Annotated in this window: 48 protein-coding genes and 1 pseudogene (2 of these 49 only partly in view); 23 read left to right on the forward strand and 26 right to left on the reverse strand. The window is 33.0% G+C overall.

Annotated features, from left to right (window positions below; genetic code table 11):
- On the forward strand, positions 1–1,115 hold the 3' portion of the coding sequence (locus ABEG63_RS03900; RefSeq protein ID WP_346583123.1) for a S9 family peptidase. The gene continues 937 nt to the left of window position 1, outside the view; the window shows 1,115 of its 2,052 coding nt (coding positions 938–2,052); the start codon falls outside the window, past its left edge; it ends in the stop codon at positions 1,113–1,115.
- Positions 1,108–1,458, forward strand: coding sequence for a hypothetical protein (locus ABEG63_RS03905; RefSeq protein ID WP_267405726.1), 351 nt, complete (start codon positions 1,108–1,110; stop codon positions 1,456–1,458). Before ABEG63_RS03900 ends, ABEG63_RS03905 begins: the two co-directional genes overlap by 8 nt.
- Positions 1,459–1,568: 110 nt before the next feature.
- On the opposite strand, the gene ABEG63_RS03910 is transcribed toward ABEG63_RS03905, so the two are convergent.
- Entirely contained in the window at positions 1,569–2,054 is a 486-nt protein-coding gene (locus ABEG63_RS03910) for an SRPBCC domain-containing protein (protein ID WP_346583125.1), read from the reverse strand.
- 206 nt (positions 2,055–2,260) lie between these two features.
- Between ABEG63_RS03910 and ABEG63_RS03915 the strand changes: the two genes are divergently transcribed.
- The 13 genes from ABEG63_RS03915 to ABEG63_RS03975 all read left to right on the forward strand — a co-directional run bounded on the left by ABEG63_RS03915 (position 2,261) and on the right by ABEG63_RS03975 (position 15,877).
- Positions 2,261–3,808, forward strand: a complete 1,548-nt coding sequence (locus ABEG63_RS03915) for a HAMP domain-containing sensor histidine kinase (protein ID WP_267406739.1) — start codon at positions 2,261–2,263, stop codon at positions 3,806–3,808.
- 95 nt (positions 3,809–3,903) lie between these two features.
- On the forward strand, positions 3,904–4,590 hold the full coding sequence (locus tag ABEG63_RS03920; protein WP_027380477.1) for a response regulator transcription factor: 687 nt from the start codon (positions 3,904–3,906) through the stop codon (positions 4,588–4,590).
- Between the two features lie 79 nt (positions 4,591–4,669).
- The gene (locus ABEG63_RS03925) at positions 4,670–5,302 is read left to right on the forward strand and encodes a hypothetical protein (RefSeq protein ID WP_346583128.1); all 633 of its coding nucleotides are present in this window, start codon (positions 4,670–4,672) and stop codon (positions 5,300–5,302) included.
- Positions 5,303–5,435: 133 nt separating this feature from the next.
- On the forward strand, positions 5,436–5,690 hold the full coding sequence (locus ABEG63_RS03930) for a hypothetical protein (RefSeq protein WP_267406729.1): 255 nt from the start codon (positions 5,436–5,438) through the stop codon (positions 5,688–5,690).
- Between the two features lie 108 nt (positions 5,691–5,798).
- Positions 5,799–8,474, forward strand: a complete 2,676-nt coding sequence (locus tag ABEG63_RS03935) for a TonB-dependent receptor (RefSeq protein WP_346583129.1) — start codon at positions 5,799–5,801, stop codon at positions 8,472–8,474.
- 290 nt (positions 8,475–8,764) lie between these two features.
- Complete coding sequence (locus tag ABEG63_RS03940) at positions 8,765–9,631, forward strand: AraC family transcriptional regulator (RefSeq protein WP_346583130.1); 867 nt, start codon at positions 8,765–8,767, stop codon at positions 9,629–9,631.
- A gap of 91 nt (positions 9,632–9,722) precedes the next feature.
- A complete protein-coding gene (locus tag ABEG63_RS03945; protein WP_346583131.1) occupies positions 9,723–10,142 on the forward strand; it encodes an OsmC family protein in 420 nt (139 codons plus the stop codon).
- Positions 10,143–10,486: 344 nt separating this feature from the next.
- Positions 10,487–11,092, forward strand: coding sequence for a TetR/AcrR family transcriptional regulator (locus tag ABEG63_RS03950; protein WP_346583132.1), 606 nt, complete (start codon positions 10,487–10,489; stop codon positions 11,090–11,092).
- Between the two features lie 2 nt (positions 11,093–11,094).
- Positions 11,095–11,520 carry a PaaI family thioesterase gene (locus ABEG63_RS03955; RefSeq protein WP_267406724.1) on the forward strand — a complete coding sequence of 142 codons (426 nt, stop codon included), beginning with the start codon at positions 11,095–11,097 and terminating at the stop codon, positions 11,518–11,520.
- A gap of 1 nt (position 11,521) precedes the next feature.
- Complete coding sequence (gene fabF / locus ABEG63_RS03960) at positions 11,522–12,763, forward strand: beta-ketoacyl-ACP synthase II (RefSeq protein ID WP_346583133.1); 1,242 nt, start codon at positions 11,522–11,524, stop codon at positions 12,761–12,763.
- Between the two features lie 24 nt (positions 12,764–12,787).
- Positions 12,788–13,372: a helix-turn-helix domain-containing protein gene (locus tag ABEG63_RS03965; RefSeq protein WP_346583134.1), complete on the forward strand. Its 585-nt coding sequence runs from the start codon at positions 12,788–12,790 to the stop codon at positions 13,370–13,372.
- A gap of 87 nt (positions 13,373–13,459) precedes the next feature.
- On the forward strand, positions 13,460–14,503 hold the full coding sequence (locus tag ABEG63_RS03970) for a serine hydrolase domain-containing protein (protein WP_346583135.1): 1,044 nt from the start codon (positions 13,460–13,462) through the stop codon (positions 14,501–14,503).
- A gap of 261 nt (positions 14,504–14,764) precedes the next feature.
- Positions 14,765–15,877, forward strand: coding sequence for a TlpA disulfide reductase family protein (locus ABEG63_RS03975; protein ID WP_346583136.1), 1,113 nt, complete (start codon positions 14,765–14,767; stop codon positions 15,875–15,877).
- An 89-nt stretch (positions 15,878–15,966) separates the two neighbouring features.
- Here the strand turns inward: ABEG63_RS03975 and ABEG63_RS03980 are convergent, their stop codons facing one another.
- The 3 genes from ABEG63_RS03980 to ABEG63_RS03990 all read right to left on the reverse strand — a co-directional run bounded on the left by ABEG63_RS03980 (position 15,967) and on the right by ABEG63_RS03990 (position 18,387).
- On the reverse strand, positions 15,967–16,446 hold the full coding sequence (locus ABEG63_RS03980; RefSeq protein ID WP_267406719.1) for a hypothetical protein: 480 nt from the start codon (positions 16,444–16,446) through the stop codon (positions 15,967–15,969).
- Positions 16,447–16,467: 21 nt separating this feature from the next.
- Positions 16,468–16,887, reverse strand: a complete 420-nt coding sequence (locus tag ABEG63_RS03985; RefSeq protein WP_267406718.1) for a Dabb family protein — start codon at positions 16,885–16,887, stop codon at positions 16,468–16,470.
- Positions 16,888–17,058: 171 nt separating this feature from the next.
- Positions 17,059–18,387: a hypothetical protein gene (locus tag ABEG63_RS03990; protein ID WP_346583137.1), complete on the reverse strand. Its 1,329-nt coding sequence runs from the start codon at positions 18,385–18,387 to the stop codon at positions 17,059–17,061.
- Between the two features lie 250 nt (positions 18,388–18,637).
- On the opposite strand from ABEG63_RS03990, the gene ABEG63_RS03995 reads away from it, so the two are divergent.
- The gene (locus ABEG63_RS03995) at positions 18,638–19,327 is read left to right on the forward strand and encodes a response regulator transcription factor (RefSeq protein ID WP_346583138.1); all 690 of its coding nucleotides are present in this window, start codon (positions 18,638–18,640) and stop codon (positions 19,325–19,327) included.
- Positions 19,324–20,709: a HAMP domain-containing sensor histidine kinase gene (locus ABEG63_RS04000; protein ID WP_346583140.1), complete on the forward strand. Its 1,386-nt coding sequence runs from the start codon at positions 19,324–19,326 to the stop codon at positions 20,707–20,709. The genes ABEG63_RS03995 and ABEG63_RS04000 overlap by 4 nt, the downstream gene beginning before the upstream one ends.
- Before the next feature lie 24 nt (positions 20,710–20,733).
- On the opposite strand, the gene ABEG63_RS04005 is transcribed toward ABEG63_RS04000, so the two are convergent.
- The gene (locus ABEG63_RS04005; RefSeq protein ID WP_267406712.1) at positions 20,734–21,489 is read right to left on the reverse strand and encodes a murein L,D-transpeptidase catalytic domain family protein; all 756 of its coding nucleotides are present in this window, start codon (positions 21,487–21,489) and stop codon (positions 20,734–20,736) included.
- Positions 21,490–21,619: 130 nt separating this feature from the next.
- Positions 21,620–22,063 (reverse strand): peptide-methionine (R)-S-oxide reductase MsrB, encoded by a 444-nt coding sequence (gene msrB, locus ABEG63_RS04010; RefSeq protein ID WP_267406711.1) that lies wholly within the window; start codon positions 22,061–22,063, stop codon positions 21,620–21,622.
- An 80-nt stretch (positions 22,064–22,143) separates the two neighbouring features.
- Between msrB and ABEG63_RS04015 the strand changes: the two genes are divergently transcribed.
- Positions 22,144–23,388: a DUF445 domain-containing protein gene (locus ABEG63_RS04015; protein WP_346583142.1), complete on the forward strand. Its 1,245-nt coding sequence runs from the start codon at positions 22,144–22,146 to the stop codon at positions 23,386–23,388.
- Between the two features lie 40 nt (positions 23,389–23,428).
- Here ABEG63_RS04015 and ABEG63_RS04020 read toward each other — a convergent pair whose 3' ends face one another.
- The 3 genes from ABEG63_RS04020 to ABEG63_RS04030 form a co-directional block, all read right to left on the reverse strand.
- On the reverse strand, positions 23,429–23,569 hold the full coding sequence (locus ABEG63_RS04020; RefSeq protein WP_346583145.1) for a hypothetical protein: 141 nt from the start codon (positions 23,567–23,569) through the stop codon (positions 23,429–23,431).
- A 10-nt stretch (positions 23,570–23,579) separates the two neighbouring features.
- Positions 23,580–24,617: a quinone-dependent dihydroorotate dehydrogenase gene (locus tag ABEG63_RS04025; protein WP_346583147.1), complete on the reverse strand. Its 1,038-nt coding sequence runs from the start codon at positions 24,615–24,617 to the stop codon at positions 23,580–23,582.
- 332 nt (positions 24,618–24,949) lie between these two features.
- Entirely contained in the window at positions 24,950–25,645 is a 696-nt protein-coding gene (locus tag ABEG63_RS04030) for a pseudouridine synthase (protein WP_346583149.1), read from the reverse strand.
- Positions 25,646–26,109: 464 nt separating this feature from the next.
- Here ABEG63_RS04030 and ABEG63_RS04035 point away from each other — a divergent pair, with 464 nt between their 5' ends.
- The gene (locus tag ABEG63_RS04035; RefSeq protein ID WP_346583150.1) at positions 26,110–27,651 is read left to right on the forward strand and encodes a glycine--tRNA ligase; all 1,542 of its coding nucleotides are present in this window, start codon (positions 26,110–26,112) and stop codon (positions 27,649–27,651) included.
- Between the two features lie 78 nt (positions 27,652–27,729).
- Positions 27,730–28,866 carry a serine hydrolase gene (locus tag ABEG63_RS04040; RefSeq protein ID WP_346583152.1) on the forward strand — a complete coding sequence of 379 codons (1,137 nt, stop codon included), beginning with the start codon at positions 27,730–27,732 and terminating at the stop codon, positions 28,864–28,866.
- A gap of 21 nt (positions 28,867–28,887) precedes the next feature.
- On the opposite strand, the gene ABEG63_RS04045 is transcribed toward ABEG63_RS04040, so the two are convergent.
- From ABEG63_RS04045 to dinB, 10 genes and pseudogenes are all read right to left on the reverse strand, one after another.
- A complete protein-coding gene (locus ABEG63_RS04045; RefSeq protein WP_346583658.1) occupies positions 28,888–29,580 on the reverse strand; it encodes a DUF4113 domain-containing protein in 693 nt (230 codons plus the stop codon).
- Positions 29,581–29,724: 144 nt separating this feature from the next.
- A pseudogene (locus tag ABEG63_RS04050) lies at positions 29,725–30,132 on the reverse strand (SOS mutagenesis and repair protein UmuC); the annotation flags it as partial.
- Positions 30,133–30,312: 180 nt separating this feature from the next.
- On the reverse strand, positions 30,313–31,656 hold the full coding sequence (locus ABEG63_RS04055) for a putative phage abortive infection protein (RefSeq protein WP_346583153.1): 1,344 nt from the start codon (positions 31,654–31,656) through the stop codon (positions 30,313–30,315).
- A gap of 14 nt (positions 31,657–31,670) precedes the next feature.
- Positions 31,671–33,650 (reverse strand): ATP-binding protein, encoded by a 1,980-nt coding sequence (locus ABEG63_RS04060; protein ID WP_346583155.1) that lies wholly within the window; start codon positions 33,648–33,650, stop codon positions 31,671–31,673.
- Entirely contained in the window at positions 33,647–34,987 is a 1,341-nt protein-coding gene (locus tag ABEG63_RS04065; protein WP_346583156.1) for an SIR2 family protein, read from the reverse strand. The genes ABEG63_RS04060 and ABEG63_RS04065 overlap by 4 nt, the downstream gene beginning before the upstream one ends.
- Positions 34,988–35,801: 814 nt before the next feature.
- Positions 35,802–36,821, reverse strand: coding sequence for a site-specific integrase (locus tag ABEG63_RS04070; protein WP_346583158.1), 1,020 nt, complete (start codon positions 36,819–36,821; stop codon positions 35,802–35,804).
- Positions 36,822–36,827: 6 nt separating this feature from the next.
- Positions 36,828–37,817: a tyrosine-type recombinase/integrase gene (locus ABEG63_RS04075; RefSeq protein WP_346583159.1), complete on the reverse strand. Its 990-nt coding sequence runs from the start codon at positions 37,815–37,817 to the stop codon at positions 36,828–36,830.
- Positions 37,818–37,824: 7 nt separating this feature from the next.
- Complete coding sequence (locus tag ABEG63_RS04080) at positions 37,825–39,048, reverse strand: tyrosine-type recombinase/integrase (protein ID WP_346583161.1); 1,224 nt, start codon at positions 39,046–39,048, stop codon at positions 37,825–37,827.
- 356 nt (positions 39,049–39,404) lie between these two features.
- A complete protein-coding gene (gene dnaE / locus ABEG63_RS04085) occupies positions 39,405–42,464 on the reverse strand; it encodes a DNA polymerase III subunit alpha (RefSeq protein ID WP_346583162.1) in 3,060 nt (1,019 codons plus the stop codon).
- 18 nt (positions 42,465–42,482) lie between these two features.
- Entirely contained in the window at positions 42,483–43,631 is a 1,149-nt protein-coding gene (dinB, locus tag ABEG63_RS04090; protein WP_346583164.1) for a DNA polymerase IV, read from the reverse strand.
- A 61-nt stretch (positions 43,632–43,692) separates the two neighbouring features.
- Here dinB and ABEG63_RS04095 point away from each other — a divergent pair, with 61 nt between their 5' ends.
- The 3 genes from ABEG63_RS04095 (at position 43,693) to ABEG63_RS04105 (ending at position 45,455) form a co-directional block, all read left to right on the forward strand.
- Complete coding sequence (locus tag ABEG63_RS04095) at positions 43,693–44,466, forward strand: LexA family transcriptional regulator (protein ID WP_346583166.1); 774 nt, start codon at positions 43,693–43,695, stop codon at positions 44,464–44,466.
- A gap of 37 nt (positions 44,467–44,503) precedes the next feature.
- The gene (locus ABEG63_RS04100; RefSeq protein WP_346583168.1) at positions 44,504–44,725 is read left to right on the forward strand and encodes a hypothetical protein; all 222 of its coding nucleotides are present in this window, start codon (positions 44,504–44,506) and stop codon (positions 44,723–44,725) included.
- Positions 44,726–44,846: 121 nt separating this feature from the next.
- On the forward strand, positions 44,847–45,455 hold the full coding sequence (locus tag ABEG63_RS04105; protein ID WP_346583170.1) for an alpha-ketoglutarate-dependent dioxygenase AlkB: 609 nt from the start codon (positions 44,847–44,849) through the stop codon (positions 45,453–45,455).
- A gap of 12 nt (positions 45,456–45,467) precedes the next feature.
- On the opposite strand, the gene ABEG63_RS04110 is transcribed toward ABEG63_RS04105, so the two are convergent.
- From ABEG63_RS04110 to ABEG63_RS04140, 7 genes are all read right to left on the reverse strand, one after another.
- On the reverse strand, positions 45,468–47,099 hold the full coding sequence (locus tag ABEG63_RS04110) for a hypothetical protein (RefSeq protein WP_346583172.1): 1,632 nt from the start codon (positions 47,097–47,099) through the stop codon (positions 45,468–45,470).
- Positions 47,100–47,111: 12 nt separating this feature from the next.
- Complete coding sequence (locus ABEG63_RS04115; RefSeq protein ID WP_346583174.1) at positions 47,112–48,377, reverse strand: hypothetical protein; 1,266 nt, start codon at positions 48,375–48,377, stop codon at positions 47,112–47,114.
- Between the two features lie 1,243 nt (positions 48,378–49,620).
- Positions 49,621–51,231, reverse strand: coding sequence for a hypothetical protein (locus ABEG63_RS04120; RefSeq protein ID WP_346583177.1), 1,611 nt, complete (start codon positions 51,229–51,231; stop codon positions 49,621–49,623).
- Positions 51,232–51,272: 41 nt separating this feature from the next.
- On the reverse strand, positions 51,273–52,229 hold the full coding sequence (locus tag ABEG63_RS04125) for a hypothetical protein (RefSeq protein ID WP_346583179.1): 957 nt from the start codon (positions 52,227–52,229) through the stop codon (positions 51,273–51,275).
- Positions 52,222–54,342 carry an AAA family ATPase gene (locus ABEG63_RS04130; RefSeq protein ID WP_346583181.1) on the reverse strand — a complete coding sequence of 707 codons (2,121 nt, stop codon included), beginning with the start codon at positions 54,340–54,342 and terminating at the stop codon, positions 52,222–52,224. The genes ABEG63_RS04125 and ABEG63_RS04130 overlap by 8 nt, the downstream gene beginning before the upstream one ends.
- Positions 54,339–55,691: a hypothetical protein gene (locus ABEG63_RS04135; RefSeq protein WP_346583183.1), complete on the reverse strand. Its 1,353-nt coding sequence runs from the start codon at positions 55,689–55,691 to the stop codon at positions 54,339–54,341. Before ABEG63_RS04135 ends, ABEG63_RS04130 begins: the two co-directional genes overlap by 4 nt.
- Positions 55,692–55,698: 7 nt before the next feature.
- A protein-coding gene (locus tag ABEG63_RS04140; protein WP_346583185.1) for a DUF87 domain-containing protein crosses the window boundary here: on the reverse strand, positions 55,699–57,671 show its 3' portion. It continues 25 nt past the right edge of the window; the window shows 1,973 of its 1,998 coding nt (coding positions 26–1,998); its start codon lies off the right edge, out of view — the gene reads right to left on this strand; it ends in the stop codon at positions 55,699–55,701.

A 57,671-nucleotide genomic window follows, 5' to 3' on the forward strand; every position in this document is an offset into this window, starting at 1 on the left:
CTGAAGTTTTGTTGGAAGGCTTCGAGATTTTTAAAAATTATTTGGTTCTTGAAGAAAGAGAGGAAGGCTTGCTTCAGATTAAAATTATTGACGAAAAAACTCAGGAATCTCACTATTTACCTTTTTCAGATCCAACGTATACTGCTTATATTGGGTTAAACCTTGAGTTTGATACGGAAGTTTTACGCTATGGCTATACTTCTTTAACACAGCCTAGTTCTACCTACGAATATAATATGAAAGAAAAAACCACAAAACTTCTGAAACAACAGGAAGTTTTGGGCGGAAAGTTTTTTGCAGAAAATTATATTTCGGAAAGAATTTGGGCAGATTCAAGAGATGGTGAAGCGAAAGTTCCAATTTCTTTGGTATATCATAAAGACACAAAAAAATCTGCAGATACTCCTCTACTTTTATATGGTTATGGAAGCTATGGTCACACTGTTGATGCTAGCTTTTCTAATGTGAGACTGTCAATTTTAGACAGAGGATTTATTTATGCAATTGCTCACATTAGAGGTGGTGAATATTTGGGAAGAGAATGGTATGAAGACGGAAAAATGTTGTTTAAGAAAAATACATTCTTCGATTTTATTGATGCTGGAAAATATTTAATTAAAGAAAATTATACTTCTTCAAAACATTTATACGCAATGGGCGGAAGCGCCGGAGGATTATTGGTTGGAGCCGTAATGAACTACGAACCTGCTTTATTCAACGGAATTGTAGCACAAGTTCCTTTCGTAGACGTTGTTTCAACAATGTTGGATGAAACTATTCCTTTAACCACCGGAGAATACGACGAATGGGGAAATCCGAATGACGAAGAATATTATCATTATATGAAAGAATATTCGCCTTACGATAATGTAGAAGCGAAAGAGTATCCGAATACCTTAATTACAACGGGATTACACGATTCTCAGGTTCAATATTGGGAACCCGCAAAATGGACAGCGAAATTGAGAGAATTGAAAACAGATGATAATATTTTGATTTTCAAAACCGATATGAGTGCAGGACATGGCGGAGCAAGCGGAAGATTTGAATCTCTGAAGGAAGATGCGTTGGAATATGCATTTTTATTAAAATTAGAAGATAGAAAAGATGATTAACGAAGCAGAATACTGGCAAAAAGTACAACAATTTTTCATCGAAAATTTTGATACTGAAAAAGATGCACCGATTGAAACGTATTTGTTTTTAATCGGGCTTCAGGAATTGGGAAGCGGCCAGCAAAAATATACGAAAGACGATAAAGTAAACCTCCTTCATATCGCAGTTTGTAGATTGCTGGAGCCTTTTGGATATTATAAATTTTCGCATTATGACAATGATGGATATCCACATTGGGAAGAGCTTGAACCACTCCCGGAATTAAAACCGAATGAACAGCAAATTTTAATGAAAAAAGCGATCATTCAGTATTTTCAGGATGAAGAATTGATTGGAGAATAAAATAATTTAAAAATGGAAAGTAAGGTTTTTACTTTCCATTTTTTATGATTTTTATTAAAATTGATAAAATATCGTTTTAAAAATTTTCAAATTATTTCATTTTCAAATTCTCAAATTAAAATCTCTTCTAGCTGATTCAGTCCCATTTTAAAACCTTCTTCAAAGCCCATTTCCAGCAATTGTGTCATTGCTTCGTGTGACTGAAAATGAATGTTGACGGTAACTTTTGTCCCTTCTTCCACGCCAGTAAAACCAAACAGCCACTTAGCTTCCGGAAAATAAGGATTTGCATTTCCGTTTTCATCGCAAAAAGTATCTGTTCCGTCGAAGCTTCTGTGCTCAATGATTTCACCATATTTTACCTTTGCAAAATGCCTTTCACCTTCCGGACCAACCATTGAATACAACCAAACCCCACCTTCTTTGAATTCCTGACTTTTAGTTTCGCATTTCCAGGGTTTGGGAGCCCACCATTCATCTAATAATTCAGATTGGGTGAAATAATTCCATACTTTTGAGACATCAGCATGATAAATTTTCATAACATACACGCTGTTCGAATCAAAATCTTTGTTAAAAATGATATCAGATTCCATATTACTATTTTGTTTAAAACAAAGCTAAACCTTTATTCTTTCACAGGACTTTTCTAATGACAAGTATTTTAAAATTTATAAATAAATGTTAAAAAACACAGTTTTAAGAAAAATTACACAATTTTTTGGCTCGTTTTTTGTTTATCAAGTCTTAAAATAATTAATTTTAACATTCACTTTTTTAAAAAACTTATAAATTAAAGTAAATGAATAATAAATTCATCCCAATAATTTCGGTGTTTATGACGATCTCACTGATTGTTTTTGTTACGCTCCAATTTTATTGGCTGAAACGTTATTATGGTGCTCTTGAACAGGATTTCTCCAACAAAGTGTATTCAGCACTCGAAAATGTGTCTAAAAATATTGAGGAAATTGAAGTCGATCAGTATTTAGATAAAAACTTCAAGGGACTGAGAAAAAATGTTCTTGCCAGCAGCAAACAACCTTCTTTAACGACGATTCAACAAGTAGAAGACTCCGGAACACAGAGGCAGATCATCTACGCAAAAAATATCATCGAAAAAAACCAGCTTCCGATCTCGCAAAAAGGAGATTCTATAAAATGGACTACCCTTTACACCGATGAAGCTGCCTACAAAGTAAAAAGAGATACTACTAACCGCGAACTCATGACCGCCGAGCTTAATAGAGATATTGAAAACGGCGATTACACGATGAAAGAGTTTGCCAAAGTGTATGGAAACAATTTACCCATCACCAGAAGAGTAGATCCTGTGGTGCTGGATTCTGTCATTTCTAAAGAATTAAAAATCAGAGGAATATCTGCTTCATTCGGTTATGGAGTTACAGATAAGAATAACAAACTCACGACGATTGCCGATAAAATTTACAAGGATAAAAAAGATAACAACACTTATACCTATCCTCTTTTCACAGACAGTAAAGAGCGTACTTTGTATACTTTAGCATTAGTTTTTCCGAAAAAAGAATATTCTTTGGCAATGAACAACTGGCCAATGTTGCTTGGAACCTTCCTTTCTTTATTAACGATTCTGGGAATTTATATTATTTCCATTAATTATATGATGAGGCAGAAAAAACTGGCAGAGGTAAAGACCGATTTCATCAACAATATGTCTCACGAGTTTAAAACGCCATTGGCAACCATTTCTGTGGCGACCGACTCTTTGGCAAACGATAAAATTGCGACCAATCCAGATAAGGTTAAATATTATTCTGAATTGATAAAGCAGGAAAATTTAAGGATGAAAAAGCAAGTGGAAAATGTTCTCAACATGTCGAAACTGGAACGAAATGAGGTGAATTTATTCTTAAAAGAAACCAACGTTCGAGAATTGATCCGAAAAACAGTAGAATCTTTTAATCTGATCGTTCAACAAAGAAATGGGTCGTTAACGCAGGAATTCAATGCAACAAACTACACTTTTAAAATAGACGAATTCCACATCTCGAATATGCTGGTAAACTTATTGGATAACGCCAATAAATACTCTCCGGAAGCGCCTGAAATCAGTATTAAAACGAGCAATGAAGGAAACTTTTATGTGCTTGAAATTTCAGACAAAGGAATGGGAATGGAAACCCAAAATAAAACAAAGATTTTCGAAAAATTCTTCAGAGAAGAAACCGGAAATATTCACAATGTAAAAGGACAGGGCTTAGGATTGTCTTATGTGAAGAAAATCGTGGATCTTCACAAAGGACAAATAATTGTGGATTCCAACAAAGGAAAAGGAAGTACGTTTACGATCAAGCTTCCGATGAGTTAAGATGTTTAAAATAAAAATATAAACCAAATTACAAAATATACTAGAATTGAGTGAAGCAATTCATTCGCAATTGTTAATTATTAATTGTTAAAACTATGAGCAACAGAATATTATTAGTAGAAGACGATCAAAGTTTCGGGGCGGTGTTGAAGGATTATTTAACGATCAATAACTTTGAGGTCACTCTTGCCACAGACGGTGAACAGGGGTTAAAAGAATTTACAGAAAACGAATTCGACATTTGCATTTTCGACGTCATGATGCCTAAAAAAGACGGATTTTCGTTGGCCGAAGATGTAAAGAAAATCGATAAAAATACACCGATCATTTTCTTAACGGCAAGAAATATGAGAGAAGATATTTTAAAAGGATATCAGTTGGGAGCAGATGATTATATCACCAAACCATTTGATACTGAACTTCTTTTATATAAAATCAAAGCTATTCTTCAGAGAAGTTCTACGTTGGAAAATGAAGAGCAGGAGCAATTCAAAATCAGCAATATCTTCTTTGATTCTATGTTGAGACAATTAAGAGTCGGCGACAACGAATACAAACTTTCACCAAAAGAAAATGAATTGTTGAAACTTCTTTGCATTCACAGAAACGATTTCATGCCGAGAGATTTGGCTTTAAGAAAGATCTGGAAAAAGGAAAATTACTTCACGGCAAGAAGTATGGACGTGTACATCGCAAAACTTCGTAAGCTGTTAAAAGATGACGAAGGATTGGAAATTATCAACGTTCACGGAGAAGGATTCAGACTTTTGGTTAAGAATTAATTCCAAAATATCATTATAAAATGTAAAATTAGCAAAGCAATTAAAAATGTTTTGCTAATTTTGTTTCATACGTTTAGTTATGAAAAATACATTGTTGGGCATTCTTGCCATTTCTATATTCTCAGTTTCTTGTAAAAAAGACGAAAGACCCACTTATTTAACGGAAGAAGCAGGAGTTCAGTCTCCAACTGTTAGCGCTCCTAAAGCCTCAATTTTAGATCAGGCAGGAATAAAAAGCACTCCGCAAGCCGCTCCCATCGCTACAACAGCTACTGCTCCGGGAATGAATCCTCCACACGGACAGCCAGGACACCGATGCGATATTCCTGTAGGACAACCTTTGAACAGCAAACCAGCACCTGCACAACAAGTGACTCAAAATGCAAACGGAACTCAAACCATTCAGATAGATCCGAACGCTTTAAAACCCGGAAAATTTTCTGTAGATAATAACGGGGAACCCGTAAAAACAGCACCGGGAATGAACCCACCACACGGGCAGCCAGGACACCGTTGCGACATCCCTGTAGGACAACCTTTGAATAGCAAGCCAGCCCCTGCGCCTCAGCCACAACCTGTACAAACCATAGCTCAAAATACACCAGCTCCGGCTCCAACGCCTGCACCGACTGGTCCAAAACCTGCATTAAATCCAGCTCATGGAGAGCCTTGGCATAATTGCGCTGTGAAAGTTGGCGAAGCATTGCCATAAATTTTGTATTTTTGCAGTCGTGAAATTATTTCAGATCATAACGATTATTTTCTGCCTTGGGATTTTTTTAATTCCCAAAGATAATTTCTATGCTCAAGCTTCGCAGGAAACATGCTGTCAAAGTGATTCTAAAATGGATTGTTGTAAAAGCAACCATAAAGATCATTCCACAAAAAAAGACAATGACAAAGAAAAACAATCTTCCTGTAATGATGATTGCTGCTCTTCTTGTGTTTTGTGTTACACTTTCATAGAAACTCCTTTTTCAAAGAGCTTGTATCTGGAGTTTTCTTACTATAAAGCCAATAAAAACTTACAGTTTCAGTATTCAGACCCTCATATTTCAGATGGTTTAAAAGAAATCTGGCAACCGCCGAAAATAGGTTAATTAATAAATATACCACTGTATCAGTTTAGCAATTTATCAATGATTGTCAAATTATTACATCGCTAGATTGTTACATTAAATTTTCAATTAATCTAAATTTTAAACAAAATGAAATTATATATTTCCAGGTTTATACTTGGTCTATTCCTATTATCTACACAATTTATATTTGCTCAAAATCTTTCTAAAAGCCAGTTTAAAGTAAAAGGAAACTGCGAAATGTGTAAAGAAAGAATAGAAACAACAGCCAAAAAGGCAGGTGCCAAAACAGCACGCTATTCTATTGATACACAAACATTAACATTAGAAACAAAGGATGTTTCTTCGGATGAGATTCTTAAAAAAGTTGCCGAAGCAGGACATGACAATGAAAAATTCAAAGCACCTAACGAAACATACGAAGATCTTCCCGGGTGTTGTCATTACGAAAGAGATCTAGCGTCTATCACATCGGAAAACCATGAACATCATTCTAAAAAAGAGAATGAATTTTATGTAAAAGGCAATTGCGGATCTTGTAAAGCAAGAATTGAAAAAGCCGCTAAAGATGCCGGAGCAACCTCTGCAGAATGGAATGCAGAAACCCAAACCGTGATTTTAAATTTCGATTCGTCTAAAACTTCGTCTGATAAAATTTTAAAGAAAATTGCAGATGTTGGGCATGATAATGAAAAATATAAATCAACGGATTCTGTGTATAACGGACTTCCCGGATGTTGTCTGTATGACAGAGAAATCCCTTTTGGGGAAGCAAACCCAAAGGTTCATATGGAAGAAAGCACATCATCGAAACATTCAGAACATTCTGCTTCCATAGAAAATCATGACGGACACGAAAAACATATCGAAGGAGTAACCTTAACGGGAGGAAAAGCCGCGACTTCATTAAGTAAAAAAGAAGCCGGATTAGTTTTTAATATTGATAAAAAAGAACTGTTAAAAGCCGCTTGTTGTAATTTATCCGAAAGCTTTGAAACCAACGCAACCGTTGATGTTTCTTTCAGCAATGCAGTGACGGGAACAAAACAGTTAAAAATGTTAGGTTTAGATCAAAAATACACGAGCTTAACAAAAGAATTATTGCCCGAAATCCGAGGATTAGCTTCTGCTTACGGATTAAACTTCATTCCCGGAAGATGGATTGAAAGTATTCAGTTGACAAAAGGCGGAAGTACCGTTACAAACGGCTACGAAAGCATTACAGGACAAATCAATACAGAATTGTTAAAAAATGCGGAAAAACCGGAAACTTCATTGAATTTATTTGCTGATTTCAACGGAAGAGCTGAAGCGAACATCACAAGCGTTTCGCCCATCAATGAGAAATGGTCACAGACATTTTTGCTTCATGGAAACGGAACTTTTGGAGACACGGACATGAATGACGATGGATTTCTCGACAGACCAAAAGGGACTCAGTTAAATGTAGCTTATTTATTGAATTATAACGATTTGGAAAAATCAGGATTGGGTTCGCATTTTGGAATTAATTTTATTAAAGACGAAAGAACTTCAGGACAAATTGGTTTCGATAAAAAAATTCCACAGGACAAACAATCACTTTACGGAGTCGGAATTGATATTTCAAGATTTCAGGTTTGGAATAAAACAGGTTATGTTTTCAAAGGAAAGCCTTACCAAAGTTTGGGTTGGATGAACCAATACACTTATCATCAACAAGATAGCTTTTTTGGATTGAGAAATTATTCAGGAAAACAGCAGACGTATTATTCAAATTTAATTTTTGAAAGTATTTTAGGAAATACCAATCACAAATACAAAGCTGGAGCGAGTTTTATGTATGACGGCTACGATGAAACGTATTTAACAGACAATTTTAAAAGAAACGAAATCGTTCCCGGAGCTTTTGCAGAATATACTTTGACAGGTCTAAAATATACTTTGGTTGCAGGAGCAAGAGTTGATTTTCACAATTTGGCCGGAACTCAATTCACACCGAGATTGAATTTTAAATATGATTTCACTCCACAAACTATTTTGAGACTTTCTGCAGGAAGAGGTTTCAGAACAGCAAATGTTTTTGCGGAAAGTCAGCAATATTTTGCGTCAAACAGAAATGTTCAGATTTTACAAAATGGCGGAAATATTTACGGCTTAAAACCCGAAATCGCATGGAATTATGGCGCAAGTTTACAGCAAGAGTTTAAAATTTTCGGAAGAAAATCCACAATTGTTGCCGACTTTTTCAGAACGGATTTTCAGGATCAGGTGATGGTAGATTTAGACCGTTCACCTCAGCAACTGACTTTCTATAATCTTGAAGGAAAATCTTTCGCCAATTCTTTCCAAACGCAATGGGATTTTACGCCTTTTAAAAATTTTGATGTAAGATTGGCTTATAAATATTACGATGTTCAGGCAGATTATCTGGATGGAAGACGTGAAGTCCCGTTCATGGCGAAACACAGAGGTTTTGTGAATTTGGCGTATTCAACCAACAAAAATACCAAAGGTGGTTTCTGGAGTTTTGATACAACTTTAAATTTAGTCGGAAAACAAAGACTTCCGAATACCTCTTCAAATCCTGAAGAATTCCAGTTACCAACATATTCACAATCTTATGCGATTTTAAATGCACAGATTTCAAGGAATTTCAATAAAAAAATCAGAGCGTATATTGGGGGTGAAAACCTAACTTCTTATTATCAGAAAAACGCAATTGTCGATTTTAAAAATCCTTTCGAAAATTATTTTGATGGCGGAATGGTGTATGCTCCGATTATGAAGGCTAATTTCTATGTCGGACTTGATGTGACTTTCTAGGTTTGAGTGTCTGAGAATTTTAGAATTGTAGAGTTGATTGATTATACAAAATTCTAAATCATTTTCAATGATATTCTTTTGAATTTAAACCATTAAGATTTCTGTTAAGGAGTTTAGAATATTAAGTTGAGCTTCGCTTTTAGTAAAATCAAATTGATTTTCTTAATTAAGCTTAACAACTTAAATTTTCTTAATGGTTCAAAAAAAATTTAATAGACGATAAGCATGGTTTCAATAATTTAATAATGAAGAAGCCATGCTTTTTTGTATCTTTAAACTAAAGTAAATGAATGTCGCATCCGCTTATTTTCGAAGACAATTATAAGAAACTGGGTTTAGAAAATTTTTCACAGGAAAACCTTGAAATAGTTAATGGAAATAGGTTTCGTTATGACATCAAAGTATTTTTTATTCCAACAGGATATGAACTTTCTGTAGATTTTAATCATTTTACGACCACCAAACCTACTCTATTTTTCCTGACCAACCAGCATTTAAAAATTGAAAAAGGAAATGAAGAAGCGGTTCTTCTGTATTATAACAGAGATTTTTACTGCATTCAGATTCATGATAAAGAAGTTGCGTGTGACGGACTACTTTTTCACAATGTATTTGAAATCCCTTTTGTAGAGCTTGATGGGAATGAAAATTTCATCATTAAAAATTTATTTCAAAACATCAAAGACGAGCTGGAATGGAAAGATTCTTCTGCCGAGGAAATGATCCGAACTTACGTAAAACAAATCATCATTCGAGCAACCCGAAAATGGAAAAAGCAAAATTTGGATAATGATGAAATAAAAATTCCGAGTAATGAATTGGATATTTTTCGTGATTTCAGCAGACATTTAGAAATTCATTTCAGAGAAAAACACAATGTTGCAGATTATGCAGATCTTCTTCACATCGCTCCGAAAACATTAACGCATAAATTTAAAAATTTACATCTTGAATCTCCGAACCAGCTGATCATCAACAGAATTCTACTGGAAGCCAAGAGACTTTTATTTTATACTGATAAACCCGTGAAAGAAATCGCCTATGATTTAGGCTATGAAGATCCAGCTTATTTTAATCGACTTTTCACCAATAAAATCGGAAGTACACCTACAAATTTCAAGAAAAATTACACTTCGGGAAAAAAGTACAATATTTAAGTCAATTTATGCATTTATTCTGATAAATTCCCGATATACCTTTGTAACATCAAAATTCAATTAATATTTAAACAATACAAAAACAAACATTATGAAACGTAACGCAACAGCCGTTTGGAACGGTACCATTAAAGAAGGAAACGGACATATCACTACTCAAAGTACAACGCTTAACCAAACGCAATATTCTTTCAACAGCCGTTTTGCTGATGGCGTGGGAACAAACCCTGAAGAATTATTAGCAGCGGCTCACGCAGGATGTTTCACCATGAAATTGAGCGCAGAACTTTCCCAGGCTGGTTTCACTCCTGAAGAATTGACTACAAAATCTGTGATCACATTAGATCCAACCATCGGAAAAATCACAAAATCGGAATTGACTTTAACCGCAAAAATTCCGGGGATTTCAGAAGAAGAATTCCAAAAATATGCTAAAATCGCAGAAGAAGGATGTCCTGTAAGTGCAGCTTTCAACTTTGAAATTACTTTGGACGCTACTTTAGCGAACTAAATTAAAGCATCATTTTTGTCATTCCGAAGGAATCTCAGCAAAGATTTTTCAACTATATCTCTAATAATTTCGTCGAGATTCCTCCGGAATGACAAATTAAATGGATAAAATAATGATGAAGCAATCATCAATAGGAACGGGCTTTAGCCCGTTTTCTTTTTTTAAAGTAAACAAAAAGGCTTTAACCAAAACGTAAAAAATCAAAGATTCATCTTAACTAATCTAAACTTCTTAAACAAAATCTTAATGGTTTAATATGATAGATGAAACTGATAATTTATAATTTCAAAATAAAATATACCAATCGGTATATTTTTGTATATTTGCATCATAATCAATTGAAAATGTCAAAAGCAGAAAAGACAAAACAATTCATTATCGAAAAAACGGCTGCTTTGTTTAATACCAAGGGTTATATTTCCACGACCTTATCAGATATTACCGAGGCAACAGGCTTAACGAAAGGAAGCATCTATGGAAATTTTGCCAGTAAAGATGAAGTTGCATTAGAGGTCTACAAATATAATTCAGGTATTTTGGGTAAAAATATGGCTCGTTCTTTAAGCCAGGAAATTCCGACAACAATTGACAAATTACAGGCCTTTGTTAACTTTTATCGCAAAAACTGGAAAACGGTTTTTGAGGAGGGAGGTTGCCCTTTGATGAACGCAGCTACAGAAGCAGATGATACTTTTCCAGATCTCAGAAAGCAAGTCGCGAAATCTTTTGAAGTCTGGATACACAATATTTCAGAGGTGATAAAAGACGGTCAGGAAAATGGTGAGGTTCATCAGGAAATCAATGCTGAAGAACTGGGTGCATTTTTCATTATGACGGTAGAAGGAGGAATTTTACTCTCAAAAACAACGGGTGATGAGAAATATCTCAACCTTGCTTTAGATCGAATTTTACTCATTATTGATAAAGAATTAAAACAAAATCATTTATAAATATGGATAAATTACAAGTACTTCAATCATTTGTCGGAAAAGAATTTACAGCATCCCCTTCCCCATTCATGAGATGGCTCAACCCCATCGTGATTTCGGCAGAAGAAGGACATATTGAATTTCAATATACGGTAAGAGAAGAATGGCTGAACCCAATGGGAAATCTTCATGGCGGTGTTACAGCGGCTATCATTGATGACGTTATTGGTGCTACGATGTTTTCATTAAATGAAAAAACCTTCATCGTTACGGTAAATAATAGCATCGATTATTTTTCCGCTGCCAAAGAAAATGATAATATTGTAGCCGAAACGAAAATTATAAAAAGAGGAAAGCAATTTGTGAATGCACAATGCGAGATATGGAACGCAGACAAATCAAGACTTATTGCAAGAGGAACCTCTAATCTATTTAAAATCAATAACTAAAATGAAAAGAGTTGTCATTACAGGATTAGGCGCAGTGACGCCTTTGGGAAATAATGTCGAAGAATTCTGGCAAAACAGTATCAACGGAGTAAGCGGAGCAAATAAAATCACGCATTTTGATACAGAAAAATTTAAAGTGCATTTTGCATGTGAAGTTAAAAACTTTGATCCTAAGGTTTATTTAAATCATAATGAAATAAAAAGAAGCGATCTTTTCTCACAATACGCCATGTACTCATCCGCAGAAGCCATAAAAGATTCAGGATTGGAGCTTGAAAATATGGATCCTTTTGATACAGGTGTAATCTGGGGAACAGGACAAGGTGGAATGATTACTTTCGAAAATGAAGTCATGAACTTTGCCGATGGCGACGGAACGCCACGTTTTAATCCGTTTTTCGTTCCTAAATTTATTGCCAACATGGCTTCAGGAATGATCTCTATGAAATTTGGTCTTCAGGGAATCAATTATACCACAATTTCGGCTTGTGCTACAGGAAATACGGCATTAATGGATGCCTTCAACTATATCCGTTTAGGAAAAGCAAAAGTAATCATCAGCGGTGGTTCGGAAGCGGCAATTACAGAAGCTTCCATCGGTGGTTTCTCGAGTATGAAAGCGATGTCGACAAGAAATGACGATTTTGCTACCGCCAGCCGTCCTTACGATGCAGAAAGAGACGGTTTTGTAATGGGAGAAGGTGCCGGAGCTTTGATTTTGGAAGAATATGAGCACGCTAAAGCAAGAGGTGCAAAAATATACGCTGAATTTGGCGGAGCAGCGATGACTGCTGATGCTCATCACATGACAGCACCTCATCCTGACGGTGTGGGCGCAATCAAAGCAATGCAGCTTGCCATGAAAGAAGCGGGTGCCAATACAGAAGATATTGATTATATAAATCCTCACGCTACCTCTACTCCATTGGGAGATTTGGTTGAATTAAAAGGAATCAGTAAATTATTCAACGGTAGTAAAAACCTTGATCTAAGTGCTACAAAATCTATGACAGGTCACTTATTAGGAGCAGCAGGTGCAGCAGAAGCCATCCTTTCTATTAAGGCGATTGAAAAAGGAATTATTCCGCCAACCATTAATCTTCATTCTATTGATGAAAATATCCCGAAAGATGTAAACATCGTTTTTGGAGAAGCAAAAGAAAAGAATATCAATTTTGCATTAAGCAACGCTTTCGGTTTCGGAGGTCATAATGCAACGTTGGTTTTCAAGAAGTTTTCTTAATTTTATCTTTTTAAGAAAACAAACATGTCCAAACTAAAAGAAATACGAGAGCTTAAAAACCTGACTCAGGAAGAGCTGGCGGAGAGCTCTGGTATTTCTGTGAGGACGATTCAGCGGATAGAAGCAGGAACAATTCCAAAAGGATATACGCTCCGTACCTTATCTCAAACATTAGGAATTGAAGAAAATATACTTCAGAATATTCCTGAGGAAGCAATAGCAATTCCAGAGCAACCGACAGAAAAACAGTTCATCGAAGAAAAAGCAGAGGAAGTTCTTATCAATTATTCTTTTATTAAAATCATCAACCTTTCTTCCATTCCATTTATTTTATTTCCTCCACTAAATATTTTACTTCCGATTATTTTAATGTTTAAGCTAAAACAGAAAAATAATGTAGCCAAACAAATTATTACACTTCAAATCATCTGGACGATTTCTGCGCCTATTATTTTCATGCTTTGGATATTTTTAAAGTTGCGCGGAAACTATACTTTAGGCATTTTGATCATTATTGTCTTGTCTAATGTATTCATGATTATTAGAAATGCCATTGAAATCGATCGAAAACAAAAATTACATTATAAACTGAATTTCAATATGATATAATTACAACTTATGATTGTCGGGTTTTTGTCGGGTTCATTTTTTTGTATTAAAAGCAGGAAATTCAACCTTTGTCGAAAATTAAAAACTATGACAAAAACATTGTATTTCTTGCTTCCATTCTTCTTTCTTTTCACTTTTAAAATTAAAGCTCAAACAGAGATTTTTGATAATGATCCTGCGATAGAAAATTGGCTACAGGAAAATCATATTCGCACGCTTGGACTCGGAATTATCGAAAATGGAAAGCTTAAACAGATAAAAGTCTTCGGTGAAATTAAAGAGAATATTTCAGCACCTTACAATACAATTTTTAATGTAGCATCGCTTACTAAGCCCATTACGGCAATGGTTGCTTTACAGTTGGTCAATTCCGGAAAATGGAATTTGGATGAACCTATTTCCAACTATTGGGTTGATTCTGATATTACCAACGATCCAAGAACAAAAAAATTGACCACAAGAATTATTTTGAGCCACCAAACAGGTTTTCCCAACTGGCGATGGATGAAAGAGAATAAAAAGCTGAGTTTCGATTTTGAACCCGGAACAAAATATCAATACTCCGGTGAAGGAATGGAATATTTAAGAAAAGCTATTGAAATAAAGTTCAAAAAAAGTTTAGATCAATTAGCGAAAGAATTGATTTTTCAACCTCTACAAATGAACGACACCAACTATATTTGGGATCAAAATACTGATGAAAAGAGATTTGCCATTGGCTATGACAAAAACGAAAAGCCATACGAAATCCTTAAAAATACGACTGCCAATGCTGCCGATGATCTTCACACGACGATAGAAGATTACGGAAAATTTCTGGTCAATATTTTGGAAAGCGGAAATCTAAGCCCCAAGATTTATTCTGAAATGATCAAAAAGCAGGTGAAAACAAAGGAAAATAAATATTTCGGATTGGGGTTTGAAATTTATGATTTGGGAAATGGAGAATTAGCGCTATCTCATGGTGGTTCTGATTTGGGTAGCCAGTGCATTACATTTATTTTACCAAAAACCAAACAGGGTATTTTAATTTTCACCAATGCCGATGAAGGCTATAAAGTATTTGAAAAATTACTTGTTCATTATTTGGGTGAAAACGGGAAGAAAATTGTGGATATTGAAACGAAGTAATTATCGGATTTTTATTCGTTTTTTTATAACGCAAAGATTTTATTTTCGATCTTATAATTTTCAGAAAGCAAAGGCAAATGAAATTTGCTGCGCGAAGCTTGAAAATATCGCTTCATCAAATCAACTTGTTTATTCTTCTTTGCTCCTTGGATATGAGAATATGTTAATTAAATCTTTGCGTTAAAAAAAGATTAAGAAAATAAATCATATCATCATAAATAAAAAAAATTGTAAGTTAGCATAAGCCATGAAAATAGATCTATGAGAAAACTCAACTATATTTTATTGATTTTTATTTCGAATTTTTTGCTTTCACAAAATAACTTTGAAATTAATCTAACTGCAGATTCTTATGTAAACGACAGCTTGATTCTAGGTGCTCCGATGACGAGAAAAGGCTTTGGAGATTTATATACATTCAAAATACAGCTGAATAAAAACACATCTCTTTTTCCGTCTGACCATTCTATATATACTATAAAAGTTCAGAAGGAAAACCTCATAAAGGGTTTTATAGAATATCCTCAGCCGGTTGCTTTCACTTATCTTGATAAGAAAAATAAATCATTTGCTATTTCTAAAATTTTCTTTCTCGAAAAAGGAAAATATGACATTGAACTTCCAGTTTTCAAGAATCAAACAGAAATCAATATCGATTCTCCAACCAATCGGGATTTTAAAAATTTGCAGAAATCATTAAGCTCCGTTTATATCAAATCTACAGATCCACAAAAAATGGATAGCCTGACCAGCTTTGATGAAAAGCAGAAAATTTTAAGTCAATACATCAAAAAAAATCCAAATTCTTATGCTGCGTTGTGGGAAATTGTAAATGATTATACTCTGTACAATTATCATCCTGAATATCTGGAAAACATGAAATTATTTTCACCTTTTATAAAAAAGAATACTTTATACAAAAAACTGGAAAACAAACTTTTAACTGAGAAAAAAACATTAACGGGAAATAAAATTCCTGACATTTATTTTAATAAGAATAATAAATTAACGACTCAAGATTTTAAAAATCATAAACTCACTTTTATTGATTATTGGGCAACTTCCTGTGCACCTTGCGTAAAAGGAATGCCTGAAATTGTGAATCTCTATCATGAATTTAAAGACAAAGGAGTGCAATTCATCACGGTTACTGATGAACAAAAGCCTGAAAGAATGAAATTAGCCCAAACCATTCTTCAGAAAAATAATGCTACATGGTTCAATTTTTTTGATATGAATAAAGACTTTCAGAAAAAACTCAATGCCACTGGCTATCCATTGCATCTTTTAATTGATGAAAACGGAAAAATTGTAGCGAGAATCATGGGCGATCTTTCGGAGGTCAGAAGTAAAATCAATGAATACGTGGAATAATTCGGTTCAAAAATAAAAAAGCAGCCAAAACCGACTGCTTTTTCCCTTGTACGAAATTATATAAAATACTTAAAATGATTGTGTTCAGACTAGTCTTTATCTGCAATAAAGAAATCATCAGCATCTTCAGCAATCGGGATGTATAATCTTTCCCATTCTTTGCTTTTCACCATATCCCAGCTGTGCCCTTTTCCTTTAAGATCTTCAGCTAAAAGAACAGTTCCCGGCTTGATCATAAATGTAGAACCATCGGTTACTTTAAATTTAATATTTCCTTTAATGGTAATCACATACTGCCTTCTCGGTGCAGGGTGAGCATTCTTTTCCCATTCTTCCGTTTTATTGCTCATCCAGAAAGTGGTGGTGTTCATGTGCTTCAAAGTTGGGATTTTTCCTTTTTCGAAGGCACATGAACCGTCAGGATTATTAATTAATCTAACCGCCGGAATAAATTCGGTAGATTCTTCTACTTTTACGCTTACTTTTTTATGGTCTTTGTTTTGTCCGTTCATAAAACCTACGGTGCTTAATGCTAAAACAAGGCTGAAGCCTTTAATGAAATTTTTCATTATAAATTTAAATTTTTTATTTTAATTGTAAACAGTATCATGAACCATCATTTTTTCGAAAAATGGTTTATATTTTTGAACTAAAGCCAAATGCTCAGGAAGCTGACCGTAGGCTTCCAGTTCTTCCAACGTATCAAACTCCATAGAAGCGTTGTACGTGAAGGTATTATCAAGAACCGCTCTTGGTGATGAATTCGCAGGTTTTCCGTAGCGTAGATTTTTTTGATAAGGCAATTTTTTCAAACCTTCAAAAAAGTTTTCAAACTCTTTTACTTCAGCCTCAGAAAGATCTTTTCGAAGCCAGAACAATAAATAATGAAAGTACACTTTTTTCTTTTTTATAGGGTTAAACATCGGTAAAGCAGATCCAAATACGCTTCCTGAGATCAGCAGCAACGCCGAAGCCTGCACTGATCGGAATAAAAATTTTCTTCTTTCCATTGTAATATTATTTTAGTACGAATCTTATGAAAGAAAGTAGGTTTTGGGCTTGAAGTTGGAAGCCAGAAGATGGAGGCAAGAGGCAAAATCGTTTATGAAGTTCACATCAACCTCCCTCTTCCGGCATCCCGCCATTTAAAAACCTATTCTAACATACTATTCATGTTATTTTTAATTAAAATCTATTCTGTATTTTAAAACAAATTGCCATTTTCTATCTGAAACCACGGCATTATTGGAAGGATCAGCTGTATAAACAGGTCTGTTTTGAGCATCGAAGGACAGTCTTGAAGACATTCCGTTCATCAATAATGAAATTCCTGCATCGTAGATGATGGCATTGTCATGAAGACCTTTCAAATCAGACAATTGCATACTTACCGCAGGCTGAAGCTGAAGATTCTTTTTTTCTTTATTTAAATAAGGAAGCGTTCCTCCCAATTGAACGTAATAGGTATTTCCTGTTCCGATCACGGGCATTGCATTTCCTGCTCCGTTAAGACTTGCCAGCGAAGCATCTACAGAAGTTGCAGGATTGTTGGTTCCCACATATCGAACATAATTCGGGCCGTAATCGTTGTGCGTTGCCATTCCGTAAGCACTTATTGAAGTTCCTTTTTCTTTGTTTAAAGGAGCATCATAGAATAAATCCACCGCGAAGTTTTTCATATCGTCATTCACTGTATTTTTATCTGCATCTAAGTGCCACATCGCATCATGAATATAATCGAAACCAGCCCCCAAACTCAATACATTCTTTTTTCCGACATACGTTCCGGAGTTGAAAGGCGTTGAAATATTTTCTTTATCTAAAAAAGCATATCTGAAATATCCTGAAAAGTCTTTGTGAGGTGCATTTTTACTGAAAGTCGCCACATTCAATTTAGGATCAGCGGTCGCCATTGTGTAAGGGTCTGCCACCACCAAACGGTAATCAAATCTTCCTAACTGACCTTTGATATAAGCGCCCAATTCTCTCACCGTATAATCGGTTGCTCCCGCATTAGAAGTCGCGTATGCCGGCAAATCATATAACAACGTATTCAAAGGGCCTGTGGTAAATCTTGATAAACCTCTCCATGTAGAGCGCCCCGCCCCGAAAGCTATTTTGTCACTAAATGAATATTCTGCGTAAGCATCCAAAAGATCAAAATAATTGCTACCTTTTGCATTTACGTTCACATTCGTTGTTCCTCCCTGTAATACAAACATTAACTTTTCGGTTGGTTTGTAGGTCATTTTTACTCTTACTCTTCTCAATGAAAGGTCTGAAGCACTGGATTCCGCCTGATTATTAATCATACTTCCCGGATTCAGCTGTGTGTATCTCGCCCAAAGCTCTGCGTAACCGCTAACTGAAATATAACGAGAATGTTCATCATTAAGATAATGCGTAAGCCCCGGATTGTTAAAATCATTCTTTTTCTGCGCTTCTACTTTTGAGTATAAACTCATTAATGAAACTAAAATAAGTCCGATTTTAAAAGATTTTTTACTCATGATATTTTCTTTATTCTTACTCTTTATTGTTGATTTCAACGGGACAAAATTAGGCTGGAAAAACAAGGAAGGTCGTTAGAAAACTATTAGAAAATCTTTAGAAATTTATTATAAACCACAGGAGCATAGTCTGTAAAAGGAAAATATGAGATACCTTTGTATAGGATTTAAAGAACAACTGAAAATCAAACCTTTGGCTGTTTTTATTTTAAATAATTAATCTTTATAATTTGTTCTAAATTATTTCTGCATGAACGTTTTAATCATAGAAGATAATATCCGTGTTTCCAGTCTTTTGAAGAGAGGTCTGGAAAGTCAGGGCTATCAGATTTATATTTCTGAAGATGCTGAAGATGCCCTGGTGATGGTAGATAAAATTGTTTTTGATCTCGTGATTACCGACATTATGCTTCCGAATATGAACGGCATTGAACTCAGCAGGATCATCAAGCAAAAAAATCCCGATCTGCCGATTATTATGCTGACGGCCTTGGGAACTATTGATGAAAAAATTGAAGGTTTTGATGCCGGTGCTGATGATTATATGGTGAAGCCTTTTGAAATCAGAGAATTATATGCCCGAATAAAAGCTATTTTATTAAGAAAATCATCTTCGCCAAAGAAAAACGAAGTATCAAACAGTATTGAATATCAAAATCTTACCGTAAATAAAAACACCAATCGTGTTTTTAGAAACGGAAAGGAAATTAATCTCACCCCGAAAGAATTTAAGCTCTTGGTTTTCTTGATAAGCAATGCAGAAAGAGTGCTGAGCCGCGAGGAGATTGCCGAAAATGTCTGGGGAAATCATTTTGACACAGGAACCAATTATATTGATGTTTACATTGCCTATCTCCGCAAGAAAATCGATAAAGATTTTGATGAAAAGCTCATTCACACCAAACCCGGAATGGGATTCATTTTTAAACACGAACAATGAAAATAGCAACCAGAACAGCCCTCAATTACGCCATTCTTACCGCAGGAATTTTATTTGTATTTGCCTATGTGCTTTATTTTGTCTCTGAGAAAAACCGTGAGGATGAATTTAATGATCGTTTGGCCTACAAAATTACTTGGAGATCAGAATTTATATTTGATGCCAATATCAACGATGCTAAAATACGCGAGCTTCACCAACGTAATAAAAAAATACTAAATGAAGCAGACATCAGCGTTTATGACAGTAAAAAAGAATTGATCTTTACAGATATTGAGCCTTCTTCAAAAAATCAGTATTATTTGGATCAACTGATTAAAACAAAAAAAAATAAAATAACGTGGCAACGTCGTGACCGCCAATATATGGCCTTCAGGTATGAATTTAATAATGAAAATTTTTACATCATAGGAAGCGCCATTGATGTAACGGGAAAAGCCCATATTGAAGAATTCAAGAAAGATATTATTATCGTTTACATAATTTCTATCATCATTATTTTTATTATCGGCTTTCTTTTTTCGTATTATACTTTGAAACCTTTAAAGGATATTATTCTTCAGATTCGCGATATTTCGGAACACAACCTCAACAAAAGATTGGTGGTTCCAAAAGCAAAAGATGAAATTTATGAGCTCACCGAAACTTTTAATTCAACCTTTAATCGTTTAGAAAAATCCTTTAATAATCACAGACAATTTGTAACAACAATTTCACATGAATTCCGGACACCACTTTCCACATTAATCGCTGAGCTTGAGCTCGCTAAAGAACTGAATATAACCTTAGATGATTATAAAATCTCGATTGATAATGCTTTACAGGATGCGACTCATGCGTCACAGCTTTCTTCGGCTTTGCTGGATTTTGCAAGAGCGAGTTATGATGTTTCGCAGATCAGCTTTGTAGATCTCCGTCTGGATGAAGTTTTGGCAGATGCAAAAGTGGCTTTACTGCAGAAAAATCCGAATTACAGAATCGGAATTAATTATATGGACAGTTGGGGAGATAAAGACGAAAGCAATTATGATTTCCACGGAAATCCTTATCTGTTGCAGATTGCATTTTTAAATTTAATGGAAAATGCCTGCAAATATTCTTCAGATAAATACTGTTCAGTAGAAATTGAAGTTCAGAATAAAAATCTGGAAATCCGCTTTATCGATCATGGAATAGGTATTTCGAAAGAAGATCAATCCAAAATATTTGATCTTTTTTATCGCGGAAGCAATAAAAGCTACGAAAAAGGAAACGGTATTGGCTTATCAATTGTCAAGAGAATTATCGAAATGCATCAGGGTAAACTTTCGCTGCAATCTGAACCGGAAAAAGGAAGTATTTTCAGAATAAAATTCTGTTCACAAAATAAAAAAGCAGTCTAAAATCAGACTGCTTTCTATTTTTTCTTAAGCTTTTAACCATTCCGATTTGGAAAGATAGTTTTGATCAGGATAATAAATAAAAAGGCAATTTCTTCCTTTTATTGTATTAATGATCGGTTGTGTAAGATCTCTCGGAACCGCCGGGCATCCCCAACTTCTCCCGATTCTTTTGTGCATTGCTGCAAACTCATCACTTACATAATCTGCGCCATGCATGACGATGGCTCTTTTGTACGCGGCATCGTTAAAACCTTTGTCCATCCCCAGCAATCTCAGAGAATATCCGTTGTCACCGTTATACGTAGCATCTGTGATATAAAATCCTAAACTACTTTGCAGTGAGCTGTTGGTATTCGAGAAGTTGGTGGCAAATTCTTCACCCGTGTTTTTCCCGTGGGCAACGAGTGAATTAAACAATACCTTTTTTTCTTCAGTGTCAATTACCCAAAGTCTTTTTGTATTCGAAGACATAGAAAAATCGCATACCGTAAGTAAATGCGAATCCTGATTAAGCAAACCAGCTTTCTTCAAATTCTCAAAACCAGTTAAGGCTTTGAAGAAAACTTCTTCGTTAAGTTCGTGTCCTGTTTCAAATGCAATAGATTTGTACAATTCTTCTGATGAAGATACCGCATTGGCCGTCTTCTCAGATTTCGTGTCGGCTACTCTTTCAATTTTTTTTGTACTGATTTCATTCCTTACAATCGCCGTTCTTGGAGACAGATAGAATGAAGTAGTTACTACGTAAACAATACCTAATAAGCTATAAAATCCTTTCATTCAATATTATGTTAAATCCAATTGAGTGGGACAAATTTATAAAAACATAGTTATCAAGGCATTATAACTCCACAAAGTTTAACTGAATTTAAGAAACTTTAACTTCCTGATTTTGTGATTTAAAACCCAATTATTTCTCAGAATCTCCCACAAATTCAAGGCTGATAGAATTCATACAATAGCGCAGTCCTGTAGGTTTCGGGCCATCATCAAACACGTGTCCCAAGTGCGAATCGCATCTTTTACAAAGCACCTCTACCCTTTCCATTCCGTACGCGGTATCTCTTTTATAATATACTCCTTCTTTATCGGCTTCAAAAAAACTTGGCCATCCGCAACTGCTTGAAAATTTTGAATCAGAACGGAATAAATGATTACCGCAAACCGCACAATAATAATCGCCCAACTCATCAAAATCATTGTATTTTCCTGTAAAAGCTCGTTCTGTCGCTGCTTCCCTTGAGATTGCATACAAGTCGGGAGCTAAGATTTTTTGCCATTCTTCATTGGGAATATCGAGTTTCGTGGTATCTGTTCTGGAATAGTATGGATTGTTTTTTGCTTGGTTTTCCATAGAATTATTTTAAATATTTTTGATAATAAGATTGAAAATTAAACGATAAGTTCACAACCAAATTTAGTAAATTTGAGCATATGAATGATGAAGCAAAAAGAAAACAGTTAAGAAAATATAAAGCCTTCGCCACCGGATTATTTCTGCTGATGGCTGCCTTGTTTATTATAACAACCATTCTTCAGAAAACCAACGATTCTCATTGGGTGGGCTATGTGCGGGCATTCTCCGAAGCTGCAATGGTCGGAGCTTTAGCCGATTGGTTTGCGGTGACAGCCTTGTTCCGTCATCCTCTTGGATTACCGATTCCGCACACCAATTTAATTGAAAACAGCAAACAAAAACTCGGCGATAATCTGGGAAGTTTTGTGGTTAGTAATTTTCTTTCCCCGCAGAATATCAGACCTTATATTCAGAAGTTAAAAATTTCAGGTTTTGTAGGAGAATGGCTTGGGAAAGAGAAAAATCAGGAAGTTTTGATTAAAAATATTTCGGATATTGTTTTAGATATTTTAAATAAACTTGATGATTCTACAGTAAGCCAGTTCATCAGCAAAAAAGTATCTGAAATGACGGATGATATTAAACTGAATAAAATTGTCGGCAACGGGATTCATTATATTTTGGAGAAAAACGATCATCAGAGGATTATTACCAATCTCTCATCACAGATTAAAAATTATATTATTGAAAATGATGAAATGATCCAAAAACGTGTAAAAGAAGGAAGTTATTCTTTCATTCCATCTTTTGTTGACAATAAAATAGCAGATAAAATTGCCAACGGGCTATCTGATTTTTTCAAAGAAATTGAAGAAGATCCTGAACATGAACTGAGACATTTGATCACACAAAAAATCTATGACTTTTCAGTTGATTTAAAGGAAGATCCGAAATGGGATGAAGAATTTAAGACTATTAAAAACGATCTTTTAAAAGGCGATAAATTGGAAGAATATTCCAATGACATCTGGGTTTCCATTAAAAATACATTGAAAAAAGAATTACAGGAAGACCAATCTTCATTAAAAAATTATTTATCTAAAAATCTGAATGAATTTTCACAAAACTTAAAAACCGACGAAAATCTTCAAAATAAAATTGATCATTGGGTTCGTGTAACCGCTTATAAATATATTCTGAAAAACACCCATCAATTTGGGAACCTCATCAGTTCAACCGTTGGAAACTGGCAGGGAAAAGAACTCAGCGAAAAACTGGAACTGGAAGTCGGGAAAGATCTGCAATTTATTAGAGTAAACGGAACTTTGGTTGGCGGATTGGTTGGATTGATTATTTATACGATTTCGCATTTTTTTCTCTAAAACCATAACTAAAAAGAGAGCTCAAACGAACTCTCTTTCTTTATTTTCTCTTGAATATTTTCCTGAAAAGATTGGGATAAAAATCTTCTGTCCCAATTCTTAATTCTTTAGTTACCGGAAATAAAAATTTCAAAACAGGAATAAGAAATACCATTAAAATAGCAAAAATTATAATATTCATATAGCTGTAATTATCTTGGTAAACGGCTCGCTCTCGTTAAAATAGCTTTATTGATATCATTAATCAATTCCGGGCCTTCGTAGATAAAACCTGTATATAATTGTACCAAAGTTGCCCCTGCATCCAGCTTCTCCAAAGCATCTTTTGCAGAATGAATTCCGCCTACTCCGATGATTGGGAATGCTCTGTTGCTTTTCTCAGAAAGATATTTGATCATTTTTGTGCTTCTTTCGCGAATCGGTTTTCCGCTTAAACCTCCATTTCCGATTTGTTCTAAAACTTCCGGTGAAGTTTTCAGGCCTTCTCTGTTTACCGATGTATTGGAAACTACGATTCCATCGATTTTTGTTTCGGCGATCAATTCGATAATTTCATCAAGCTGATTGTTATTCAAATCCGGAGCAATTTTCAATAAAATTGGTTTTTGTACAGCTTTTGACTGATTTATTTTTTTAACTTCTGTGATTAATTCGCGTAAATATTCTACATCTTCCAGTTTGGCGTGACTTCCAACGTTCGGACAGCTTACATTCAGCACAAAATAATCTACGTAAGGGTGAAGTCCATCGAAACAATCCAAATAATCCTGAGTATAATTTTCCGGTGTTGTATTCGTATTTTTCCCGATGTTTCCACCGATGATGATTTTTCCTTTATTGCCTTTTAATTTTTCAATAGCAGCTTGAAGACCTTCATTGTTGAAGCCCATTCTGTTGATGATTCCACCATCTTCGATTAAACGAAACAACCTTTTCTTGGGATTTCCAGCTTGAGCTTTTGGAGTTACCGTTCCGATTTCCACAAATCCAAAACCTAGATCTCCCAACTCATTAAATAAAACAGCATTTTTGTCGAAACCGGCAGCCAATCCTACAGGATTTTTAAATTTTAAGCCGAAAACTTCTCTTTCCAGACGTTGGTCTACAATAGGTTTTGGAAAAAATAATTTGGTAAGAAATCCAAAATTCTTGAGCATTGAAAAAGTAAAATGATGCACTTCTTCAGGATCGAATTTGAAAAGGATCGGACGAATGAGCGATTTGTACATTGAAAAAAAGTTTTACAAAAATACTCATTTTAAAATTAATGGTTGGTTAACGTATGATATTTTATGGAAAAAGGTATTATAAATGGTATCTATAAAAGATCTGTGTAATTTGCTAAATGTGCGAGACCTTTTTAACGCAAAGATTTATTTCATTGAAAGTAATATTTTAAGGAGCAAAGGATTAATCAACAAGTTGATTTGATGAAGCTGTGTTTTCAAGCTTCGCGAAGCAAATTCATTTGCCTTTGCTCATCTAAAATCAAAACATCGGAAAATTAAACCTTTGCGTTTAAATTAAATGACAAAATGTATGCTGATTGAAGTTTAAGAAATTAAGAATATGCGCTTAAATCCAATTTTAAAATATCACCCACTCTTTTGAACTCATCATCTATCTTGGCATTTACAGTAATTTTTTCATTAGAAATAGGATGATTAAAAATCAATTGATGAGCGTGAAGCGTCATTTTATTGATTCCAAATGTTTGAAGCCACAATTTATTTTGTTTGTTGCAACCATGTTTTCGACATCCTAAAATAGGGTGCAAAATATGTTTAAAATGCTTTCTCAACTGATGAAATCTTCCCGTTTGAGGAATTGCTTCGACTAAACAATATCTTGAAGTTTGATGTTTTAAAAAAGGCAAATCGATTTGCGAAGTTTGCAAACGACGATAATATGTCACTGCATTTTGCTTGACTTCATTTTCGTTGATTAAATCATAATCAATCGTTTCTTCTTCTTTTGTCCAACCTCGGAGAATGGCGATGTATTTCTTTTCAACCAGTTTCTCCTCAAATTGAGTACTCATCATTCTCAATGTATCTTTATCTAAAGTAAACAACAAAACACCCGAAGTTTTTCGATCCAAACGATGCACCGGATACACTTTTTGCCCTATTTGTTTCCTCAACTCCTGAATCGCATAAGTATCCGCTTCTCCTGCATAAAAAGATTTATGAACCAGCAATCCACTCGGTTTGTTGATGGCAATAAGATGTTCGTCGCGATAAAGAATTTCTAACATTCGGCAAAAGTAGAGATTTCAAATCTATTTTATAAAAATCTACTTTCAAATTTTTGAATATCCGAAAAATCTTTTTTAAACGCAAAGGTTGAAGATTTTTTGACTACTATTCGTTTTTAAGTTCGCAAAGGCGTTTGACTACGTCGAATCTTCGATTTCACTTAGCAAAGCTCACAAAGTATTTTCAATTTTACTTGACTGGGTTTCTTTGAAATAGAAATCTTGAAATTACCGACTGATTTAGCTCTGATTGAACGGCATGTTTGAGCTCATTTTTTTGGTTTCGGCGAAGCGGCTCCGCCGCTTCGCCGAAACCAAAAAAATGGCGAGTAGTGAAAGCAGGTTCCCGGCTCCAAAAACCAAAAATGTAAATATTTGTCGGTTTATTAACAGCTTTTTTTGTTGAATTTCATGGAATTGGAATTCAAATTCATATTTTTGCACTTTAGACGATTAAAAAAATTATGGCAAAGCAAGAAGATGTTTTCAAGAAAGTGATTTCTCATGCGAAAGAATATGGTTTTATTTTTCCTTCGAGTGAGATCTATGACGGTTTATCGGCTGTTTATGATTATGGACAAAACGGTGCTGAATTAAAAAATAATATCAAACAATATTGGTGGAAAGCGATGGTACAGCTTAACGAAAATATTGTCGGCATTGATTCAGCCATTTTGATGCACCCAACAACTTGGAAGGCATCGGGTCACGTAGACGCTTTCAACGATCCATTGATTGATAATAAAGATTCTAAAAAACGTTTCAGAGCAGACGTTTTGGTAGAAGATTACTGCCTGAAAATAGAAGAAAAAGAGAATAAAGAAATTGAAAAAGCAGCGAAAAGATTCGGAGATGCTTTTGATAAAGAACAATTTGTAGCAACAAATCAAAAAATTATTGATTACAGAGCTAAAAGAGAAGCTATTCTTTCAAGATTGGCAAAATCTCTTGAAAATGAAGATCTTGCTGATGTAAAAGCTTTAATTGAAGAATTGGAAATTGCTGATCCTGATACAGGTTCTAAAAACTGGACGGAAGTAAGACAATTCAACCTGATGTTCGGAACTAAATTAGGTGCTTCTGCAGATTCTGCGATGGATCTTTATTTGAGACCGGAAACGGCTCAGGGTATTTTCGTTAACTTTTTGAATGTTCAGAAAACTTCCCGTCACAGACTTCCTTTTGGTATTGCACAAATCGGAAAAGCATTTAGAAATGAGATTGTTGCAAGACAGTTTATTTTCAGAATGCGTGAATTCGAACAAATGGAAATGCAGTTTTTTGTTGCTCCGGGAACAGAATTGGAATTCTACGAACAATGGAAACAAAAACGTCTAAACTGGCATAAAGCTTTAGGTTTAGGTGATGAAAACTATAGATTCCACGATCACGAGAAATTGGCTCATTACGCAAATGCTGCGGCTGATATTGAATTTAATTTCCCATTCGGTTTCAAAGAATTGGAAGGTATTCACTCAAGAACGGATTTTGATTTGAAAGCTCACGAAAAACATTCAGGAAGAAAACTTCAGTTCTTCGATCCTGAAAGAAACGAAAATTATGTGCCTTATGTTGTAGAAACTTCAGTAGGTTTAGACCGATTATTTCTTTCACTATTCTCTCATTGCTTGAAAGATGAAGTATTGGAAGACGGTTCAGAAAGAACAGTTTTATCTTTGCCCCCGGCTTTAGCGCCAATTAAAGCCGCTATTCTTCCATTAATGAAGAAAGACGGTTTGGCAGAATATGCTGAGAAAGTTTTCAATGATTTGAAATATGATTTCAACTTATTCTACGAAGAAAAAGATGCGATCGGAAAACGTTACAGAAGACAGGACGCGATTGGAACACCTTATTGTATCACGATCGACCACGATTCTTTAACAGATCACACGGTGACCATAAGAGACAGAGATACAATGGTTCAGGAAAGAGTTCCGGTATCGGAATTGAGAAGAATTATCGACGAAAAGACAAGTTTCAGAAATTTACTTTCAAAAATATAGATAAAAAGCCTTGAGAAATTAGGGCTTTTTTTATACACTTTTTTTGAATAGATTTGTTTTACACTAATCATTCAAAATATGTGGTTAATAATTCTGCAAACGGTTCTTATTGTTTTAGTTGTAGCCATTATTCTTATGTATCTTTTTGGATATGGCTATCTCTTCAGTGGCATTTCCAAAACGTATTTGCGGGGAAGATCCACCGCTTATATTGATGACGGAAAACTTTTTACAAGCAATATCATTAAAACTGCTTCACCTAAAATTTGGGAAGAATCTTCCAGTTATAATAAAACTGATTTACCGAAAAATATAGTTGATGATTTAATTCATGCCAATACCGCCGCTTTTATTGTAGTAAAAGACAGAAAACTAGTTCATGAACAGTATTGGAACGGCTATCATCAACTTTCACATACCAACTCTTTTTCCATGACGAAAGCGATTACGGTCATGCTTTTGGGAAAGGCGATTGAAGAAGGAAAAGTCAACAGTATTGATGATCTGTTTTCAGATTATTTTGATGAATTTAAAACAAAAGGATTCGGAAGAAGTTTAACGTTAAAAAATTTAGCCCAAATGGAAGCCGGACTCAATTGGGATGAAGATTACAAAAATCCTTTTTTGCCGACTGCCAAAGCCTATTATGGAAGAAGTTTGATGAAAGCTACTTTTTCAAGAAAATTTAAAGAAAAACCAGGCGAAAGATTTGAATATCAAAGTGGAGCAACGCAATTATTAGGTTTTGCCCTGAAAAAAGCATTAAACCAGACCTTAGCAAGTTATCTTTCCGAGAAATTCTGGATTCCGTTGGGAATGGAACAAAATGCAGAATGGAGCACCGACGAAAGCGGCATGGAAAAAACGTATTGCTGTATTCACTCCAACGCAAGAGACTTTGCCAAGTTGGGACAATTATTTTTGGATGATGGAAAAGTAGATAGTGAACAAATTCTGAATCTTGATTTTATTAATCAAATGAAAACGCCGACAGAAAAATCTGAGGAAATTTACGGAATGGGCTTTTGGATCAATTATGATAATCCTATAAAACACTATTATTTTCTTGGACTTCAGGGACAATATATTATCATGGTTCCTGAACATAATATGGTGATTGTAAGAACTGGAAGTTATAATAATCTGCCAAAAAATGACCGCGGAAGACCAGATCAGGTGAAATTTTTAGTCAATGAAATGGTGAAGTTATTTTAAAAGTTTAGAATAAATTTTTGTTTAATGAAATCTGAAATTAGCTTCTGTAAGCGTATTATTCTTCAAAAAAGCTTCATATTCGGGAGATAATTGTTTTCGGCCAAAAGTATTTTCACCGCTCATGCTTCCGAGACGCACTTTGTCTTTTCCAAACTTTTTATTCATGGCATCCATTGCTTTCATCACCGGTAAATGCTGGTTCTGGGTATCTTCTTCAAAAAGATTGATCAAGCGCTGATCTTCAGGAACAAAATCATTCACGATAACGCCAGCTTTTTTATAATGAAAACCTTCTTTGTAAATAGCTTCAAACAACTCATTCACAACCCTTCCAATCAAAATGGAAGAATTGGTAGGATTAGGAAGAATTTTCGTCATGGCATTTCTATACTCTGGCAAATCTGTTCTGAAACGATTGGTTTGAACAAAAACAGTCACCATTTTGCAACACGTATTTTGTTTTCTCAACCTCTCGGAACAGTACATCCCAAAGGTTTCTACACGTTCGCGAACATCTTCTTTTTTGGTCAGCATTTCCATGAAACTTCTCGTGACCGCGATTGATTTTTTAGGTGAAGGTGAATCTAATTCTAATTGGCGAATGCCTTTCAATTCATTGATCATTCTTATCCCGTGAATTCCCATAATCTTACGAACCCACATTTCAGGTTTTTGTAATAGATCCCAAGCTTTGTGAACTCCATTATCATGCATTTTAGCACCTAAACGTCTTCCAATTCCCCAGACATCGCCGATATTCAGCCATTTTAAAGCAATTTCAATTTTTTCGGGAGTATCTAAAATAAAAACTCCATTGAATCTTTCAGGATCTTTTTTTACAATTCGATTGGCTATTTTACATAAAGTCTTGGTCGGGGCAATGCCTATGCTTACAGGAATATTGGCTTTTTCTTTAATTTCATCCTTGATTTTAATACAATAATCCTGAATGTTAACATATCGAAAGCTCGTTAGATCTAAAAACAATTCGTCGATACTATAAACTTCAAAATCTCTTTCGCCGACATACGATTTTGAAATTTCAATAACCTGCTGACTTTTAAAATTATACAATTCAAATTTTGCTGAAAAAGATTGTACATCATGTTTTTTAAAAAGCTCTTTATACTTAAAAGCAGGAGCCGCCATCGGAATTCCCAAATCTTTGGCTTCTTTACTTCGGGACACAACACATCCGTCGTTGTTGGAAAGTACCACGACTGGTTTGTTTTCAAGCTCGGGATCTAGCGTCCGTTCGCACGAATTATCAAAAGCTTTCGATAAATCAGCTTATCAAAAGTTAAACATTATCAAAAGCCAGAATTAAAAGTAATTAAATATCAATATTTTACATTCGTCTTATTCAATATAACTTTTGATAATATAATCCTAATGCATATCTGAAAAAGTCATTACATATTATGTAATGGCTTTTTGTATCCATCCCTATAAAAAACTTGAATCTTCAAAAAAACCTACTTTTTTTCCAGCAGGAACACCCAGAATTGTAAAAATATCTATACTATCATCTATCAATAATATTTTCTTGATATTATGAATCATTTTAAATTGTGTGAAAAATTTGTTATTACCATTTTCCCAATTTTTACCGATCTGGCTATGCCAGTTGTAAAATAGCATGACTTGTTCGTAGTCAGATATTGTTGATCTAAGAATACGTAAATATTTTAATTTATCATTATTACTTAAATTTAATTTTGGATCTGCGTATACGACAAACTTTACCATAGCAAATAGGTTACGATAATATTGTGGTAAAAAGTGCATATAACCTTTAAAAGGCTCATAATTTACTTTTAACCATAGTGTTTTCCAATCTCCATTTCTTCCTTGATAGAAATTTTTGTATTCTTTGGTACCATCTATTTTATAAATTTTTCTTAGGTTTTTTAAAATTTCAAAAGCCAATAACATTGATTGTTCATCAATACTAGTTATTGTTTTATCTTCATCATATTCTTTTGAGTACTTATTTAACCCTTTAAAAAAAGTATTATAAGAGACAATAAAAATTTTCTCTTTTATATTGGTAGTAAGATTTCCTTCTGATAAACTATGCTGTTGTTTGTAAGCTTCACGAAATACTCTATCAATTACTTTTAATTCAACGACAAATTTTTGAAATACGATTTGATCTCGAGTTATATAGTCTATAAAAGGTCTTTGATTTGTAGATTGCGTTGAATTTCTTCTATTTTCTTTACTCTGCAATGTTGAAGCTATTTTATCACTTAAAACAGTAGTGGTATTTTGCGATAATACAACAGTTGAATTATCAGGGTTTTTATAACCAATTATTGAAAATTTATCTTTATTGTTTAAGTAAACATCCACCATTTTTTGAAATTGATTTTCAAATTGTTGTAATCTAAATTGATGTTGTACTTGAATATTGGCTAAGTATTGTATATAGAACGCAATAAAGGTAAAAATAATGCCAGTAAATCCAATGAGGACTCCGAAATACCCTCCTAAAAAGTCACCAATATCACCTAATCCAAATGATTCTTTGCTTTTACTAATAATACTATAATCTGTAACATTGTTGTTTTTGTTGACAACTTTATCTGATTTAATATTTCTATTTACCAAAATTGTATCACTGACTTCTTTAATATTCTTTTGTTCGGTTGTATTAAATTTTTCATTTATCCCATTTAAAAGTTCATTTTTGGAAAAATACTTATATGCATGGTAAGTTGAAAAACCAGCCAATATAATACCAATTAAACATGCTATAATTAATATAACTCCTCTTATTATTTTCATGGTCTTTTTAGTTTTTATAATTTTACTTTGTGGTTTTTAGGTTTAAACCAATTATTACTGATTTCATTATTATCACTTTTGGGTTTTGGATTGGCATTATTTACTTTAAAAGTCGTAGGTAAATTCACTGAATGCCCGAATATTAAAGCGTGTTGCGTTGGAATTGATGGAAGACGTTTTAAAACAGTTTCTGATATATGAGGCGTTATTTGTCGTATATGGGATAAATCTTCAGGATTTTGAATTCGATGTACAATAAAGTTGCTACACTGTGACAAGACTGTTTTCGATAGTTCGCTGGGTCTCTGAGATGAAACCAATAAAAACATCCCGTATTTTCTGCCTTCTTTAGCTATGCGTTCAAAAATTTTATTAGCATCTCCAAATACCTTCCCTGAGTCAGTTGATATATATCTATGAGCCTCTTCTAAAACTAAATTGACAGGAAACATATTACGATGTTCAGCAGTTTTAAGCTTTTCAAATATTAATCTAGATAGAACACATGAAATAATCTCTACGGTTTCATCATTAGCAGAGTTTAAATCTATTATTATTATTTGGGACTTTTTCTGATCAGAAGTTAACGGATCATCAACTCCTAAATACTTTCTTATGAAAGATTCAATATCTTCATTGGAATTACTATTTGTAAGAAATTTAAAATCATCTCTCTCCTTTATACTTTTAAAACGTGTTATCATTGAAGAACTATAATCTCTGATTTGTTTATTTCCATGATATTCTTCATATAACAAAGCTATTTCGAGAGCTTGTTCCAAATCACTAAAATTGAATTTATCAAATGCATATCTTGGATCAATATCAATATCTTCTTTAATATAGTAGCGAACAGAATTTTTAAAATTTTCTTCTTTTGTATTTGCTAACTGATCTCCAGGTTTATCAGCGAAATTCCCATATTGTGAATTAAATTTTGAAAAATCAACTTTATGGGATGCAGGGAATTGTGCTTTCTGGATTAATGAAACTATTCTTTGTCGCTTTGCAACAGGGCTTTCCCAGTGCTCAAAAACATACATTATGCTACAAGCGTAAATATGAAACTTTTTTTCTGGAGACATATGTTGTGTAAAACCTAATGCATTTCTTAAGATTGGTAATTGTGATTTTTCGCTTGCCTTGAGTAACAATGCCCATTCGTCAATATTCAAAAACCAATGTGGAAGTATAAACTTTTTATTTTCATCATCTGCTTTTAAATCATCGATCGTAAAGGTTTTCACCTCTATATCATCGTTTTCTAAGTTAGCTTTTTCAAATGCCTGGCGATATTCTCCATTTACATCAAAAAAAATAAAAGTACTTCCCGTAGCACTATAATTTTTAAATCTATATAATGTTTGTAACATTGAAGCAATTGTACAAGATTTACCACTTCCAGTATTTCCTAAAACAGCAGAATGACTCCCAAAAAATTTATCAATATCAATTTTTACATCATAATCTGGGAAAATGATCGACTTTCCGATCGGCAAAGAAGTATATTTATTTTCACATGTACAATTACCTTGGTTACATTCTTCTGTTTTTTGACAATTTATATCTTTAAACTTATCTGTTTTAAAAATAACATCTAGCTCAAGCTCTTTAATATATAATACATCAGAATATAAAGATGGATAAACACTAACACCAAATTCAAAATCTGTTTCGTTCTTGCTATTAACCTTTATAGTCCCAATTGGCAAAACATCTAGAAATTTTCCTGCCTGTATTTTACTGAGGATTTGATCAGTTGGGTTAGAGAATGCAAGATTTAGATCCTTTTCCCTCACACCTGCAACTTCTGCTACAATATAATAGTTCTGGTAAGGAATAATAACATAACTATTTAACTGCGCGAAATAATGTATATCATCATAACCATTCATATTAAAATTATCCAGTCCACTTAAAAGTTCTACGCTAAAACGATCAGAATTAATTGTTACTATTTTACCAATTACTCTTTGTTTATCCTCTTTTGTCATTTTAGTAAATCTTTCAAATTATTTAATGTCGTTTCCATTTTTTTATCCAAATCGTCAGCTGTTAAATCAGGTAACATTTCATAAACAAAACGTCTGAAATAATGCAAAGGATAATCAGAACTATCCGATTCATTCTTGCCTCCAATAATCCATATTCTTGAATCATTTAACCTTTGTAGCTTTTCAATAGAATTTCCATTTTTAGGCTCGCCAACTACAATTAATCTGAAAGACGGAATTGTAAATGCTTGAAATATTATGTTGTTTATATGTTCATCACTAAAACTATATCCAAGTGTTATAAGAATATTATTATTTTGCATTAGCTTTTTTTGGAACTCTCTGAATAAATCTGAATATGGACTACCAAGGCTAGCATTATATTTTAAAGGAGTAGGATGAATCATGATATTATCTTTTTCTTTTAAAATATCATATTTTGCTTCCTGAATTTCACGAACTTTAAAGAGTTTGTTTTCTCCTTGTTCTTCAATCCAATTTACTGAACCATGAATTTTATAGAGATAGAAAAAATTATCTATAACACTCCATTTAGATTGTGACAAATCCATTTTCTCTGCAAGTGCATAATTAAAAATTGCTGGATTAAAGAATTTACTTATTCCACCTGTAAAACCATTTACATAATGAATTCCGAGTAAATCCATTGCACGTTCTGAGTATAAATCATAGTTTGTTGTGAATATATTCAGACGTGGTAATGTTGAATTTCTGGAAAGAAGTTTTCTATAAAATTCCTTATATAATTCAATTAAATCATTATCATTTCCAGAAGTGATATTTGATTCATTAATACATTTTAATAATAAAAAATTTCTGGCACCTACTATTATTGTTTCTATTTTCTGAAAATCAGTAAGGTCGGAGAATTCTTTTTTGTTTTCACTTACTATTTCTGCTGCCTCTTGCTTCTCAGTATCACTTAAAACACTTAAATGATAGAACCACAAATTATGAAGAGTTGATAAAAAAGTTTCAAGGTTGGTTGCAAATGGAGAAATATTTACATCGATTTTTAAGTTACTTTTTAGCCATTCCTTTTTTTCCTTAAAATCTTCAGAACCATAAAATTCCTTTGCCATAGGTACCATAATTGGTATTCCTATTTGGATTTTTTCCTTTATTGGCTTACTTTCAGTTCCGGACACCTTTTCAACTTCATAAGATGAACAACCACTACCTAATAAAAATGATAAATTCTTATTGTCAAGTACCTTTAAAAAAGCATCCTTAATTTTTTGGGTTGGTAAATCTTCAGATTTAGTAGTTTTGGATTCGAGAGTATTCTCGTTTCCTTTATAAAAAAATAACGGCATGTTTAAGTCTGGTTTTTAGTTTTATGCTAATTATATTTTACTGAAAATTAACATCATAGCAAATATCAATAAATAATTTCATATTAACAATACGGTTTCCCATAAACACATACCTGATTTTACATACTTGTTATCAGTGTAGGATTAAATGATTTGGAGATAAACTTTTCCAATAAAAAAAGAACTACCAAAATCAGCAGTTCCTTTTTATATTCCTAAATTAGTAGAAAATCTATCTCATGACCATTTGCTTCCCAACTTCCCTTTTTAAGTATAATTACTTGACTTTTAAATATGTAATCGCTTTTTGCATATTTTTTTAAAAAAATATAAGTTATACTTGCAATAGTAAACTTCCCTCCGTTCTGATTAAAAATAAAGGGTTAGATTGCCTTTTGGGTCGGAGTAGATTATTTTTCATTAATATATTGCTGTAACAAACTAACCTGTTCTTTTTGTAATAGTATATCCCTTTGCTTTTGCCCTTACTCTTATAGCATGGATCAATTCATACACATTACGGGCTTAGATCGACAAAGACGGTCTTGAAATATTTTATATCTCTGATTAAAGTATGGTTTTTAATAAAAAAAAACTCTACCACTTGAATGGTAGAGTCTATTAAATAATTTTTTTTAATTTTTAAGAAAAAGAACTGTTCAGGCTTTGAAAACCCTGCCGAAGCTGTTCAGATTTTGCTCGCCCTGTTCATATTTCTAAGACAAATATACATATTAATTCTTTTAAGTTTGATAAGTGAAAATAAATTTTCCTATAATTTTATAGAAACTAATTTTGGAAACATTTAATGATATTAAATCCCCAAGTTTGTTAAAAAATCTATCTCATCATCATTTCCTTCCCAAGAACCAAGTTTTCCTTTTTCTGGGATTACATCTTGGTAAGCTGCTTCAAGAGCATCTCGTTTTTGTTTTGAATCAGCTCTTGCATATCTTTCCGTCGTTTGTACACTTACATGTCCTAAAATATCTCGAATGTAAACAATATTAACTCCACCTTGTAAAAGGTGCATTGCTTTAGAATGCCTAAACACGTGAGGACTAATAATTTCAGGAATCAGCTGATTATTAACTATTCTAGCACTTTTTGCGTATTTCTTTAAAATATAAGTTATACCTGCAGGAGTAAGCTTTCCTCCTCCTCGATTAAAAAATAAAGGGCTAAATTGTTTTTCAGGCCTGAGCAAATGATTCTCTTTGACATATCGTTCCAATAAATTAATTTGTTCTTTCAGCAAAGGAATGTCTCGTTGCTTATTACCTTTACCTGTTACTCTTATACGATAAGGATATTCAAACCTTACACATGACGGGCTTAAATCTACAAGCTCCTGAACCCGCATCCCACTATCATATAATAGCGCCAGCATAGCCAAGTCCCGTCTAGAAGCCAAAGTTTCTACAGATATCTGTTTAAGCAACAACTGTATACCTTCTAAAGACAAGTAATTCATTACTTTTGAAAATCCTTTTTTACTTTTAATTGATCGGATATTTTGCCACTCAGCTAATCTGTCTGGTACTTCATATTGTAAATATTTACAAAAAGAACAAATGGCTCCGTAACGATTATTTCTTGTTGAAATGGAATTTTTGCAATGTATTTCAAGCCACATTAAGAAATCTTCTATAGATTGCTTATTTAAATGTTTTAATTCTAATTTATGAGGAGGGATACCTTTTACTTTACTCATAAATGTCACCAATAGATTAAAGCTTTTTTTATATGCTCTTATAGTATTGGAGGAAGCTCCATAATTTCCAGCAAGATATTTATGGAAAAAACTTTGTAAGTATTTTGCAAAATCTGTCATAGCTAATTAATTTTGAGTGATTTTTGGAAAAATTAAAGATGTCGGATGTTCTAGCTGTATTATTCCAGGAAACATTTCGTTTGTCAGCCTAACATAATTATTGGTTGACCTTGGATCGTTATGACCTAAAAACACAGAAATCATAGGCAATGCACAATAAACATCTATGTTATTACGCACCATCTTTGCAAGGCTATGAACAGCAGCGGTATGTCTTAGGTCATGAATTCGTGGAGGATTTCCTCCCGACTTTGAAGATATCCCTGCTATATTTAAAATTTCACAAAACCAACGTCTAACACTTTCTCCCAGACAGCTTTTTCCTCTTTGTGTAATAAAAAATGCTGACTCAGGTAAAAGAATTTTTTCTATTGGATTTTTGTCTCTAAATTCTTTGTACTGTAGCAATACTGGTAATAACGAATCATTTATTGCTGCGAGTCTTTGAGTATTATTTTTAGAATCGTTTATTACTATTGTTCTTTTTTCAAAATCGATATCTTTATTTTTAATTGCTAATGCTTCACCAATTCTTAGCCCTGTACTATAGAGCAATCGGAGCATTGCCGGCATAGTAAAAATCATGGTTTGCGAATATTGATAACTGATCTTTAAAGAATTTGATAGCAAAAATATAGTTTGAATTTCTTCGTGAGTAAAAATATACGGAATATAATTATTTTTTGCTCCTTTTCTATAAGGAATCGGTACATAACAGTCTATACCTAAATCACGCATATAATTTCCTAATTGAATCCAAGCGTTGTACTTCATGTATAAAGACCGATCACTATCATTAGTTCTGGTTTTTCTCCATTTATTTACAATCTCTTCTCTTATAAAATGGTCTTTCATATTGTAATCATTACAAAATTTATCGATCTCCAATAAAATCCATTTAAGTGCCGATGAATTATATCCTTTAAGCCCTCTCTCTTTTAAAAACCCCTGAATATAAGGCGCTAACTTACTTGTATATACAAATTTTTTATCCATATTTATTTTATTTAAAATTTGCTTGTAAGTAAAAATTATCATCAACCACTGGTACGTCTAAAGAACATTCAAGTAAATTTTCCACACTAATGTGTAAATAATCCATTGTTACGCTTGTATTCGAATGCCCTAATGTATCTGAAATTATTGATATTGGAACTCTATTCTTCAATAAGTTTGTTGCTAAGCTATGTCGCAGTGCATGACTACCATGCTTTCTGGTACTATAATCAATACTGGCTTTTTTCAAATAATGACGGATATTATTATAAAATGCATTACTTGTCATCGTTGTATATGGGCCAAGGTCTCTTAGAAATATATACTTTGATTTTATCTTAGGCCTACCATTTTTGATATAATCAATTAATGCTTCCCCAATATCTACCAATAAGGGTAATTCAATAGGAACTTTTGTTTTATATTGTTCCAAGCGAATTATATTATTCTTCCAATCAATATTAGAAAATTTAAGATATCTAATATCAGAAGATCTCAACCCTAGTCTAGTCGCTAGTAAAATCATAGCATAATCTCTTTTACCCTTTGATATTGTTCTATTTACATTCTGTTCAAGCCGTAAAATTTCATCCGCTGTATAATATGTCTGGATTTTATTTCTAACTCTTATTTTTAGGTGATCTAAAATCTTTGCCGTCCGACGATCAATGATTCCATCATCATAAAGTTTTTTTAGTGCAGCCCTTAATATTGTTGCACTGTGATCTTTGCAATTTCTTACCGATGACATAAAATCAAGAAGTTTTTCAGCAGTAAGATCTTTCAGTGATGATACATTTTCGTATTGCATTCGCTCACAAAATTTGTAAAGACATCGATAATAATTATTTCTTGTATTCGTTTTTAATTTTTTCTCAATGACGTGTTTCTCTAAAAACTCTGTAAAATAAGGACCTATGTGCCCTGGAAATGGCGCATCATACTTTGTTCGGGAAATTCTTAATATCCAACGTTCCTGAAGCATCCCATTTAGCAGTGTAACGTAACGTGCATCATAGTGGTGGTACTTACGCTTTTTGATAATCGTATCCCTATATTTTAAATAGGTCTCTCCCAATTCCGGTGTATAAATCTCAGTTGATTTTTCTTTCATGTATGCGAGAAGCCTGTTGTATTCTGTAGATAAGCGTTCTATCATACTGCTTGAATATATATTCTCTTTAATATACGTTTCAAGTTGTAAGTGTAGTTCATGAATGTTTTTGTTCATAAGTATTGATATAAAGTTTAACAATAATTGATTAAGTATTGGAAACTGAGTATCGTTATCACTCTATATCACTTTGATAATTAAATTTTTAGTGAAAAATTTAATTAAGATATTTTTTTATTTAGCAATATTTTTTATATTTGCTATAAGAAAATAAGATATAGGGGACAAAAGAATTCTCTTTTTTCCATATACTTTTATCGAACAAATAAAATCTGTTAGTGCTCCAAATACTAGGCAGATTTTTTTGTTTACACAAACTTATAAAAAAAATATAAAACTCAATAACTTTTTATTAAAAAACAGCCATAAACATAATATATATTATGAATATTATAAATATTATGAATATTATGTTATTTTTTATCAAAAGTAAATCTTGGTAATTCAATCTCATGAATTTGTGGATAAGGTTGCCTAGAAGTCATACTTACATCTTCTTTAATCTGTCGATGAATATCATATTGTTTTTCCTTATCATAAGAATAACGTGGGTCAGGAATCATCGGCATCTTTGCCATCTTGTGAATAGTAATCGTTGGAAAATGATAATCTACTTCTACGGTTCCCAGCAGCAAATAACAGCCTCCTCCCTGAAAACCATATTGTTTCAGACTATCCGGAAAATGAGCAGTATCGAAATAATCTCCGTTCGCATCGATCCAGGTCCCGAAATACATTTCTCCTTTTTTCGTCGGGACATGCTTTCTGGCAATAAGGTAAGCCAGCATTTTCACCTGCTTTTTATGGAATTTCAATAAATCACTTACGAAAACAGAACCTCTATATTTGGTATGTAGCAAATCAAATGGACTACATGAAACTGGAAAACCCATCAATTCAATTTCATCAAAAGCATCCTCAAAATTTTCTCTTTTGAGTTCAGGAAGCTTAAACTCCTGGACAGGTTCTTCAATCAACATTAAACCTCGATTCTCCGGTTTAAAATTCACCAATAATACTCTTGCCTCCACAAGAAGTTCATTTTTTTGTTTCCCTGTAAAGCGAAATGCTCCGATAAAAATTAAGGCCTGAATCGTTTCAATACCTATCGGAATCCGTTTGATAAAGTCTTGTAAAGATTTATAATCTCCATTTTTTTCTCGTTCATCAACAATTCCGTGGGCAATTCTTGTCTCTAGCCCCTCCAAAAGCATCAACCCTAAAAAAATAATTTTATCCTTTAAAGTAGTCTGAAATTCACTTGAATTCACACAAGGCACTTGGACATTTCCTCCCGACATTTTCGCTTCATGGATATATACTTCTGTACGGTAAAATCCTCCCTGATTATTGATCACGGAAACCATAAATTCCAAGGGATAATATACTTTCAGATATAAGCTCTGATAGCTTTCCACTGCATACGATGCCGAATGTGCTTTACAGAAAGAATACCCTGCAAAGGATTCAATCTGTCGATACGCTTCAGCAGTAAGTTCTAATGAATGCCCTTTATCTTTACAGGATTTAAAAAAATTAGCCTTTACTTCCTGAAGCTTTTTAATGGAGCGCCCTTTTCCACTCATTGCTCTTCGCAGAATATCTCCATCAGCCAGCGATAACCCTCCAAAATATTGAGCAATTTTGATGACATCCTCCTGATATACCATAATTCCGTAAGTTTCTTTTAAGTGCTCCTCAAATACTGAATGGAAATACTCAAACTGATCCGGATGATTATGCCTGAAGATATATTCCCGCATCATACCACTTTGTGCTACTCCTGGCCTGATAATGGAGGAAGCCGCAACTAATATTCTGTAATTGTCACATTTTAATCTTCTTAAAAGTCCACGCATTGCCGGAGATTCTATGTAAAAACAGCCGATTGTTCTTCCTATCGCTAAATATTCATTAGCTTTTTCTTCATCTTTAGAAATGCTGGTATCACGGATATCAACATCAATTCCTCTTGTTTTTTTAATAAGATCTACAGTATCTTTTATCGTTCCAAGACCTCTTTGAGATAGAATATCAAATTTTTCCAACTTAATATCTTCTGCTACATTCATATCGAACTGAACAATAGGAAATCCCTTCGGTGGCATTTCGAGTGCAGAATAATTGGTAATAGGTTCTTCAGAAATCAAAATTCCACATGCATGCATACTTCTTTGATTTGGAAACCTTTCCATCAACCTTACATATTTGTGGATTGTTTGGACAACAGAATTCGTTTCGTGAACTTCCATTGGCTTTTTCGTCAATTCGTCCAGCTCATCTTTAGGCAGCCCAAAAGCTTTTCCAACCTCTCTGAATCTCGATTTATATTTGAATTCCACATTAGTTCCGCAGAAAGCGACATGGTCTTTTCCGTAACGACTGAAAATATATTCTAGAATTGTATCTCTATTCTGCCAGCTCCAGTCGATATCAAAATCCGGAGGGCTTTTCCTGTTAAGGTTGAGGAATCTTTCAAAATATAGATCAAGCTCCAAAGGACATATATCGGTAATTCCGATGCAGTAACTGACAATAGAGTTTGCTCCACTTCCGCGACCGACATGCATGAATCCCATTCTATTACTGTATCTTACAATATCCCATGTAATCAGAAAATAAGAACAGAAGTTGAGTTCATCAATCACTTTCAGTTCTTTCTCTACTCTTACCTTTGCGATTTCATGATCTTTACCATAACGTTTTTTAAGCCCTAAATATGCTAATCTTTTCAAAAGTTTTACATCAGATTCCTTGGACTTTGTATAATATTGCTTATTCTTAACTTTTTCAAAATCAAATTCAAAGTTGCAGGTTTTCAATAATTGTTCGGTATTCTTAATGATTTCGGGATATCTTTGAAAAGCTTTGATAATTAAATCTTCGGATCTTAAATACTCTGATTTCTTGCAAACATCTTGCTCAGCCAGTTTTGACAATAAAGTATTATTATCAATAGCCCTTAAAATTCTATGAAGATTATATTCTTTTTTAGTACTGAATGTAACCGGCTGAAGAACCACCATTTTCGGAATCAAGCCTACAAATTTAGGGCGAATCAACAAATTCAATTGTTCTTCCCGAACTCCAATAAACTCATTTTCTTTGAGCTTTAAAGGAATATTGTCTATTGGATAAACAACAAAAACATTTTCAAATATGGGAGCGATTTCAGAAAGCTCGCTTCCATGGCAATTGTAAGCCGTCAACACTTTATTGACTTCACCAATTCCAGAGAACTCTTTTGCAATAGCAATATAAAGCAGTTTATTCTCTCTTCTGACTTCGATTCCGGCAATAGGTTTAATTCCTACTTTTTCGCATTCTTTCTTAAAATCATAAATAGCAGTAATCGTATTGATATCCGTCAGTATTAATTCTTTGACACCCAAAGAATGTGCCTGCTGTACCAATTCTTCTACCGATAAAGTACCGTAACGAAGACTGTGGAAAGAATGACAATTTAGAAACATAATAGAAAAGTTTATAAGTTATTTTCCAAAATCAAAACCGGATGCTCTACCGACTGCATCAACGCCAAATCGATTCTTCAAATAATCCATCGTCTGGTACAAGCTCATCTGTTCTTCCGTATCTTCAAACAAGTTCATCTGATGGTTACCGTGAACAAGCCCGGTAAACCGCAACCCAACCAATCTTAATCTCATCCTTCTTGTGTATACTTGGTTGAAAAGTTCAAGAGCCACTTTCGAAAGTGTATGATCCGCTGAAGTATAAGCTATTTTATGCTGTTTCGTTTCCGTATCGAAATTTGCGTAACGGATCTTGACTACTACTGTTGAAGTCAGCCATTTTTCCTGCCTTAATTGATAAGCCAATTGTTCAGCCATTCCTGATATCAGTCTTTTCAGTTCCATGATATCCATTGTATCATTCGTAAAAGTTCTTTCCGTTGAAATCGATTTTCTTTCTGAATAAGGAACAACAGGATTTTCATCAATCCCATTCGCCTTTTTCCAAAGTTCTTTTCCATTGACTCCGATCATTTGCTGAAGTACCAGTACCGGCATTTCAGCTAAAGTATGAATGGTTCGAATTCCAATTCTTGATAACAATTGAAAAGTCTTATCACCAACCATCGGAATCTTTTTAATAGATAGAGGGTTTAAAAATGATTGCACTTCTATTTCTTTAATTTCTAGTCTTCCCAAAGGTTTTGATTCTCCTGTTCCAATTTTTGAAACAGTTTTATTCGTAGATAAGGCAAAACTTATGGGAAGTCCAGCTTCTTTTTTTACTGCTGCAGCAATTTCCTGTGTCCATTGATAGCAGCCGAAAAATTTATCCATTCCGGTAAGGTCCAAATAGAATTCATCGATACTTGCTTTTTCCAACACAGGTGCTTTTTCCTGAATAATCTGAGTTACGGTATGGGATAAATTGGAATACAATTCATGGTCGCCCCGAATCACTTTTGCATCCGGACATAATCTGAGTGCCATTCGAATAGGCATGGCTGAGCGCACCCCAAACTTACGTGCCTCATATGAACACGACGCAACCACTCCACGGTCACCACCTCCAATAATCAAGGGGATCCCGTCAAGCTGAGCGTTATTACGCCTCTCGCAGGACACAAAAAATGTATCCAGGTCCATATGTACAATCGCACGGTTCATGCCACAAAATTAGATACTATTTGTATCATTTTTCATATATTTGCAGATACAATTTGTATCAATGTCAATTTTTTCAGATAACATCAGGTTTTTAAGGACTCAAAAAAAATTATCGCAGCAGGAACTTGCGGATCAAATTTTAATGAGCAGGGTGCGTTATTCTAAATATGAGGACGGACGTTCGGAAGCTCCGTATGAGCTGCTCATCAGAATTTCGAAATATTTCAATTTAAGTATTGATCTGCTTCTTACTGTGGATATTAGGAAATATCCGCTAGAAGATGTATTGAAACTACCGGACAACAGAATTGTCCTGCCGGTGGTCGTAGATCAATTAGGAAACAACAGTATTGAAATTGTACCTCAAAAAGCATCCATGGGATACTTGTCCGGCTACAGTGATCCAGAATATATTGAAAGCTTACAGAGAATCTCGTTACCTTTCCTTACAAATGGAAAATATAGAGCTTTTCCAGCTCAGGGAGATTCGATGCCACCATTTAAAGATGGTTCTTATATTATCGGAAAGTATGTTGAAAATATTGATGACCTGAAACCAAATAAAAGTTATGTTTTTGTGACTTTAAATGATGGTATTTCTTATAAAAGATTTACCTCCAGAAATAAGAAATCAATAACTGTTGCTGCTGACAATTCATTTTACAAACCTTATGATATCCCCTTAAGAGAAGTTGTTGAAATCTGGCAATATGCATCAGGAATTTTTCCCGAAGACTTTGAACCTGATAATTTTGAAAACTATAATTTTAAACATATGTTCCTTGAAATTAGAAGAGATATTCAAGAATTAGATCAAAAGCTTTCAAAAAAATAAATCTTTCATATGCAATCATTTATAAAATATTAAGATTATGTTTATCTCTTATTATGATTTTCAGAACTTACCAGACCGTAAGGCGCAATATGATTTCACTATTGCTCATGGACTTTTTATCAATGAACGGACCACTTCCCAATCAAAATATATTCTTTATAAGGTTTCGAGCTTTTCGGTAGAGCTTATTTATGATATTGCTCATGATAAAATCATTAATATAAACGTTTTTGAAAATAGCTCTTCCCACACAAAGTAAAATCAATTCATAAAAAATCCTGTTCTATTATACATACAACAGGATTAAAAACACAAATGATGAAAAAAAAATCCCGTATCAACGGGGTAAAACAAATATAATATTAAAAAAGAATACAGCAATGAATCAGCTGAGTTTATTTGATACGGAAGAATTTTATGAATTTCCAAAAAATCTTTTGGAATACAAAAAGAATTTTCTAAGCGAGGAAGAAGCTGACCAGCTAAAAAATAAGCTACTGAAAACAACACCTTGGGAACAACGTACTCAAAAAATGTATGATAAAATGATATTGACTCCACGTTTGACAGCTTGGTACGGCGATACAAAATCTTACAGTTCTGAAGAAAATAGAAAACCGACGAATCCTTGGCTTCCTGATCTCTTAGCATTAAAGCAGAGAATAGAAAATGAATTTGGTTATCAATTCAATGGTGTTTTACTGAATCTTTATAGAGATCACAATGATTCTGTTGCTTGGCATCGAGATAAAGAACGCAAATATGGGAAACGACCAATTATTGCTTCAATAAGCCTTGGACAAACAAGAAATTTTGACTTTAGAAAAGTAGATTATCATCAGAACAAATACAGCCTTCCTCTTCCTAATGGGTCATTATTAATTATGAAGGGTGATTTACAAGAGCACTGGGAACACAGAATTGCCAAGTCTGACATTCCAATGAAGGAACGAATTAATCTAACTTTTAGACTTCGAATTAAATTTTGAAATAATTTATATTTAAAATTCACTAGATAATTCTAAAGTTTGGAGGTCAAAAGTTTGAAAATAAACAGGCAAATTAAATGTATTTCTCAGATGATATATATATTTTTTTGCTTCTTCCGTATCTCCGAGTTTCTGTGAAACAATTACTAATTTTGTTGCATTATTATTACTGACCCAACAGGAATATTCAAGAAGTTGCCCTAATGCTTCTCTGATAGAAGTTCTTGAAGAATTGTAGGATTTGATTTCATAAAATATAAATTCATCCTCTAACTTAACAACCATATCAATTTTATTATTTCCATAACCCGCTCTAAGTTCATCATGTACATTATTTTCACCATATTTAGATTTTAACAATGATTTTAACCCTTTGGCTATAGCCTTGTGAACATATTGTACTTCAATAGGTTTCGCAATCCTTTCATAAAAGGAACTTTCAACCGTGTTGTCAATATCAATATTAATCTTATCAGCCTTCTTCAATATTGTTGGGAATTCAAACCCTTTTGTAATTGTATCAGGTATTAAATCTTCTGAAAATTTCCCAAATGTATACCTTGTTAGATTATATATTTTACTATCTTTCGGAAGTTCACAATAATCTGCGTTTAATCTCAGATTTTTAGGCAGAAATCTTACATTAAAAAGATCTACACCTCTCCAATTTGAAAAACCTTTAGTATTTGCACCGCTTTCACGAATTTGATTTTCCATTTCATCGTGCCAATTTCTTTGAATATAAATATCTTTAATCCTATCGGCTTCATCAACAGTAATGACTTCAATATTATCAATTTCACCAATCCAATAACGTTTTTTTGTAACATGATCTATTGTATATAACCAAACAGTATATGTATTATTAGTGTAAGCAGATTGCTGTTGTCTAATCGGTTCCAAAAAGCCATAGTGATAACCATCAATTAATTTACTGGTTTCAAAAAGCCATTCTTCATGACCATAACCGTATTGTCCCTCATGAGTATCTTTATTTTTGCTTTTACCTAATGGTCCTGAGGGATTTACCCAACCATTAGTATTCCAAGTCAATCTTGCAATCCTTTTTTCAACAGTAACATCACCAAATTCAACCTTTTCGTAAACTTCAATTAATCTATCAAAACATAATAGTATCTGCTGAATATCAGCAGTATCAATATCATTAATTTGTTTTGAAAAAAATTTACCTATAAAAATAAAGTTTTCTGCCTGAAACATACGATCATCAATTCCTTTAACATTATCATAAAATTCAGCAAAACTTCCATCGGAATAATACCACATTGAAAATCCTGAAAAAAAATGGGGATTAGTTAAAATAAAATTATTAAACCTATTTATCTTTGGTCTAAACTCTGCCTTAGAGTAATGCAAAGTTTTATCCTCATTAAGCGAAAACCCTAAACCATATCTAAAAACTGTTTTACCATCTAACCAATCTTCACCAATATTAAACTGAAATTCTTTTCTACCACCTGAATGAAAAGCATAGTCCCACTTAATTGATTTCGAAGAAAATATTCCCCAAGTATTTGGTCTTTTTTTTAAATATTTAAATCTTATCTCTTGTAGTTTTGAAAAAGGGGTTTTATCCTTAAATGTTAGTTTATTTAACTTAGAAGCAATTTCAGCTATATCCATCGTAAATCTTAATTAAGAAGTTAATATGTCTTGTTTTATTTTTCTATCGATTTGATAATCAACCCAATCCATATCAAATTTAGTCATCATATCGAAAATAATGGTATAAATTGTTCTATGAAAAAATTGAAATAACCCAAATATTTCTTTAGCTGTCAAAAGATCTTCTATTCTTTTTCCATTATGTACAATCTCTGTTCGCAAATCTTTAGAATAATATTTAAATTTTTCAGAAAGGCTGTGGTAATCATTTTTATCTGTTGCGATATAACTGATAATTTTTCCTTTGATCATCTGAAACTGTTTGTATTCATGGGGACTTCCAAGAAATTCAAGAAGGGTCATGATCTGCATGAATTTAACACTCTGATTATCGGACTCAGCTATTGTAGTATTTAATTTTAATGCATACTTACACAATCTACCTACCTCACCAATTTCACTGTCTTGATACATAAAAATAGGTAAGTAAGTAATTTGCATGGTATCACTGATATCAGCACCAATTCCTTTTATAAAAGTTTTTATTTCGACTTCTCTTGATTGAACAACACCAATATCAAATTTTGGAAAGTATAATAAGAATGCTGAGTATCTGTCATCCCAAATACCAGCTCTTGCTGGAAGTAATTCAGGAGTAGTATAATTACACTCAAAAAATCTTATAATATCTAGGACTGGTTCGACTCTCTCACTATATTTTTTAATTAACTCAACATCATCCGGTTGTAGCATTTTAGCATACTCTTCAATTGTAATCGAGTCACGAAAGACTACAAGAGCATTATGTGTGAATGCCTCTTCATCAATCTGAGTTACAGACGTAACTAGATTTCGGTTACAACCTTCCTTTGGTAATTTATTAAAATCAAACTTATCAGGAATTTGTGTATTTAAAAGCTCGACAGGAAATTGGCCTGAAGGAAAAATACATAAATTTCTACTATGTATAGCATTATCAATATTTAACCTAGTTAATGGTAATATCACTATTTGCTCATTAAAAAGATCCTTATCATAATCCATATTTTCACTTTCAGAATAACATTTTAGATTCATCCATGGAAACGCTATTTCAAAGTCAGTAAAACTTTCTGATTTTTCAGATTCCATCTTGAAAGTAAGACCATCTCCTTCTGGAAAAGCACTTATCCAATATCCTTTTTTTTGGAGTTCTATAATGCCATATCGTAAATCAGATTCCGGATAGATATATTTTTTACCCCAAATCAAATTACCATATGTATTTTTAAATGATAATTTTATAAGTGCATTCATATTAAAATATTTTAAATTTATATATCAAATCGGCTAGCTTTATTTTTCAAATAAATGTTTTGAAAATTGTGATCCTTAAAGACATTTTCTCTATTGATCTTGAATATATTTCTTAAAAGTTTCATTAGCCTCTTCAATAGAAATCTCCTTAAATGACAATTCAATCCGAAACTTTTCTGAGCCTTCAAAAAAATCATCCATATCCGGCTTAATCCATTCTGAAGCATGAGTTTTTAAAGCAAGTTTAATAATATCTATAATAGCCGTTTTATCAGAATCATTTTCGCCAATTAAAACATTTAAACCTTTTGTTTAAATTTAGATTTTGAACGTTAAAATTGCCATCTGTACCGAATTTTCTAAAGTTCCATAATTTAATATCTTCCAAATACATTTTATAGTTTTCGATGATTGTTATTAGTCTATCTAAGATATAAAATAGTATTATAGTTTTTCTTATTTTCAATTTTTATATATTTGCCAACAAATTAAAATAACGTCAAGCGTAAGCTATCGTTTTGGTACATAAAGCCGCGAACTTTAAAATGATAACCAAAAATGATAGACTTACGCCCATGCTTATACGGCGTGGGCTAAGTCTTTCTGGTTATCGGGTACTTCGCGGCACCTATGTACGGATTGATATTAGTTCCACGCTTTTTATTAAATAGGCATGATACAAATTTTGACCGTTACAACCCAGCAAGAAGAAGGAGGAGCATTATTTCTAAAAATAATTTTGTTCGTCTATTTCATTCCTTCAATGATAGCGTTACTACGCCTTCCAGTTCTAAAGTTTAAATTTCTAGTCGTATTATTAATCAATGCATTCTTTGGTTGGACAGTGTATGGTTGGTGGCTGTCATTTATAAAAGCAGTATCTAGCAGAAAAGGATTTTAATGTAAGAATATTAATCAAGCAATTATAGAATGATAAAGGTAGTTTTAAAAGTATCAGAAAGCGAAATTAATCATATATTACGTAAACTCGCAAAACTGGGAATTAAAAATATAAAAATTAAAAAGAAACGGGAAAAATTAAATCTTTTTCGTTATAAAAACACATTAAAAGATACCCTTAATAAGTTGAATGAATGATAATAAACTAAATTAATATCAATGGTTTCCTCCAATCCATTCTTATCAATTGTTTTAAGCTCTGCAACGGTAATATGTTCTCCATCTGTTTGGGTGTCAAACAGATTTCGTATTAGTTTTAATATAACTTTATCCTTATCAAACATCAATTATTTTCAATATTTAAATTAATTCTCCCTGAAAGTGTACAATGACTAAATTCTCCATATATACCTTCGATAAAGCCCCATTTAAAAAGTGAATTATTGAGATGCAAATGATTACGTCGAATTTCGTCTATGCATCCACGAATAATTGTTTGATGTGAGATATTTTCAAAAAAGCTTTCCCATAAGTCTAGAGTTGGTAGAAAATCATACAAATACCTGCATTGGTCAAAAACAAATACATTAGAGTACATCCAAGTATTTTTTGCCTTGTATTTTATTCCTATAGTTTTTTCTGTATGTGCAATATAAGAATGTCCATAGATACCTAATAACAATTCAATTAATAAATTTTTCATTGGTATATCACAGGTCAGGTTCATATTTCTATCAAAGAAATCAAGATTAGTAATTATTTCCTTTAAACCTTCTCCACAAATATTATGAATAAAAGTATTAAAACCAGAATCTACTTCTTCAAAACGTTTTAATAAACTACCTATATATAAAGCATCCTCTATTGTCATCTTTTTTCGACTACTATTGATAAATTGACGTAAAGCATGATCTTTTGGTAAATTATTGTTTATTAGCCTAACCCAATTTAATAGCGGGTAACTATCAATCGAAAGTATGTAATGCGGTATTTCTTTTAAAATCTTATCCGAATTATCTGCATTTATCTTATCCGATTTTATAATTTTCAACTCTTTTTGGAGCAACTGTTCATTAAGTAGATGATTGCTTTGAACAGATCCTAAAGAAGATAATTGCCACATTGGAATTATTTCCGAAGCTATTGTTGGTATAAAATGTGTTAAAAAAGTATCATAATAAGAGTCTAAATGTTGATTTATAAAACTACTATATAATGGAAATGAAGATGATTTTTCTAATGGACTCATTCCGAATTCATCATCCACTGATGGAACCTCATAAAATTCCTTTGTTGCAAACCAGGTAGCTAATATATCACCCCAATTATAATTATCACCTGGCTCTGCAAAATTTGTAATAAACGTAGATAAGCCCGTTAGTCTTTTATTTACAAAAAGTTGCTTAATTATTTCAAGTGGGGACTGTTGTGTCGAAATAATTGGAGTACAAGCATCAAAATACACTATGTCAAATTCGTGATTTGTTAATTCAAAGAATTCAGCCAACGATCCACGGTGTAATTTGATGTGAATTTTATTTTCAATTAATGATTTTAATGCTTCTTTATATATTTTCTTATCTGATTCGATAGCCCAGATATTTTCAAGGATAATACCATTATTACATAAAATTTCTATGTCGTTAGATGGCTCTGGTCCAGAAAGATACAATACTTTCAATTCACTAGCCAATTTAGATTTACATTTTTCTTTGTAAAATTTTAACCAATTATTTCTTTCACTTGAAAAAAGCCAATTGTATTGATTGATATATTCAAAATTTTTGTTTCCAAGAAATTTGAAGAACATTTTATTAAAATGGTCTGTCATTTTAATGAAATGTTCTTGAGAAACTAGAAAACTACTGTGCCGTTCGTCTGTTAGTGATTGAATAGCATGCTTAACCAGCTTTTCACGAGCCTCATTTTTTAGGTTCTGTTTATAAGTCTGCATGATTGAATTTTGTATGAAATCTATATAACTAATTATACGGTCTAAATAAATTTTGCCTCGTCAAAATATTTGTCAATTATATACCTTGCTAAAGCCGCATATTCTTGGTCAGGATCTTTATATTTTTTCAAAATTTGCATTTCTTCCCTCATAATACCTTCGAACCAAGTACGTTTTTCTTCATTTCCCTCAATATTGTCATTAAAATTTTTAATCGCGTTTTCAACTCTTTTGATTTGAGCTTTTATTTGGATTATTTTCTCAGATCTGGCTATTACCAAATTTAATCGATGCAATGCATAAACTCTAATTGACTCTCCTGCCTTTTGTTTCTCAAGATCACTAAGCCCATCGTTTACTATAATTGCTCCGTTGTCATCATATTTAAAATATCGACTCACATTCGTATCCAGACAGGGGTTAAGCAATAATCTTTCAGTCTCTTCAAGGTTAAAAGCTTGGAGGTATTGCGCTCGATTGGCAAAGTATAAAGAACCATGACTGTGATTTAATCGATGTGTCTCACTAACAAGTGGAAATTGATCAAGCTTACCAAGTACACTTTCTTCAATATCTCCATCATTATTAATTTCATGAGTATTTGTTTGATTACAAAATGGACAAGCGAATAATAAGTTTTCCCATTCTGCTGCTAACCAATAATAACCGGGTTTTGAAGGTTTAGCTTCTTGTATTTCCCCTTTTGGTCTAAAGTGTTCAATATCGCCATTATATATTGTTATGATCTTACTTTCGCAATATGCGCACTTACCTTGAAACATTTCCAAAAGTGTTTTGCGCACGCATTTATCCTTGTAAACTGAATAGCCTTCTTTGATCCTCGCTCCGCGCGCTCCCATTTTCTTATAAGTTGTTTGATGATTAGTTACATCGCTAAAATATAGAATCGCATCTTTTGTTTCTATCACTCCATCACTTTCCGGATCGACATCAGTTTTAAGAATATCTGGACAATCACGCCTTTGTATATTAATCATATGCTTCTAAGTTTAGAGTTTTCCAAACTTCTTTAACCCTGCGAATTGTTTCTGCCTTTAACTCTTCTCTGTTTAAAGGATTTTTATCATAAGCAACCTTTTCGGCTAATAGTTTATCGATAACATAATACAGCAACTCTTCTCTAAGCGACGATCCTAATTGTTGCTTGTTTCTAAGCTCATCTTTTAGCGTGTTTATCTCCCTACGCTGTTCAGGTGTTACATTTTCATTTTTTGCTAACAATTCGTAATACCGATTGAATTTTGCTTCTATCTCTGGATCTACCAAACTACTTAGTCCGAAAAACTCTGAAGCAAGCAATTGATCAACTCGTAGAGTGGCTGGATCAGGCAATTCTGTTGTTTTCACCACTTCTCCTTTAATATTTTTAAGCAACAAGATTTCTCCGTTTTCTGCTCCTCTTAAGCATAATGGATGATGTGTAGAAATAATAAAATTAATATTAGGAAACACTTCTCTCAACTGTCTAACAATCCTCATCTGCCACCTTGGATGTAATTGATTACCTAACTCATCAATTAACACAATTCCTGACATTACTTTCATATCCGATTGTGCATCGGAAAGTTTCATCATTATATCGATAGCTAACGTAATAGTACTTTTATAGCCATCACTTAATTCAGCAAATAAAGTTTCGGAATCGCCTAGCACTATTTCTTCATTCTTTATGGAAAGATTAGTGTCCGATTTGTCATGTGGCAGTAATAGTTTTATAGAGTAAGCAATACGGTTAAAGAAATCAATATCATTGTTGTATATAGATATTAACCATTTACTTACATCATTTAAAGCCTTTGTAGGTTTAAATAAATTTGCATAGCTTACTTTTGAAGTGTCCTCTTTGGATGTGTTTTTTATTTCATCAACGGACAGACGTAAAGATCCATAGCCGATTAAATAGGAGTCAAATTCACCAGATTGCTTAATAGAACTGTCATTTCGATCTAATATCGTATGTATTATATTTTCGTTATTTCTCTCTTTTATTATGATTTCGGCTGTGTCTTTTCCTCTCTTTATCAACGAAATAATTTGATTAGAGGTTACAATCTTTCTTTCTACTTTTAATCCAATTGCTATTGCCTGAAGAATTGAACTCTTACCAACACCATTTTCTCCAAGTAAAAACAACCATGATTTTTTATCTATATCATCTTCTTTAAAGTCAATTCTTAAATCATCAATGGATTTAAAGTTTTTGATATGAATATACTCTATTGGGAAGTAATCACTTTTTATAAGATCTTTCCATAATCCTTCTCTTTTAGTTTGTTTTTCCTTTTCTCTAAACCAATCTTCCTTTGTTTGATAATCTTCTAAACCTATTATTTGTCCTAAAAAAGGTTGTGTTTCTAATTCATTTAACAATATGAATCTTTTGTATGAAAGAAATTCAATATGCGGATCTTCTAATTCATAAATAGCAGTAAAATATTTTTTAACTAAATCATTATCAATTTGTTTCCCAATAATTAAAGATTCTACTGCTGCTATAATCTCGTTTCTAGCATTTCTTCTTCCTTCTAATAAATTACTTCTATTTAGTCGTAATAATTCAATAGTCTGATTCCCTTCATCTGTTAACGCATCAATATGACCATTATCACTAAACATATAATTTAAATGATTTCCGCCTTCATCAAGATATGGATTTAATAGCATTCGATGTTCATTTTGATAATCATCGTTTTTATTTAATGCTCTCCGTCCTTTTATTGGAAAATAATTTCCTTTGTATTGATTGCATTCTTTACAGGCATAAATCAAATTATCCCAATCAAATGTTAACCACCAGTAAAGATCTTGATGAAATTCATTTTTATCTCTTACTCCGTCATTAGGCCTATATCTATCAATCGTTCCTAATTCCGGAGAATCTATTTTAATTTCACAGTAACCACACTTACCATGAAATGCTTCATGCATATATTTTTTTAGCTCTTTGTCTATTTCTATATTAAATGGCCAACTATATCGTTTTTGGTTTCTATTATCCGCCGCAAAAAATTCTTCCATTTTTTCAATAGCTAAATGAACAATTTCCGAATTTAGATAGTCCGGAGCTTTTTGTTTTTCTATTTTAATCATCTTCCCATAGATTTTTTAGCAAATCGTTCCAATATATTTGAACTTGGATGGTTTGTTAGTGATATAAGCTTATTTGCAATAGCAACAGGAATCAACGCATTCTCATAAATATCACATCTTAATTTATCAATATTCATAAGTATTTCTTGGATATTTTTTAAGTCACCAATCTCTGGTTGATTGTAATATGTGTTATGATTTTCTACTGGTATGGTAAGAACATAAACTCTTTTATCAAAAGATTTATAAATAAACTTTCCACTGTAATATGATGTACTACCGTATTGCTGTTCTTTGTGATTACCAACTTGTATATAAGTGTAGATATGCTCATTATTTAATAAAAAGACCTGACCAGGATTTAATTTGTCTTTAATTTGCCTTGCATGATCAACAAAAGCTCCAGAGCTTTCAACTCCAACCAAATTAATCTTATGATTTAGATTAAGATATGTTAGTAAAGACTGCATAGGTTTATGCATATTTGCTGTTTCTCCACTAAAACTTAAAGGACCATCCTTTACAAGTAAAAAGCGATTCACTAGTCCATCTTCAATTTCCATTAGACTTTTGATAGTATGGATTATAAAAAAGCTCTCTATAACACTTTCCAGATATGTAATAATTCCTGTTGCTCCAGCATCATTATCAACTTTCTCAAATAATCGGAACACATCACTGATTAATATTTCCTTTTTACATTTTTCATGTGTACAGTTCCAAGAATAGTTAGAGAAACTGATTTTATCTTTCTCGAGATAGATATCTTTGGTTTCGCAATGAGGACACTGAGAAAGCTTATAAGTATTTTTAGTTGACGAAGGGTTATATTGTTCAAATATAAACCAGTACAAGGTTTCTAGAATAGATGTTTTACCTGAATGTGTTTTTTTGAAAAATTCATGAATAGCTTCTCTAACGGTCGTTCTAAAATCAATATCTTTTTTAAGTGCAACATTTTTTGTGGGTAAGACAAACTTTTCTCGTTCTATTTTTTTTAATTTATTAATATCAGAAGGTGATACGAATGGCTTCTTTTCCATTTCATCCAAATCAGAACCTTTGATAAGAAGTGAACCAAACTGAAAAAAAGTGATTAATGAAGATGGAAAACTTTTTTTAACAGGAATGGTCGTGCTTTCTCCATCAACTGCAACAATAAATTCAATTGTATTCTTTTCAGGATAAACAATATCATATTTAAGTGCATTATTCAATTCTACATCTTCTCCCTCAACTGGAATCTCACAATTGTTTAGATATTGTTTTACTTCTTCATCATTAATAATGTAGCTATGAGAAATTCGACTACCTCGTTCGAAACTATTATTTGCGTAATCGTCTGTCATATTCCGGTTATTTAAAAAGTCCGATCTGTACTGGAACCACAAAAGGATTAGAATAGGTTTTCATGCGAACAAATCCCTTATCATTCTTAGCACTAAATTTAATTAAAGCATCTGCAAAATCACTAAAATCATAAAACTTACGCAATTCTTTCACTTCATCCTCATTATTTAAGTGAGCAATAAACCAATTCTGCGTATTTTTTAAAATGTTCGAACTAATTGAACTTACTTCTTGTGTTGCATATACCATCCCCAAATTCAGCTTAGCCCCCTCTTTAGCAATTCTATTATAAATCTGACTCAAATCTTTATCATCTTTCTTTGGAAAAAGATTGTGTGCTTCCTCGAAATAAAATTGTATGAAATTATTAGGTTTAGCATCAATGAAATTAATCATTGATAAATTAAAAATTGCTCTACAGATTTTTTCAGAATATAAATTCTGAATTTCAGGATCTCCTTGAGATAAATCGACAATTACTATTTTTCCATCTTTTACAAGTTTGCAAATATTATCTTCAAACAATTCTGTCGCAGAATTAGTATGATATTTTAAAAGTGGTCTTAGCTTGATATAGCTATTTATGTAATTTTTCTCTCCTGGATTTCTATATTGAGTTAGAAATCTAATAATTGCTTTCAAATCATTATCAGCCCATTGCTTCCCCTTTTTACTTTCATAATCTTTTAAATAATCCCATGTATCGTAATTTTTCCAAATTTGAGTGAACCATATTATTGCGTCATCATAAGAAATCCCTTTTTTAGGGTCAATGCCACCTTCCTTTACCTGTTCATTAATTTCTTTACATCCTTCAAAGTAAAGTTTATTACTTCCTGCTAAAGTAAATCCAGCTAACTTCAAACAGCATTTATAAGCTGCAATCTTTCTGTCGTATCTAATTTTTTCTCCTCCCTGTAATTCCCCTTCTTTTTCAAGACTAACTCCTAAGAAATCTTCCACATAATCAGATTGTTTCCCAAACTGCTTAAAATATCCACGCATTAGTTCCTGCCCAGATGAGACATCTTTATAAAAATTAATTTTTAACACTTCAAAACCAATCTTTTCAAGTACACTATATCTAGTAACATCATTTTCATATTTTTCAAAAATTGCAGTTCCATCCTGTAGATTTTTATTTGCATATTCACCATTAATGTCAAAAATAATTTGACCTACTTTTGCTTTAGGAATTTCATTTTCATTATATGGGTTAATATCTTCTTGAAAGCTACCTGTTGAAGTAGCTGTCACTTTACTTGAAAGTTCTTGGGTTGCCTCAATTAACTTTTTAACAGTGTTTGATTTACCGGTTCTGGTCATACCAAATAATGCAGTTCTTTTTCCTAATATATCTTTCGTATGCATATATACTTTTTCATCTGTACTTGCACCTTCTAAATAATTCTTTCTGCTTGAACTGTAGCGAACTGTTCCTATTTGAAAATTAGAATTGGGCTTTAATGGACCATCATTATCTCTAAGATTTACAATATATCGAAGGTATTTACCTGATGGTTTATAGACTTTATATAAATGTGGAGAGTAAAAATTTTCAAGATCTGCTCCAAATTCTATTTTTCCATCATTGGTTTTATAAAATGTTCCAAGTATAGAACATTCCATACCAGAACAACTGAATTCAAATCTCGTGAATTGATCAATTTGTCTGTTTTTCCCTGCTGTCTTAAGTTCTTCTTTAAAATACTCTATTCTTGAACTGATTACATTGTTGTCACTTGGAATAGAACAAGGTCTTAATGCTCTCAACAATAGTGCTTCATGTACAATTTCTTCTCCAAAGTCATTTTCATAAAATGCCAGCAGAAAACAACCTTGAGCAATACCCCCAACATTGTATTTCCAATCATCACATGTCAATAGACTTGTTTTGTTGTAATCTATTTTGAAAGGATTACCTACAAAATCCTTGGAGTTTTTTGCAACCTTAAAAATATCGGTCTTCCCAATTTGTT

It is taken from the genome of Chryseobacterium sp. C39-AII1, from assembly GCF_039672645.1.
GTDB lineage: Bacteria > Bacteroidota > Bacteroidia > Flavobacteriales > Weeksellaceae > Chryseobacterium.

Coding starts and splice junctions, on each gene's coding strand:
- ABEG63_RS03905 (WP_267405726.1), top strand. CDS start 1,108: ATGATTAACGAAGCAGAATACTGGCAAAAAGTACAACAATTTTTCATC.
- ABEG63_RS03910 (WP_346583125.1), bottom strand. CDS start 2,054: ATGGAATCTGATATCATTTTTAACAAAGATTTTGATTCGAACAGCGTG.
- ABEG63_RS03915 (WP_267406739.1), top strand. CDS start 2,261: ATGAATAATAAATTCATCCCAATAATTTCGGTGTTTATGACGATCTCA.
- ABEG63_RS03920 (WP_027380477.1), top strand. CDS start 3,904: ATGAGCAACAGAATATTATTAGTAGAAGACGATCAAAGTTTCGGGGCG.
- ABEG63_RS03925 (WP_346583128.1), top strand. CDS start 4,670: ATGAAAAATACATTGTTGGGCATTCTTGCCATTTCTATATTCTCAGTT.
- ABEG63_RS03930 (WP_267406729.1), top strand. CDS start 5,436: ATGGATTGTTGTAAAAGCAACCATAAAGATCATTCCACAAAAAAAGAC.
- ABEG63_RS03935 (WP_346583129.1), top strand. CDS start 5,799: ATGAAATTATATATTTCCAGGTTTATACTTGGTCTATTCCTATTATCT.
- ABEG63_RS03940 (WP_346583130.1), top strand. CDS start 8,765: ATGTCGCATCCGCTTATTTTCGAAGACAATTATAAGAAACTGGGTTTA.
- ABEG63_RS03945 (WP_346583131.1), top strand. CDS start 9,723: ATGAAACGTAACGCAACAGCCGTTTGGAACGGTACCATTAAAGAAGGA.
- ABEG63_RS03950 (WP_346583132.1), top strand. CDS start 10,487: ATGTCAAAAGCAGAAAAGACAAAACAATTCATTATCGAAAAAACGGCT.
- ABEG63_RS03955 (WP_267406724.1), top strand. CDS start 11,095: ATGGATAAATTACAAGTACTTCAATCATTTGTCGGAAAAGAATTTACA.
- fabF (WP_346583133.1), top strand. CDS start 11,522: ATGAAAAGAGTTGTCATTACAGGATTAGGCGCAGTGACGCCTTTGGGA.
- ABEG63_RS03965 (WP_346583134.1), top strand. CDS start 12,788: ATGTCCAAACTAAAAGAAATACGAGAGCTTAAAAACCTGACTCAGGAA.
- ABEG63_RS03970 (WP_346583135.1), top strand. CDS start 13,460: ATGACAAAAACATTGTATTTCTTGCTTCCATTCTTCTTTCTTTTCACT.
- ABEG63_RS03975 (WP_346583136.1), top strand. CDS start 14,765: ATGAGAAAACTCAACTATATTTTATTGATTTTTATTTCGAATTTTTTG.
- ABEG63_RS03980 (WP_267406719.1), bottom strand. CDS start 16,446: ATGAAAAATTTCATTAAAGGCTTCAGCCTTGTTTTAGCATTAAGCACC.
- ABEG63_RS03985 (WP_267406718.1), bottom strand. CDS start 16,887: ATGGAAAGAAGAAAATTTTTATTCCGATCAGTGCAGGCTTCGGCGTTG.
- ABEG63_RS03990 (WP_346583137.1), bottom strand. CDS start 18,387: ATGAGTAAAAAATCTTTTAAAATCGGACTTATTTTAGTTTCATTAATG.
- ABEG63_RS03995 (WP_346583138.1), top strand. CDS start 18,638: ATGAACGTTTTAATCATAGAAGATAATATCCGTGTTTCCAGTCTTTTG.
- ABEG63_RS04000 (WP_346583140.1), top strand. CDS start 19,324: ATGAAAATAGCAACCAGAACAGCCCTCAATTACGCCATTCTTACCGCA.
- ABEG63_RS04005 (WP_267406712.1), bottom strand. CDS start 21,489: ATGAAAGGATTTTATAGCTTATTAGGTATTGTTTACGTAGTAACTACT.
- msrB (WP_267406711.1), bottom strand. CDS start 22,063: ATGGAAAACCAAGCAAAAAACAATCCATACTATTCCAGAACAGATACC.
- ABEG63_RS04015 (WP_346583142.1), top strand. CDS start 22,144: ATGAATGATGAAGCAAAAAGAAAACAGTTAAGAAAATATAAAGCCTTC.
- ABEG63_RS04020 (WP_346583145.1), bottom strand. CDS start 23,569: ATGAATATTATAATTTTTGCTATTTTAATGGTATTTCTTATTCCTGTT.
- ABEG63_RS04025 (WP_346583147.1), bottom strand. CDS start 24,617: ATGTACAAATCGCTCATTCGTCCGATCCTTTTCAAATTCGATCCTGAA.
- ABEG63_RS04030 (WP_346583149.1), bottom strand. CDS start 25,645: ATGTTAGAAATTCTTTATCGCGACGAACATCTTATTGCCATCAACAAA.
- ABEG63_RS04035 (WP_346583150.1), top strand. CDS start 26,110: ATGGCAAAGCAAGAAGATGTTTTCAAGAAAGTGATTTCTCATGCGAAA.
- ABEG63_RS04040 (WP_346583152.1), top strand. CDS start 27,730: ATGTGGTTAATAATTCTGCAAACGGTTCTTATTGTTTTAGTTGTAGCC.
- ABEG63_RS04045 (WP_346583658.1), bottom strand. CDS start 29,580: ATGCATGATAATGGAGTTCACAAAGCTTGGGATCTATTACAAAAACCT.
- ABEG63_RS04055 (WP_346583153.1), bottom strand. CDS start 31,656: ATGAAAATAATAAGAGGAGTTATATTAATTATAGCATGTTTAATTGGT.
- ABEG63_RS04060 (WP_346583155.1), bottom strand. CDS start 33,650: ATGACAAAAGAGGATAAACAAAGAGTAATTGGTAAAATAGTAACAATT.
- ABEG63_RS04065 (WP_346583156.1), bottom strand. CDS start 34,987: ATGCCGTTATTTTTTTATAAAGGAAACGAGAATACTCTCGAATCCAAA.
- ABEG63_RS04070 (WP_346583158.1), bottom strand. CDS start 36,821: ATGACAGATTTTGCAAAATACTTACAAAGTTTTTTCCATAAATATCTT.
- ABEG63_RS04075 (WP_346583159.1), bottom strand. CDS start 37,817: ATGGATAAAAAATTTGTATATACAAGTAAGTTAGCGCCTTATATTCAG.
- ABEG63_RS04080 (WP_346583161.1), bottom strand. CDS start 39,048: ATGAACAAAAACATTCATGAACTACACTTACAACTTGAAACGTATATT.
- dnaE (WP_346583162.1), bottom strand. CDS start 42,464: ATGTTTCTAAATTGTCATTCTTTCCACAGTCTTCGTTACGGTACTTTA.
- dinB (WP_346583164.1), bottom strand. CDS start 43,631: ATGAACCGTGCGATTGTACATATGGACCTGGATACATTTTTTGTGTCC.
- ABEG63_RS04095 (WP_346583166.1), top strand. CDS start 43,693: ATGTCAATTTTTTCAGATAACATCAGGTTTTTAAGGACTCAAAAAAAA.
- ABEG63_RS04100 (WP_346583168.1), top strand. CDS start 44,504: ATGTTTATCTCTTATTATGATTTTCAGAACTTACCAGACCGTAAGGCG.
- ABEG63_RS04105 (WP_346583170.1), top strand. CDS start 44,847: ATGAATCAGCTGAGTTTATTTGATACGGAAGAATTTTATGAATTTCCA.
- ABEG63_RS04110 (WP_346583172.1), bottom strand. CDS start 47,099: ATGGATATAGCTGAAATTGCTTCTAAGTTAAATAAACTAACATTTAAG.
- ABEG63_RS04115 (WP_346583174.1), bottom strand. CDS start 48,377: ATGAATGCACTTATAAAATTATCATTTAAAAATACATATGGTAATTTG.
- ABEG63_RS04120 (WP_346583177.1), bottom strand. CDS start 51,231: ATGCAGACTTATAAACAGAACCTAAAAAATGAGGCTCGTGAAAAGCTG.
- ABEG63_RS04125 (WP_346583179.1), bottom strand. CDS start 52,229: ATGATTAATATACAAAGGCGTGATTGTCCAGATATTCTTAAAACTGAT.
- ABEG63_RS04130 (WP_346583181.1), bottom strand. CDS start 54,342: ATGATTAAAATAGAAAAACAAAAAGCTCCGGACTATCTAAATTCGGAA.
- ABEG63_RS04135 (WP_346583183.1), bottom strand. CDS start 55,691: ATGACAGACGATTACGCAAATAATAGTTTCGAACGAGGTAGTCGAATT.